General features: G+C 70.8%; 41 protein-coding genes (1 of these 41 running past the window's edge). 27 read left to right on the top strand and 14 right to left on the bottom strand.

The genetic code is table 11. The annotated features are described in order from the left end of the window. The first annotated feature begins 92 nt into the window (after nucleotides 1–92). Both ACYU96_RS08430 and ACYU96_RS08425 read left to right on the top strand, forming a co-directional pair. Nucleotides 93–608: a hypothetical protein gene (locus ACYU96_RS08430; protein ID WP_460751557.1), complete on the top strand. Its 516-nt coding sequence runs from the start codon at nucleotides 93–95 to the stop codon at nucleotides 606–608. Beyond that, nucleotides 608–2,053, top strand: a complete 1,446-nt coding sequence (locus ACYU96_RS08425; protein WP_460751554.1) for an ATP-binding protein — start codon at nucleotides 608–610, stop codon at nucleotides 2,051–2,053. Before ACYU96_RS08430 ends, ACYU96_RS08425 begins: the two co-directional genes overlap by 1 nt. Before the next feature lie 41 nt (nucleotides 2,054–2,094). On the opposite strand, the gene ACYU96_RS08420 is transcribed toward ACYU96_RS08425, so the two are convergent. Beyond that, nucleotides 2,095–2,601 carry a hypothetical protein gene (locus tag ACYU96_RS08420; RefSeq protein ID WP_460751551.1) on the bottom strand — a complete coding sequence of 169 codons (507 nt, stop codon included), beginning with the start codon at nucleotides 2,599–2,601 and terminating at the stop codon, nucleotides 2,095–2,097. A 235-nt stretch (nucleotides 2,602–2,836) separates the two neighbouring features. On the opposite strand from ACYU96_RS08420, the gene ACYU96_RS08415 reads away from it, so the two are divergent. The 13 genes from ACYU96_RS08415 to ACYU96_RS08355 all read left to right on the top strand — a co-directional run bounded on the left by ACYU96_RS08415 (nucleotide 2,837) and on the right by ACYU96_RS08355 (nucleotide 17,376). Beyond that, the gene (locus ACYU96_RS08415) at nucleotides 2,837–3,613 is read left to right on the top strand and encodes a hypothetical protein (RefSeq protein ID WP_460751548.1); all 777 of its coding nucleotides are present in this window, start codon (nucleotides 2,837–2,839) and stop codon (nucleotides 3,611–3,613) included. Then, a complete protein-coding gene (locus tag ACYU96_RS08410) occupies nucleotides 3,594–3,821 on the top strand; it encodes a hypothetical protein (RefSeq protein WP_460751546.1) in 228 nt (75 codons plus the stop codon). Before ACYU96_RS08415 ends, ACYU96_RS08410 begins: the two co-directional genes overlap by 20 nt. A gap of 18 nt (nucleotides 3,822–3,839) precedes the next feature. Continuing rightward, nucleotides 3,840–4,874, top strand: a complete 1,035-nt coding sequence (gene dprA, locus ACYU96_RS08405) for a DNA-processing protein DprA (RefSeq protein ID WP_460751543.1) — start codon at nucleotides 3,840–3,842, stop codon at nucleotides 4,872–4,874. Between the two features lie 508 nt (nucleotides 4,875–5,382). After that, complete coding sequence (locus tag ACYU96_RS08400) at nucleotides 5,383–5,700, top strand: hypothetical protein (protein ID WP_460751540.1); 318 nt, start codon at nucleotides 5,383–5,385, stop codon at nucleotides 5,698–5,700. Nucleotides 5,701–5,703: 3 nt separating this feature from the next. Beyond that, entirely contained in the window at nucleotides 5,704–7,140 is a 1,437-nt protein-coding gene (locus tag ACYU96_RS08395; RefSeq protein WP_460751537.1) for a hypothetical protein, read from the top strand. A gap of 553 nt (nucleotides 7,141–7,693) precedes the next feature. Continuing rightward, nucleotides 7,694–8,410, top strand: a complete 717-nt coding sequence (locus tag ACYU96_RS08390) for an ArdC family protein (protein ID WP_460751534.1) — start codon at nucleotides 7,694–7,696, stop codon at nucleotides 8,408–8,410. A gap of 118 nt (nucleotides 8,411–8,528) precedes the next feature. Continuing rightward, on the top strand, nucleotides 8,529–9,698 hold the full coding sequence (locus tag ACYU96_RS08385) for a tyrosine-type recombinase/integrase (RefSeq protein WP_460751531.1): 1,170 nt from the start codon (nucleotides 8,529–8,531) through the stop codon (nucleotides 9,696–9,698). Then, nucleotides 9,695–12,178, top strand: a complete 2,484-nt coding sequence (locus ACYU96_RS08380) for a tyrosine-type recombinase/integrase (protein WP_460751529.1) — start codon at nucleotides 9,695–9,697, stop codon at nucleotides 12,176–12,178. Before ACYU96_RS08385 ends, ACYU96_RS08380 begins: the two co-directional genes overlap by 4 nt. Nucleotides 12,179–12,300: 122 nt before the next feature. Beyond that, on the top strand, nucleotides 12,301–13,134 hold the full coding sequence (locus ACYU96_RS08375) for a hypothetical protein (RefSeq protein ID WP_460751526.1): 834 nt from the start codon (nucleotides 12,301–12,303) through the stop codon (nucleotides 13,132–13,134). Between the two features lie 137 nt (nucleotides 13,135–13,271). Continuing rightward, nucleotides 13,272–14,378: an ArdC-like ssDNA-binding domain-containing protein gene (locus ACYU96_RS08370; RefSeq protein WP_460751524.1), complete on the top strand. Its 1,107-nt coding sequence runs from the start codon at nucleotides 13,272–13,274 to the stop codon at nucleotides 14,376–14,378. Further along, entirely contained in the window at nucleotides 14,375–14,866 is a 492-nt protein-coding gene (locus ACYU96_RS08365; protein ID WP_460751522.1) for a hypothetical protein, read from the top strand. The genes ACYU96_RS08370 and ACYU96_RS08365 overlap by 4 nt, the downstream gene beginning before the upstream one ends. Further along, nucleotides 14,863–15,543 carry a hypothetical protein gene (locus ACYU96_RS08360; RefSeq protein WP_460751520.1) on the top strand — a complete coding sequence of 227 codons (681 nt, stop codon included), beginning with the start codon at nucleotides 14,863–14,865 and terminating at the stop codon, nucleotides 15,541–15,543. The genes ACYU96_RS08365 and ACYU96_RS08360 overlap by 4 nt, the downstream gene beginning before the upstream one ends. A 6-nt stretch (nucleotides 15,544–15,549) precedes the next feature. Beyond that, nucleotides 15,550–17,376: a type IV secretory system conjugative DNA transfer family protein gene (locus tag ACYU96_RS08355; RefSeq protein ID WP_460751517.1), complete on the top strand. Its 1,827-nt coding sequence runs from the start codon at nucleotides 15,550–15,552 to the stop codon at nucleotides 17,374–17,376. A 138-nt stretch (nucleotides 17,377–17,514) separates the two neighbouring features. Here the strand turns inward: ACYU96_RS08355 and ACYU96_RS08350 are convergent, their stop codons facing one another. Then, nucleotides 17,515–18,459, bottom strand: a complete 945-nt coding sequence (locus tag ACYU96_RS08350) for a hypothetical protein (protein WP_460751514.1) — start codon at nucleotides 18,457–18,459, stop codon at nucleotides 17,515–17,517. 356 nt (nucleotides 18,460–18,815) lie between these two features. Here ACYU96_RS08350 and ACYU96_RS08345 point away from each other — a divergent pair, with 356 nt between their 5' ends. The 4 genes from ACYU96_RS08345 (at nucleotide 18,816) to ACYU96_RS08330 (ending at nucleotide 21,972) form a co-directional block, all read left to right on the top strand. Beyond that, nucleotides 18,816–19,202, top strand: a complete 387-nt coding sequence (locus ACYU96_RS08345; protein WP_460751511.1) for a hypothetical protein — start codon at nucleotides 18,816–18,818, stop codon at nucleotides 19,200–19,202. Next, the gene (locus ACYU96_RS08340; RefSeq protein WP_460751509.1) at nucleotides 19,199–20,008 is read left to right on the top strand and encodes a polysaccharide deacetylase family protein; all 810 of its coding nucleotides are present in this window, start codon (nucleotides 19,199–19,201) and stop codon (nucleotides 20,006–20,008) included. The genes ACYU96_RS08345 and ACYU96_RS08340 overlap by 4 nt, the downstream gene beginning before the upstream one ends. Next, the gene (locus tag ACYU96_RS08335) at nucleotides 20,008–21,132 is read left to right on the top strand and encodes a hypothetical protein (protein ID WP_460751506.1); all 1,125 of its coding nucleotides are present in this window, start codon (nucleotides 20,008–20,010) and stop codon (nucleotides 21,130–21,132) included. The genes ACYU96_RS08340 and ACYU96_RS08335 overlap by 1 nt, the downstream gene beginning before the upstream one ends. Before the next feature lie 198 nt (nucleotides 21,133–21,330). After that, on the top strand, nucleotides 21,331–21,972 hold the full coding sequence (locus ACYU96_RS08330) for a class I SAM-dependent methyltransferase (RefSeq protein ID WP_460751503.1): 642 nt from the start codon (nucleotides 21,331–21,333) through the stop codon (nucleotides 21,970–21,972). Nucleotides 21,973–22,064: 92 nt separating this feature from the next. Here the strand turns inward: ACYU96_RS08330 and ACYU96_RS08325 are convergent, their stop codons facing one another. From ACYU96_RS08325 to ACYU96_RS08305, 5 genes are all read right to left on the bottom strand, one after another. Beyond that, nucleotides 22,065–23,399 (bottom strand): tyrosine-type recombinase/integrase, encoded by a 1,335-nt coding sequence (locus ACYU96_RS08325; RefSeq protein ID WP_460751501.1) that lies wholly within the window; start codon nucleotides 23,397–23,399, stop codon nucleotides 22,065–22,067. A gap of 3 nt (nucleotides 23,400–23,402) precedes the next feature. After that, complete coding sequence (locus ACYU96_RS08320; RefSeq protein ID WP_460751498.1) at nucleotides 23,403–23,663, bottom strand: helix-turn-helix domain-containing protein; 261 nt, start codon at nucleotides 23,661–23,663, stop codon at nucleotides 23,403–23,405. A gap of 192 nt (nucleotides 23,664–23,855) precedes the next feature. Then, entirely contained in the window at nucleotides 23,856–24,044 is a 189-nt protein-coding gene (locus ACYU96_RS08315) for a DUF5302 domain-containing protein (protein ID WP_460751496.1), read from the bottom strand. A gap of 173 nt (nucleotides 24,045–24,217) precedes the next feature. Next, nucleotides 24,218–24,727 (bottom strand): transcriptional regulator NrdR, encoded by a 510-nt coding sequence (gene nrdR / locus ACYU96_RS08310; RefSeq protein ID WP_460751493.1) that lies wholly within the window; start codon nucleotides 24,725–24,727, stop codon nucleotides 24,218–24,220. Nucleotides 24,728–24,871: 144 nt separating this feature from the next. Beyond that, on the bottom strand, nucleotides 24,872–25,387 hold the full coding sequence (locus ACYU96_RS08305; protein ID WP_460751490.1) for a LysM peptidoglycan-binding domain-containing protein: 516 nt from the start codon (nucleotides 25,385–25,387) through the stop codon (nucleotides 24,872–24,874). A 178-nt stretch (nucleotides 25,388–25,565) separates the two neighbouring features. Between ACYU96_RS08305 and lexA the strand changes: the two genes are divergently transcribed. Then, entirely contained in the window at nucleotides 25,566–26,330 is a 765-nt protein-coding gene (gene lexA, locus ACYU96_RS08300) for a transcriptional repressor LexA (protein WP_460751488.1), read from the top strand. A 59-nt stretch (nucleotides 26,331–26,389) separates the two neighbouring features. Here the strand turns inward: lexA and ACYU96_RS08295 are convergent, their stop codons facing one another. The 3 genes from ACYU96_RS08295 to hflX form a co-directional block, all read right to left on the bottom strand. After that, nucleotides 26,390–27,379 carry an L-lactate dehydrogenase gene (locus ACYU96_RS08295; RefSeq protein ID WP_460751486.1) on the bottom strand — a complete coding sequence of 330 codons (990 nt, stop codon included), beginning with the start codon at nucleotides 27,377–27,379 and terminating at the stop codon, nucleotides 26,390–26,392. Nucleotides 27,380–27,445: 66 nt separating this feature from the next. After that, nucleotides 27,446–29,599: an ATP-dependent DNA helicase gene (locus ACYU96_RS08290; protein WP_460751483.1), complete on the bottom strand. Its 2,154-nt coding sequence runs from the start codon at nucleotides 29,597–29,599 to the stop codon at nucleotides 27,446–27,448. Between the two features lie 22 nt (nucleotides 29,600–29,621). Then, the gene (gene hflX, locus ACYU96_RS08285; protein ID WP_460751480.1) at nucleotides 29,622–31,154 is read right to left on the bottom strand and encodes a GTPase HflX; all 1,533 of its coding nucleotides are present in this window, start codon (nucleotides 31,152–31,154) and stop codon (nucleotides 29,622–29,624) included. A 92-nt stretch (nucleotides 31,155–31,246) separates the two neighbouring features. Between hflX and ACYU96_RS08280 the strand changes: the two genes are divergently transcribed. Continuing rightward, nucleotides 31,247–31,870, top strand: a complete 624-nt coding sequence (locus ACYU96_RS08280; RefSeq protein ID WP_460751478.1) for a class I SAM-dependent methyltransferase — start codon at nucleotides 31,247–31,249, stop codon at nucleotides 31,868–31,870. 57 nt (nucleotides 31,871–31,927) lie between these two features. Here the strand turns inward: ACYU96_RS08280 and dapF are convergent, their stop codons facing one another. From dapF to ACYU96_RS08265, 3 genes are read right to left on the bottom strand one after another with little or no spacing between them, the layout of a single operon-like run. Further along, complete coding sequence (gene dapF, locus ACYU96_RS08275; RefSeq protein ID WP_460751475.1) at nucleotides 31,928–32,842, bottom strand: diaminopimelate epimerase; 915 nt, start codon at nucleotides 32,840–32,842, stop codon at nucleotides 31,928–31,930. Beyond that, nucleotides 32,839–33,852, bottom strand: coding sequence for a tRNA (adenosine(37)-N6)-dimethylallyltransferase MiaA (miaA, locus tag ACYU96_RS08270; RefSeq protein ID WP_460751472.1), 1,014 nt, complete (start codon nucleotides 33,850–33,852; stop codon nucleotides 32,839–32,841). The genes dapF and miaA overlap by 4 nt, the downstream gene beginning before the upstream one ends. 10 nt (nucleotides 33,853–33,862) lie before the next feature. Next, complete coding sequence (locus ACYU96_RS08265; RefSeq protein WP_460751470.1) at nucleotides 33,863–34,543, bottom strand: hypothetical protein; 681 nt, start codon at nucleotides 34,541–34,543, stop codon at nucleotides 33,863–33,865. Between the two features lie 97 nt (nucleotides 34,544–34,640). Here ACYU96_RS08265 and ACYU96_RS08260 point away from each other — a divergent pair, with 97 nt between their 5' ends. Together ACYU96_RS08260 and ACYU96_RS08255 are read left to right on the top strand one after the other, a co-directional pair. After that, nucleotides 34,641–35,240 (top strand): type III secretion system chaperone family protein, encoded by a 600-nt coding sequence (locus ACYU96_RS08260; protein ID WP_460751467.1) that lies wholly within the window; start codon nucleotides 34,641–34,643, stop codon nucleotides 35,238–35,240. Then, on the top strand, nucleotides 35,237–35,803 hold the full coding sequence (locus ACYU96_RS08255) for a type III secretion system chaperone family protein (RefSeq protein WP_460751464.1): 567 nt from the start codon (nucleotides 35,237–35,239) through the stop codon (nucleotides 35,801–35,803). Before ACYU96_RS08260 ends, ACYU96_RS08255 begins: the two co-directional genes overlap by 4 nt. A 28-nt stretch (nucleotides 35,804–35,831) precedes the next feature. Here ACYU96_RS08255 and miaB read toward each other — a convergent pair whose 3' ends face one another. Next, nucleotides 35,832–37,559, bottom strand: a complete 1,728-nt coding sequence (gene miaB, locus ACYU96_RS08250) for a tRNA (N6-isopentenyl adenosine(37)-C2)-methylthiotransferase MiaB (protein WP_460751461.1) — start codon at nucleotides 37,557–37,559, stop codon at nucleotides 35,832–35,834. A gap of 196 nt (nucleotides 37,560–37,755) precedes the next feature. Between miaB and ACYU96_RS08245 the strand changes: the two genes are divergently transcribed. From ACYU96_RS08245 to ACYU96_RS08230, 4 genes are all read left to right on the top strand, one after another. Further along, on the top strand, nucleotides 37,756–38,541 hold the full coding sequence (locus ACYU96_RS08245; protein ID WP_460751458.1) for an amino acid ABC transporter ATP-binding protein: 786 nt from the start codon (nucleotides 37,756–37,758) through the stop codon (nucleotides 38,539–38,541). Between the two features lie 85 nt (nucleotides 38,542–38,626). After that, a complete protein-coding gene (locus ACYU96_RS08240) occupies nucleotides 38,627–39,469 on the top strand; it encodes a glutamate ABC transporter substrate-binding protein (RefSeq protein WP_460751456.1) in 843 nt (280 codons plus the stop codon). A 101-nt stretch (nucleotides 39,470–39,570) separates the two neighbouring features. Next, nucleotides 39,571–40,263 (top strand): amino acid ABC transporter permease, encoded by a 693-nt coding sequence (locus ACYU96_RS08235; RefSeq protein ID WP_460751453.1) that lies wholly within the window; start codon nucleotides 39,571–39,573, stop codon nucleotides 40,261–40,263. Continuing rightward, a protein-coding gene (locus ACYU96_RS08230) for an amino acid ABC transporter permease (RefSeq protein ID WP_460751450.1) crosses the window boundary here: on the top strand, nucleotides 40,260–41,078 show its 5' portion. It continues 117 nt past the right edge of the window; the window shows 819 of its 936 coding nt (coding positions 1–819); its start codon is at nucleotides 40,260–40,262; its stop codon lies beyond the right edge, outside the window. Before ACYU96_RS08235 ends, ACYU96_RS08230 begins: the two co-directional genes overlap by 4 nt.

Genomic DNA, 41,078 nt, shown 5'->3' with positions numbered 1-41,078 from the left:
CCGTCAGCGAACCGGCGACCTCACGCCCCCGGACTGTGACCGTCAGCGCACACCTACACGCCGAACAACCTCACGACGAAGGAGGCGACGGCATGACCATCGACAGCGACCATCGCAGGGCGGCAGACGACGCTTACCAGGCCGCTCGCAGGCTGACCCACACCACGATCCGGTTCGACCATGCCGAAGATCCCGACGACGGAATCCGACAGCGCCCGGAGTACCCGCAGGAGACCTACCAGGTCCTCGGAAACGTGCTTGCCGTGCTTCGGTGCCTGCACCAGGTCGTCCAGCAGGTCGAGGCCTGCCAGCACCGCAGCGTCGCCCGAGCCACGGACATCGATCACGACCCTGCCACTGGCCGAGAGCTGACGGCCGCCGCACACGGCCACCTGCGCGACGCGATCTTCGCGATCGACCGCGCGCACGCCCAGCTCGACCTCGCACGCGGCGCCACCTCGGCGATCGTCTGGCAGCCGTCCACTCCGACCACACCCGCACGGCAGGAGGGCGCCCGACTCGGGCCTGACACGATCAGCGACGACTCCCCGGCCCGTGCCACCAGTACCCGTGCCAGGTTCGTCGGCACCGACAGGCCGAGCCCGTGATGGACAAGGAACGGATACACATCGCCGCGCTGATCACTCCGGCCCACGAGTCCCCCAGCACACGCCGCAACCGCCGCCGAGACCTCAAAGCCCTCCGATCCCAGGCCGCCGCCCAGACGCCGGCGAAGACCGCACCGGAGCGACCTCACGTCCTGCCACGTCAAGGCGAGCCGGGACCTGCCGCCCTACGCTCACCGATCGGACTGCGGGTGCCCAAGCACCAGGACACGTCAGCCACCTGGGCGGCTGCCTACCCCTTCCTCGCCGGCGCAGGCATCGGAACCAGCGGCGTGTTCGTCGGACAGGACACCGGCTCCGGGGCGTCGTTCACGTTCGACCCGTGGGTGCTCTACCAGCAAGGTCGCATCACCGCGCCGAACGTCGTCGTCGCCGGCATCGTCGGGGCCGGGAAGTCCGCCCTCGCCAAATCCCTGTATCTGCGCAGCCTCGCCTTCGGACGCCGCGTCTACGTCCCCTGCGACCCCAAAGGCGAACACACCGCCATCGCCGAAGCCGTCGGCGGCCACGCGATCCAGCTCGGCCCAGGACTGCCAGCCCGGCTCAACCCCCTCGATCCCGGCCCGCGACCCTCACCGCTGTCCGACGGCGAGTGGTCGGTACAGGTCCGAGCCCGGCGACGCGGCCTGCTCGGCGCGCTCGCCGAGACAACACTCGGACGAACACTGTCACCGGTGGAGCACACCACGATCGACGTCGCTCTCGCAGCGGCCGTGCACTCGTCCGATGGCGTGCCAGTCCTCCCCGCGGTCGTCGACCGACTCCTGGCGCCGGCCCGCACCGAAGACCCGGACGGGCGGCTGGCCGAGGACGGCCGCCCCGTCGCGCACGCACTGCGACGCCTGGTCGCCGGAGATCTGGCAGGCATGTTCGACGGCCCGTCGACCGTCGAGTTCGACCCGCGCCTGCCCATGATGTCCCTGGACCTCTCGCGCGTCTCGGAGAACACCACCGCCATGAGCATCCTGATGACCTGCGCCTCGGCATGGATGGAGTCAGCCCTGGCCGACCCCGGCAGCGGGCAGCGCTGGGTCGTGTACGACGAGGCATGGCGGCTGATGGCCCACCCGGCACTACTGCGCCGAATGGACGCGCACTGGCGCCTGGCCCGCCACTACGGCATCGCCAACCTGCTCGTCTTCCACAAACTCACCGACCTCGACAACATCGGCGACGCCGGCTCCGCCACCCGAGCACTGGCAACCTCCCTGCTCGCCAACGCCGAGACCAGAATCATCTACCGGCAGGAGACCGACCAGCTCGGCCCCACCGCCACCGCACTCGGACTCACCACAGCAGAGACCGCCCGGCTGCCGTACCTCGGCCTCGGACAAGGGCTGTGGAAGATCCGCAACGACGCCGCGATCGTGCAACACCAGCTCCACGACGTAGAGGCGGAACTGTTCGAGAACGGGCGGATGGGCTGACAACGGCTCTGGCCGACGGGCTGTGATGCGCAGGCTGTGGTCTACGCGGAATCGCCCTGGGCCTTCGAACTGTTCTCCGCCAGTGTTTCCCGGGCTTCAGCGGTGGCTGCCGCCGTGAAGGGCTCCGCCTTCGCCGTCAGCGCGTCGGCGAGTCCGCGGGCCGCAAGGTACCCGATCAATGCGATGCCCGTGAGCAGCAGCCCGACCGCGCCGGTCCGTAGCGCACCGGCAGGTGGGAACGCGAGTGCCATGACAGCTATGACCTCGCACAGGAGCCCGAACCAGATCACGCCTTGCATCCATATGCGCGTCAGATGGCCCCAACGCCCCCAGTTCCGGGCGAGCATCTTCATGGCCGCTACCGGCCTCCGGGGCGCCTCATCCCGGTGAGCATCCAACCAGTCCACAACGAGAGCGGCGGTCTCCGGGGCAGCTCGCGCCTCGCCCACAGCGCGAGAAGCAGTCTTGGTCTCCAGAGCGACGACGATGAGCAGCGCAGGAATGATCTGCGCGCAGGTGCCGTAGAAGCCGGAAAGGTCGGGACTCACCTGCGCAAACGTAGCCGCAGAACAGGCAACTTGCAGCGTCTGTGCCATATCAGCGCCACGGTCGGCGCTCCGTCGGTTGACCCACTGCTGTGGTCGGCCCGGCAGGACGGCCAACACGCTGAACCGGGCATGACCAACCTCGCAGCCCAGGAGCCCTCGGCAACGCCTGGAATCGCCCGCACACCTTCTTCCCGACCCCGTACTGAGGCGGAGGCACCCGAGGAAGGAGCCGGTCATGCCCACCGAGGACGAACTCGACCAGGCCGACGTCGAAGCGATGGAGCGTCACGATCGGTACGCCGCCTATGCGGGGAACACGCTCGTGGCGGAGAAGCTGTGGGGCGCCCTGCGCGGACTGGGGGTGGTCCGGGGCCGGATGCTCGTCATCGGTGACCATGCCGCCGTCCATGCCGGCATCCTCACGACGAGCACATCGACGTCCAGTTACGAGGAGTGGGTCGCCGCGGTCCCTCCCGCCGATCGCAAGGGGAGGTACCCGTGGCCGCACGACATGATCCAGCGTCGTGAGTTCACCGACACCGCCCCGCGCCAGCACGACGTCGCTATCGCCAACCTCCCGTTCAGCGACCTGCACCTGCGCTCCGAGCGGGTCAGGGCGCAGCTGCTGAGGATCCAGCACCGGGACGTCGCACGGCTGATCGCACACACGTTTCCGGGTGGGGTCATCGCTGTCATCGCCTCACGCCATGTGCTCGACAACCCCGATCCGGTGCGTCGAGAAGCGTTCCTGGAAGAGGCGGACTTCCTCGGAGCGGTCCGGCTGCCGGCTACCGCGTTCCGTCCAGACCTGGACGTTCACCATGCGGAGGCGTCCGACCTGCTGCTCTGGCGGCGGCGCCTGCCGGGCGAGGCGCTCCGCTCTCCGGAGATCCTCGGCCGGACACCGGTACCGGTGCCGGGCGGGGTGGAGTACGTCAACGACGTATTTCGGGTTCGACTACCCCGAGCACGTGGCCGGGACCGTCGGTGTGGTGGCCGACGCCGAGGGTGAGGGCACTCGGTACCTGGTCCGGTGCGACGACGAGCCGTTCGACGTCGTGCTGCGCGTGGTCCTGTCACGGATCGTGTCCCAGGCCCACACGTTCGGGCTCACCGCCGTGTCGGCGTCCTGGCAGCCACCCGGCACCCGCCTCGCTCCGGAGGCGGACTGGCCGCGCCGGACGCTGCCCTCGTCGGACACCTCGTCACCCGGCCTGTGAACGGAAGGAGGCGTGACCATGGACGCGAACGCACTGACCGAGATCGTCGCCGACGAGCGCACGGCGAGAGTGCTGCTGGCGCTGACCGCCGAACCCGCACACGAGACTACGGGGCGGCTGATCGCCGACCTCGGACCGACCGAGACGGCCCGGATCGTGCTGACGGGGAACGTGCCGGCGGGGGTGGACACGGATGTCGTGCATGCGTGGCGGCATGCAGTCGGCGAGGGCATGACGATGCCGCGTCTGGTGCACGCGGCCGAACAAACACGGCCGGCCGGCATGGAGGTCCTGATCCCGGGCGATCCTGGCTGGCCCACCGGGCTGGACGATCTGGGGCACCGTGCGCCACCCGCGCTGTGGGTCAAGGGCGACGTCCTGGCGCTGGATGGCCCGCTCACGGATCGGATCGCGATCGTGGGCTCCCGGGCGGCCACCGAGTACGGCGAGAAGGTCGGCCGGGAGCTGGCGAACGATCTTGCCCTGCGCGGTAGACGGATCGTGTCGGGAGGTGCCTACGGCATCGACGCGGCAGCCCACCGCGGAGCCCTGGCGGCAGATCGGGTCACGATCGCTGTGCTGCCCGGCGGGCTCGACCACCCGTACCCGACCGGCCACCATCATGTGTTCGCCGCCATCATCCGCAACGGCGGTGCACTGGTCAGTGAGCGCCCGCCCGGCACGCGCGTTGGGCGCGCTACGTTCCTGGCCCGCAACCGCCTGATCGTCGCGCTGACCGGCGCGACGGTGGTGGTCGAGACCGCGTATCGGAGCGGGGCCATGCATGCTGCTTCCCAGGCTCTTGCCCTCGGGCGCCCGCTGGGCGCAGTGCCGGGCCCGATCACCAGCGTCTCCAGCGGCGGCGTGCACGAGCTCTTGAAGAAAGGTCGTACCGGCGTGATCACTGGTGCCTTCGACGTCGTCCACCTCCTCGAACCGCACTCCGTAATCTCTGCTGCGCCGGAGCCCGCGCGCAGCATCGAGGCCACGCACGCCCCTGTGGCCGGGACTCACCACGAACCTTCCAAGGGGCCGGAGGGGCCGTCGCTGTAGTCGGCAGGACGACGATCGTGAACGGCGCCAACCGGTATGGGCCGACAGCTGCCTTCAGCCTGTCCGGGTCCTGGGACGGCATGCTCAGGAGCGTCCCCTGGCTTGGCGGGCACAGCTTCAGCACCGTGATCCACGCGACCCAGGAATTCGAGGACGGTCTCCGCACCAGGCAGATCGTGGCGCGTGGTAATCCGTCGGCGAGCGTGAACCGGCGCCGTCGAAGCCGGCTTGGTCGACCACCGACAGCGCGTCACCTGAACACGGCGACGGCAGGGCCGCACCTTGTGTTCAGGACCTGGCACGTGCGTCGTCATCGGACATCAGGCCCGAGGAATACCCGGAGCGGCGATCGGCACAACCGCCGTCGTCGGACAGGACGCCGACCGCAGCATGTGCACGACGTGCCCTTTCCACAGGGGCCGGCCGACGTCCCACACCGGGGCCTCGGCTGAGCGGGGAATCTCGATCTGATCAACAGCCGACACAGAAAGCGCAGAAGGAGTACGACATGGAAGCGCGGGAGATGAACGCTTGGGCTCAGGCCCGTGCCTGGGTCGGTGCCCTGTGCGAGGGCGCGCCGGACCTGGTCGCGCGGCTGGCCTACATGGACGTCGAGCTGGACGTTGACGCCCTGCTCGACCCGATGGACCTCCCGCCGGCCGCCGACATCCAGGACACCGACCGGCGAGCCACGTATCGCTGTGCGTACGACGCGCTCACCACCCTGGCAGCGCACGGCGTGGACCAGATGACGATCGGCCTGGTGGTCGACTCGCTCGAGCGCGCCTGGGAAACCGAGCAGGCTTCCCAGGGCGGGGCGGGCTGAGCGATGACCTACGGCTCGGTCACCCACGAACTGCGCGAGAGGCTCGGGCGGCTGCTGTACTACCGATCCGCCCGCTCCTGGTTCGGCGCCGCGCACCCGACGCGCAACGACCAGACACCGGCCAAGACACCCGAGCAGCAGGCAGAGCTCAGCCACCTGGTGCAGAAGTACCGGTACGAAGTCCTGGCGCATCTCGAACACACCGCCCGTCTGCTCGTGGACCCCACCGGGGACGGCCGTTCCCGGATGCCGTCCGAGCTCCGCCAGCTGTCGGCGCGTCTGACCAGGACCGTGGAGACCACACCCGGCGAGCGGCCCACCGCTGAAGAGCTGGGCACGGCGTCCGACCTGCCGCTGGTGGAGGCTTGGCGGGGGGCGGCCGTGGCGGTCGTGGTCGAGCGCGAGTTCGTCGATCCGGCCGCCACGTTCGAAGACCTGTCCCAGTCCGAGCGCGTCACGGCGTTCAAGGACACCGCGGACCTGACTCGCGCCCTGGTCATCCTGGACGACCGGTACGACCTCGTGCCCGAGTGGCGCCACCTGGGTGACTACCATCAGCGCCGCGCGAACCCGCCCGAACGCTCCACCTACAACACCGGTCTGAACAACGCCGCCGGGCGCGCCTCACGGTTCCTCGCCTCGCAGTGGCAGAGCTTCGCCGTCGACAACCGTGGTCACAGCACCCGCCGCTACCACGGCCCGGCGACCTACACGCCCACCGTGGCCGGAGCCCTGCGCGCGCTGCACGACTCGCTCCTCAAGCTCGACAAGTTCCCCCACGCCCAGGCCCTGCGCACGCTGCTACGCGTCCAGTACGAGATCTCCGCCCACGGCGCCGCGCTGCGAGCTACCCTCACCCGCCGCCGCGGCGCACCGGACTACTTCACCGAGCGGGCCGCGGTCTACTGGCGGCTGACACGAGCCACGAAGAACATCAGCGGCAAGCTCGGAAGATCCGCCGGCGAAGCACTGCAGACCTCGCGCAAGGCAGCAGAGATCCTCAAGGACGTCGACGACGTCAGCCGCGACGAACTCCGCGAGATCCAGCGTGTCCTGACCGGCATCGACCGGCAGATCGCCCGCATCATCCACACCGGCGCGCACACCGCCGCCTACGTCGCATGCCAGCGCAAGGTGATCGACGCCACCGCCCGCGCCGGTGTCCGCAAGGCGCGCCCCGTCTGGGAACGGATCGACGTCACCACGCCCCCGGGACTGCTGGACGCTACCGCCGTCCTGGACGACCTCGCCCAGCGGTCCACGCCCAGACCCACACCACCCAGGATGGGGAACCGGCCAGCGTTCACCGCACTCGTGCAGGAAGAATCCCTACCCCGCCTCAAGCGCGTGCACACCACGTCACGGGAGAACCCGGGCATCCCCCCAGCACCGCGACTGCAGTCCTCTCCCGGGCACCAGCCACTGATCGATGGCCCCTAGCACCACGCGAGCACCCCGCGGGGAGTCACCGAGTCTGTCCGATAACACCGTGTGTACTCCTCCGCACACGGCTCGGCCTGATCCTCGAACCAGGCACGCGGCATGTTGCGGATGGCATGAGGGCCGCCGCATGGACGATGTCACCGAGACGACCCCGGGCGCACCTTCCTTGACATGAAGGCTGAACGCCAACCTGATCGCAACACTCCTGGGACCGGTGGGACCGCACCACCTCACCCATCCAAGGACGCCACGCACCGCCGGATCACGCTCTCGCTGCCAGCGGTCCCCTCCTGGCTCGGCGCCGCCGTCGCCAACACGCGACTCCTGGAAATGGCCTTGATCGTCTGGATCACGATGTGCCTCGCAGAAGTTGGCGTGATGCTTCTGCTCCTCCAGTTCGCCGCATTCGACGGCGCCGTCAGGCAAGACCTCGTCCACCTCGTACACGGTGAGACAACGGTTGGACCTGCCCCGCTCGATGGCGAACGCGAGGAGCCGTAGGCCATGACGGCAGCAGCACACCTGTCTCCCAGAACCCTGGGAGGCCGGTATGCGCAAGGACACCCGCAGCCCTGAGCAGAAGGTCGCGGACCGCCAAGCAAAGCTCGATGCGCTGCACGAGAGGCTGACCGACGCTGTGCAGTCGCTGGTCAGCGGGCAGGACTGGCAGCGGGCGATGGCGTTCGCCGCGAAGTTCCGCAGGTACAGCTTCGGCAACTGCATGCTGCTCTACACCCAGAGTCTGGCCGCGTACGAGGCCGGCCTGCTGCCGCAGCCGTTCCCGCGCTACGTGGCCGGATACCGGGCGTGGCAGTCACTGGGCCGCCAAGTTCGTGCCGGCTCACGAGGGTTCCAGATCCTCGCACCGACCACCGAGCGCGTGGCCGTGGCCGACGACGGCACCTCCCGCCGCCTCGACAAGGGTGAGATGCCCGCCCCCGGGGAGACGGTGACGACACGGATGGTGGGTGTGCGTCCGACGACGGTCTTCCCGGCCGAGTTCACCGACGGTGACGCCCCGATCCCCGACACACCCGCACCGCGGTTCCTGCAGGGCGAGGCACCGCCCGGGCTGTGGGAGGGGCTTGCGACCCTGGTCCAGGCGAAGGGCTTCACGCTCGACGACGTCGCGACCGCCGCCGAGATCGGCGGGGCGAACGGGGTCACGATGTGGGGCCCGGACAAGATCTTCGTCCGCGCCGACATGGAGCCCTTGGCACGGGTGAAGACGCTGAGCCACGACCTGTTGACCGCACCAAGCGGGTAGTGGACCTGGGGTTTCGTTGTCTCGATGCTGAGACGCCACGCCGATGGGTCCCGCGTTGCTCGTGTCGCGGTGGTTCTGTGCTGGGGTCTGCTCCACGACGACGTGGAGGAGGAGGCTGATGGGCGAGAGGTCTGGGTTCACGGTGCGGGACGTGGCCTCGCTGGAGGTCGTAGCGGTCGGGCGGGTGGTGCTCCCCGACGGCGACCCGTCGTGCACGGAGCTGCTCGACGGTGCCGGCGAGCCCGTGCGGGAGGTGGGGCAGTTCCTCGCCTCGATGCTGGCGTCGGGCGCGAGCCCGGGGTCACTGCGTTCGTACGCGATGGACCTGTTGCGCTGGTGGCGGTTCTTGGCCGCGGTGCAGGTGCCCTGGCGGCGCGCGGGGCGGGTCGAGGCGCGTGACTTCGTGCTGTGGATGCGTCTGGTCGGCCCGTCGGGCCGGGCGGGCGGCTATGCTCCGGCGACGATCAACCACGCGCTTGCGGCGGTCAAGGCGTTCTACGAAGACCGGGAGCGGGCTGGGGACGGCCCGCTGGTGAACCCGGTCCCATCCGCCGGGCACCGGCAGGGCCGGCCGGTCGAGGCTCATCACAATCCGATGGAGCCGTTCCGCGGGGGCCGGCGGGCGCCGTTGCGGCAGAAGCAGCCGCGGCTGGTGCCGAGGTACTTGTCGGACGAGCGGTTCGACGCGTTGTTCGCGGCGATGGTCTGTGACCGGGACCGGGCGCTGCTGGCGTTCTACGTGTCGACCGGTGCGCGGGCCTCGGAGCTGCTCAGGGCGACGGTGGACATGGTTGATCCGGGTTCCCAGCGCATCGCGGTGCGCCGCAAGGGTTCGGGCAGGGTGCAGTGGTTGCCGGCCTCGCCGGACGCGTTCGTGTGGTTGCGGCTCTATGACCAGCAGGCGCGGCGTCCGGCGGGTGAGACGGCGTTGTGGCTGACTCGCCGGGCGCCGGTGCGGCCGCTGACCTATCCCGCGGCGCGGCGGATGCTGCAGCGCGCGAACGACGCGCTGGGGACGAGGTGGGCGTTGCACGATCTGCGGCACACCGCGGCCCAGCGGATGGTCGACGACCCGGGGCTGTCACTCTCGGACGTGCAGTGGGTTCTGGGGCACGAGAACCTGACCACGACCCAGCAGTACCTGCGCCCGCGAGAGGAAGAGGTCGTCGGGCGCGTGCTGGCCCATCACCGCGGGCTCGTCGAGCGGCCAGCACCAGCGCCGATGCCGGTCGACGGGGCGGGCTATTCGCCCGAGGTGCTGGACCTGCTGCTGGGAGGGGCGTCGTGACCGGCAGGGTGGACCCGGTCGCCCACCAGCGGGCTGCCCTGCCGTCGAAGAAGGTCCCGACCGGGTACGGCGCGATCCGCCCTAAGGCGCCCACCCCGACCGTGCCGACCCCGGCGATCGCCCGCCCCACGGTGTGGCCTGCCTCGCAGATGAGCTACGAGGAAGTCATCGCCGCGGTGGAGGACCTCGAGCGCGGCCAGACCCCGAGCTCGGGTGAGTACCGGCGGCGGATCAGCGGCGTGGAACAGCTCCTGAACTGGCTGCTGACGTTCCCCGGCGAGTCGTGGCAGCAGCGGTGGCACGCGTCGGGCGTCGACAACGCCGGCAAGGCGTGGACCGACCTGGTCGCCGCGGGCGGGAACCAGTCCACCCGGCGCGCGACAGTCACCGGGGCGGCCGGGCGCCTGATCCTGCTGGACGTGATCCGCCCCGACTGGTCGTGGCTGTATGCGGCCGTCGCCGCCAAGGCCGTATTCGACCGGTACCGGCAGTTGCACGACCCTGAGGGGTTCGCGCTGATGGACCGTCTGTGCCGCCAGAACGACCGGCTGCAGTCGACCGACGCCGCGTTCGCGATCCGGCAGCTGACCCGGATGGTGATGCACAACGGCGGTCGGCTGGCCGATATCACGATGGCGGACTGCATCGAGGGGTACCGCGCCCAGGGAGTCAACAGCGCGACGCGGCAGCACTCGCACTGGTACACCCTGCTGATCGAAGCGGGCATCCTGCCCGCGGACAGCCCCGTCACGATTGTGATCGCCTCCCGCCGGGGGCAGTTCACCATCGAGGAGATGGTCGACCGCTACGACGTGAAGTGCACCCCGGTGCGCGACCTGCTGGTCGACTACCTGCACGAACGGTCCGCTGGGATGGACTACAACTCGATGCGGTACCTGGCCAGCAAACTGGTGCTACTTTTCTGGTGCGACCTGGAGATCCACGAGCCGGGCATCAACTCCCTGCACCTGAGCGACGACGTCGCGCGCCGGTGGAAGGCACGAGTGCACGGCGAGGTTCGCTACGGAGCCAACCGGATCGGCAAGAAGCGCGAAGACCCGTACACGATCCTGATGGCGGTACGCGCGTTCTACGCGGACCTGTCGCACTGGGCGCTGGAAGACCCTGCACGCTGGGCCAGATGGGCGACGCCATCACCGATCGACTCCCGGGACCTGGCCGGGATGAACAAGGTCCTCAAGCAGACCCGGTCCCGCATGCACCAACGCATCCGCGAGCTCGCACCACTGCTGCCGCGCCTCGTGAACGCCGCCGCGAGGCGCAAGACGGTCGCGGCGGACCTCCTGGCCGCAGCCCGCGAAGTCGGCCCGGGCCAGGAGTTCACCGTCGCGGGGCAGACGCTTCGACGAGCCGTCCAGGTGACCGACCCCGAACAGGGCGGGACAGGGCGACAGGGCGTGGTCCGCGCAGCGGCTGCCGACGCGCCCGAGGCAGCTTCGTCTGGTGAAGTGCTGCGGAACCTGACCTTGGAGGCCGACCGGGCGTTCTGGACGTGGGCGCTGATCGAGGTCTTCCGGCACACCGGCGCCCGGATCGAGGAGGTCCTGGAGATCACCCACCGCTCGTTCGTGTCCTACCGGCTGCCAGCGACCGGGGAGGTGATCCCGATGCTGCAGATCACCCCGTCCAAGACCGACAAGGAGCGCCTGATCGTGATCAGCCCCGCGTTGGCCGCCGTGTTCGCCGAGACCATCTCCCGGGTCAGAGGCAGCGCCGAGCACATCCCCTTGGTCAGCCGGTACGACTCGGCCGAGCGGGTCCATTCACCCAGGCTGCCGTTCCTGTTCCAACGACGCTGGGGACTGCGCGACCATGAGATGACCAAGTCCTACGTCACCGGGCTGCTCGACGAGCTCGTCCTGGCGGAGAAAATCGACAACGTCGATGGCACCCCGGCACGGTTCAGCCCGCACGACTTCCGGCGCATCTTCGCCACCGAGGCCGTCGCCTCGGGTCTGCCGGTCCACATCACCGCCAAGATCCTGGGGCACGAGTCCATCGCCACGACCCAGACCTACATCGCGGTCTACGACCAGGACGTGATCGACCACCACCGCGCGTTCATCGCCCGGCGCCGCGCGCTACGACCCGCCGAGGAGTACCGCGAACCGACCGACTCCGAGTGGGACGAGTTCCTCGGCCACTTCGCCCAGCGCAAGCTCGAGCTCGGCACCTGCGGGCGCGCCTACGGGACCGGATGCCAGCACGAGCACGCCTGCATCCGCTGCCCGATGTTGCGCCCCGACCCCGCCCAGCACCAGCGCCTCGAGACAATCATCGAGAGTCTGGACGAACGCATCGCCGAGGCCGTCGAACGCGGCTGGCACGGCGAGGTCGACGGGCTACGCACCAGCCGCGCGGCAGCCGAGCAGAAGCTCGTCCAGATGCAGCGCACCGCGACCAACCTCGGGATGCCGATCGTCCGCGGCGCTTCGCGGTCCACGACCGGTTCCTCATAGACACCGGCGACGCTGGTGCCCTCGTTGGCAGAAGGAAGCCTGGCCTGGTGGATCGCGGGACAACGGCAGCCACTCGCCCTAGCATTTCCACTGCCAGGTCAATCGGGACGGAGAGGACAGTCGTGGCGAACATGCCTGTGGTCGAGACGAGTGAGCCCGGTAGGTCGTGCCTTCTGTGCGGGTCGATCGACGACCCCACCGATGAGCACATCGTGCCGCAGACCCTGTGGAACGAGTGGGGCCTCGACCCCAACAGCGCCGGCCTCGCCCGCTACCGGTGCACGCTGTGCCGGAAGCACAACGGCGCTCTGTCCGCGCTGCACAGCAGGCCGGAGATGAAGGATCTGATCGTCCACGGCGGCCCTGTCAACAAGCGGACGCTGCGCCAGTTCGCGGACTGGGCCGTCTGGGTGACGATGGAACTCGGCCTCGCCCGGGGCACCGGAGTCCTTGACGAGGCCATGGCCCGGAAGCTTCTGCTCGACCACGCGGACGGCGGTGTCGGAGGGCCACCCGCAGGGATGCGTGTCTACGCAGCGCTCGTTGACGAGCAGCCGGCCACCGCGGTTGCGGTACCGAAGTTCGAGATCGCTGTGAAAGGCGACGACCGGATCTCGTACGACGAGTCCGGTGAGCCGAGCGGCTTCTCCGTTCGCGAGGGACGCATCAAAGTGGCTGAGTCCATCGTCGTCGGCCACCTCGCCGTGATCGTCCTCGGCCGGACGCTCGGTTCTGGCCCGGATCATCGCCGGCGCCTGGACGCGGCCGCCGCCGTAGCTGGCCTGGCCCCCGTACACCCGCTGCCCAACGGCAAGGCGACTCTGAGCGTACTGAAGGTACCCATGAGCGCACTGAACGACGTGTTCGTACCGCCTGGACTCGGATCCGACACGTCGCTCTTGCCCAAACAGATCCGGGCGGTCATGGAACTGTTCGACCTGTCAGCGGCGCCCTGACCTGCTACACCTCGCTGAACACGAGGGCTGCCCATGATGCTCACCGCACGGGGCAGCCCTTGGCCGGTATACAGACCGGCCGCCGGACACGGCGTAACTGACGTACCTACCTCCCACAGGACCTGTGGGAGGGCCAGATGCGCAGGAACAGCCGCACGCTCGAAGAGAAGACAGCCGACCGTAACGCCAAGCTTGACGCCCTGCACGACAAGCTGACCGCCGCGGTCGAGCAGCTCGTCACCGGTGATGACTGGCGGCGCGCCCTGAGGTTCGCCGCGCGGTTCCGCTCCCGGTCGTTCAACAACACCCTGCTGATCTGGGTCCAGCACACCACCGCGCACGACCAAGGCATCGTGGCCGCTCCAGCGCCGACCTACGTCGCCGGGTTCCAGCAGTGGCGCGCGCTGGGGCGCCACGTCATGAAAGGCCAGCCCGGCTACCAGATCCTGGCCCCGGTCACCGCCCGCATGGCCGGCCGCGACGACGACCCCGCCTCCTGGCACCGCCTGGCCAAAGGGCAGAAACCCGAACCCGGCGAAGTCGTCAGGACCCGGATGATCGGGGTCCGACCCGCCTACGTCTGGGACATCTGTCAGACCGACGGCGCCCCGATCCCCGAACCACCACCCGTCCAGCTTCCCGCAGGGCAGGCGCCACCCGGCCTCTGGGACGGTCTGGCCGCCCAGGTCGACGCGCTCGGCTACCACCTGCGCATGGTCCCCGACACGGCCGCGCTCGACGGCGCCGACGGCCGCACGACCTACGCCACACGCCTTGTCGAGATCAGCTCCGACCTCGGACCCGGCGCCCAAGCCGCCGTCCTGGCCCATGAGCTCGCCCACGCCATGCTCCACGCACCCGGCCACGACACCGCCCCCGAGGACGGCACCACCCCCGCACCCGGTACCGAAGGCCGATCCCCGCACCGCGGAATCCGAGAGGTCGAAGCCGACTCCGTCGCCTACATGGTCGCCGCCGCCCACGGCCTCGACCTGACTGGCTCGACCGTGCCCTACGTCTCCGGATGGGCCGCCACCGTTCCCAGCAACGACCCGATCCAGACCATCCAGAACACCGCGGCGCGCGTCCGGACCACCGCCCTGACGATCCTCGACCGCCTCGATACCCACCAGATCCCTGACGGCGCACCACCAGCCCCGGCACCACGTCCTCCCTCCGCCGCGAGCCCTTCGACCGAACCGACCATCAGCCCAGCCCAACCGGCCGAAGGAATCTCGCTATGACAACGACGACCTCGCTCCGCTGGTGCAGAAAAGAGGCCGGCCACCTGTACGGGCACGCACCAGGCGACCCTGATGTACCCGCCCACAACGGGATCGCAGAGATCGAGGCCGAGTCCGTCGCGGCGTTCATCCTGGCGGCTCACGGTGTCGACTCCTCGGACTACACCGTCCCGTACGTGGCGACGTGGGCCTCGCGCGTGAAAGATGGCGACCCGGTCACCGTCGTTCAGCGGACCGCCGCGCGGGTGCGGACGATCGCGTTGCAGATCCTGGAAGGCCTGGACACGCAGCAGGTGTCCGACGGCGACCCGCCTGGTCTGGACCGCTCCACGGGACGCGAGCCCCCGCGCCGCTCTGAAGGCCGCAGCGCGCCATCCCCGTCGCCGGCCGCGTCGTCACGGGCGCCGGCGACTGGTGAGGAACTGACGCGTCGAAGGCTGCCCCCGGCACAGGATTCCCCTTCCCGCATCGAAGGGATCGGTCGATGAGCGCGGCTACCGAGGTGGTGATGAATGTCGACGACGACGGCCACGTCACCGTGATGGTCGACGAGAACCCGTGGATCCCGCCGGCACCAGGCGATGTCCTCCCAGAAGCGCAGATGGGCCGCTCGGATGTGCCGTGGATCCTGGACCGGCTCCTGGCCGAGCACGGCGGGCCCTTGCACGTCGTGCTGCACGACGGTGACCAGGTCTTCTCCGACACGGTCACCCGTGACCGACTCGCCTACCTGGGTCCTCGGCCGACGGACCACCAGAAGCCAGCGGCCAGGCCAACGGCCACGCCCGCCGACGTACCGGCACGCCCGCCCGAAAGCCTGGTGCGCCCATCAGCAGGTTGGTTCGAGGCCGGCGGCTACACCCCCGGCGAGCAGGTCGCCGTCGCAGTGATCGTCACCCGGCTGAGCGCCGACGAGCACGGAGGCATCGGGTTCACGCTGCCCGCGGCGCTGCGGGCGATGGTGGGAGACGTCGTCGCGATCGGCGAGGACTCCCGGGAGATCTACATCGACCAAGCCGACCGCCAACCGGTGACCCTGCGCGCGATCCGCGACGCCCTCAACAGCCCCACTCCCTCCAGCCCGACGTCGCGTCCGCAGGCGGGGCTGGACGACCTGAACCAGGGCTTCCGCCGACCGACCGGTGGCCCGGACCCGTCGAGGTGACCCGCAATGACGACGAACACCACCCGCGCCGGCGGGGACGACCTGACCAACCTCGCCTTCATGGGCCTGGCCGCCCTGCTGACGCTGTCGGCCGTGCTACGCGTGGCGGCGAACGCGGCCGCGTTCCTCACCGGCCGCCCTCTGCCCGACGGCGGTCCAGCCACTGGACTGAAGGTCCTGACCGACCCTGCCCACCCCGGCACGGTACTCGGCGACACCGGCCTGAACGCCTTCGTGTACTGGATCACCGTCGTCGTCCTGCTGTCCGCGGGCGGGACCACGGTGTGGTTCGTGTGGCGGATGGTGGGCCGGTTGCGGACACCGTCGGCCCGCCGAGACGTTCGGGCCGGGCTGGCCTCCACGTCGGACTTCGCGCGCACCGGGTCCCGCCGCGCGCTGGTGAAGCGCTCGACGACGCTGCGCCCGTCGCTGGACCAGGCGGCCCCGGCCGACGTCGGCTACCTGCTGGGCCACGCACGCGGACGAGAGCTGTGGGCATCGGTCGAGGACTCGATGCTCATCCTCGGCCCACCGCGGTCGGGCAAAGGCCTGCACCTGGTCATCAACATGATCCTCGACGCCCCCGGCGCCGTCGTGACGACCTCGACCCGACCCGACACCCTGGCCGTCACGATCGCGGCACGCCAGCAGCAGGCAGGGCCGGTGGCGGTGTTCGACCCGCAAGGACTTGCAGGCGACGTCGGGGCCGGGCTGCGCTGGTCACCGATCCGCGGCTGCGAGACACCGCGGCGCGCCATGGTCCGCGCCGCAGGTCTGGCCAAGGAGACCGGGCTGGGCGGCAAGGGCGTGGAGAACGGCGGCTTCTGGGAGAACACGACCCGAGGCGCACTGCAGGCCATGCTCCACGCCGCAGCCCTTGCCGGGCGCACGCCCAAGGACCTGTACCTGTGGTCGCTCTCGCCGGCCGCTGCGCAGGACGCCGTCTCCATCCTGCGCGCACACCCCGCCGCGGCACACGGGTGGGGCGACGGGCTGGACGGCATGATCAATGGCGACCCGCGCACCCGCGACAGCCTCTGGATGGGCGTCGGACAGGCCCTGTCCTGCCTCGCAGACCCCGCCGTCCTCGACGCCGTCAGCCCCGACCCGGAAGAAGTATTCGACCCCGAGCAGTTCCTGCGCCGCCGCGGCACGCTGTACCTGCTCGCCACCGGATCCGGGGCGTCCGCCTCCAGCGCCCTGGTCGCCGCCCTCATCGAGGACATCACCGAAACCGCCCGGCGTCTTGCCGCCCGATCCCCGGGACAGCGACTGGACCCGCCGCTGCTGCTCGCGTTGGACGAGATCGGGAACATCACCCCGCTGCCCTCCCTGCGCTTCCTGATGGCCGACGGCGGCGGCACCGGCATCACCACCGTCCCCGTCTTCCAGTCACTCGCCCAGGCACGCGACCAGTGGGGAGCAGAATCCGCAGCAGCGATCTGGGACTCGTCCATCGCCAAGGTCGTCCTCGGCGGCACCTCCTCGGCGTCGGACCTGCGGGACCTGTCCGCGCTGCTGGGCGAGAAGGACGAGACCACCGACTCGCTCACCATCGGTCACGACGGATCCCGCTCGGTCCAGCGGTCGCTTCGCCGGGTGCCGGTGTTGCCGCCTGAGGCGATCCGCACCCTCCCGTTCGGCACCGGACTCATCCTGCTGCGCTCAGCACCGCCGATCATGGCCCGCCTACGGCCGTGGACCAAGCGTGCGGACTCGGCCCAGCTTTCCGCCGGGCGGACTACGTTCGAGACCCAGCCCCATTCGCATGCCGACGACGTCGACACAACCGTGCCCTTCGGACACGATCAACCCGAGGACGGTAGCCAGTGATGAGGTGCGCCGAGGGACACAGCAGGTGGTCGTGGATGTCTGCTCCCACGGGTCCGGGATAGCCGCCATCGATCTCCGGCTCGTCTCTTCCGGTCGGTGACCGATATGCGCTGCGGGCAATTGCTAGAGCACTGCCGGTTACTCGTTGGGGCACTGCTCCGGGCCGAAGCCCATCTCGATGAGTGTCTGCGCCGGCAGCCCATTGGAGGTCTGCGCGGCGCACGGGCCAGTAAGCGGGTTGGCAATTTCCCACTCGGCGAACTTCCCGGCGGCCTCCAGGTCGTGGTTGAGGGCCGACTGTTCCTCGGGCGCGAACGTCAGATAATCCTCCACGGTCAGGTCCCCGACGCCGGACTCCTCCTCGGCGAGAGCTTCCAGTTCGGCTCGCGAGAAGCAGACGTCGTCCACGTAGACGCATGGGGTGCCGTCGAGCGCAACTTCTTCGTCAGTGTCACGCTCGGCGGCTGTGGAGGCGACGTAAACCTGACTGGAAGTGGATTCCCAGTCGCTCTCGGCGATCCGCCAGTACCCGCCCTCAGCGTCTCCTGCGTTCACCTCCAGGTAGATGCTGCCTTCACCGGTGGCGTTGGTGTACAGGTCTCCGACCGCCTCAAGGGTGTCCATGTCAGACCCCGTGTACGTGTTCCCGTCGGCAGAGACGTAGTCGAACGTGATCGCGTAGGCAGGGTCCTCGCTGGTGTTGCCCGTGTACGTGGCCGTGATCGGGACGGCGATGTAGACGTTGCCCTCCTCGGGCGAGACAGCCAACGGACTGAGATCGCAATCGCACTCCTCGACCTCGGCATCCACCACGGCCTGGGTGGCATCGGGGTCGGTCTCGCCGAAGGTGAGCTTCCAGTCGCCGAACTCGAAGGCTTCGCCGGGCACGAACGGATCAGAGCGGAACGTGCCCTTCACTGGCTTCGGCGTCTCGGACAACCCCGGCTCAGCAGAAGGTTCAGTCTCCTGAGCGAAGCCGGTGGACTGGCTCGACTCGGGCTCGGGGTCATCAGCGGTACATGCCGACAGACCGGCAGCCAGGGCTGCCGCGGTCAGCGCTGCAGCGAGCGTCTTGGTACCCATGACGTCCCTATAGGGGTTTGTGCTGGCGACGTAGCGGCAGCCAGCCCGACTGTTCATCGCGAGGCCACGCACCACAGGTTCCGAGTGCGGCACTGGTCTCCAGGAACTGCTCATGGTCTGCGGCTGACGCGGAACTGAAGACATCCTCCAGAAGGCAGTTGGGGTACGGCACGCAGGTGTCCCCTTGACGGTACGTGGGGGCCGAGCCGCATGCATGTCGAGCTCTCGTCGCCACTCCCTACCGGGAGTGAACTCCCCTCGGCAGTGCCGTAGCGCCGATCGCCCGGCGCTGGGGTCACACCTGAGATGCAGGAGCGCCGACCGAAGACCGGTGCGTGATCGTCAGGAGTATCTCCATGCCCCTCATCCCCACGTCCACGAGCCTGGCTGGACACCCGGCCGGCAACCCGCGGCTGCAGAAGTCCGCCGACAGGTCCCGGGAGAATAAACCCCCGGTCGCAGTCGACCTGGTCGGGGTCGACGACCTCACCGAGGTGATGCATCACTGCTTCCGGTTCGGTGACTGGTCTCCGGCCTCCGGGCGCCTCCAGACGAGGTGGGACGGTTCCTGGTCGTTCACCGTGCGCCGGATCGGGCACGACGCCGTCCACGTGGACCACACCGCCCGCCGTACTCGCACGAAAGCCGCTTACCGCCGATCCGAAGGCGACGTGCTCGGCAACGGGCTGATCGTCGCTGGGCGCATCCTGCCCGACGACGCCCACAACGGCGCGACGGCGTGAACGGGACCATCATGGACGAGAACCTGAACCCGAACCATGAGCCCGATCCCGAGGCTTCGCACGCGGCCGTCTCGGATGCCGAGAGTCTCTTGGACGCCTACCTGGCGAACGCCTTCGCACTGCCCGCCGATGTGGCAGCCCTGCACGACGACGGCGAGGGCGACGAGGAGTTCGACGAAGACGACCTCGTGGATGTCTCCGTCAGCCCACTCGCCGACGGTCGCGCACGTGAAGAACGCGCTGGAGCGTCCTCGGCCTCCGGGCCGTTCGACGCGGGCGTACCGCTGCAGCCGATGAACCTGCGTGCCCTGACCTCCACCGAGGCGGAGATCTACTGGCCGGTGCTGGACGACTGGGTTATTTGGCTGCGTCGCGAGTACGGTCTCGCTATCACGCACGTCCCGCCGCTGTGGCACCGACACGCCGAGCTGCGGTGGGAGCTGTCCGCCCTGCACAGCGCGTGGCTCGCCTCCTACCACCCCGACGCGTCCGCCCTGGCACCGGCGGCCTGGCACCGCGAGCTGGCCGAGTCTCTGCGTCGCCTGCACGACTGGGTCGCCCAGTCCGGCACCACCCTGACCCAGGACCGCCCGACCAGCGTGACACTCTGGCCAGGCGAGCCCGGTTTCGGTGCCGCCGAGACCTGGCAGAACACCGCCCGGCCCGCGCCCATCACCGACCGAGCCGCGGACTTCGATGCCTGGCTCGCTGACGACCTCGCAGCCCGCCGCACCGTGGAAGCCCGGGTGCGCGCGTCGCTTCCCACCCTGAGCGGGCAACCCCTGTCCAGCAGGGAGCGGTCGTGATGTTCGACGACGACCTCGAACGCGCCCTGGACCGGGCCTACGGCCACGACGAGCACGCCAAAGCGGCCATGCGGGCGGACGTGGTCGCGATGCATGACCACGACACCATGGACGCCACACTCGCCCACGAGCTGATCGCCCGCAACACGTGGGCCGCGCTCCGCACCCTGGGGATCTCAGGCGGACGCATGTTGGTGCTGGGACAGGACGCCGAGCTGTTCGCCGGCCTACCGGCCACCGAACGCCGCCTGCACCCCGGTGACCGTGCCGGGTTCACCGCACGCATCCCAACCACCACCCCGCCACGGGCGGGTACAGCACCCCACCCGAACCTGCACCTGCACGCCTGGCAGCACGACCAGAGCAAGGACCAGCACGACGTCGTGATCGCCGTGCCCGGATACGCCGACGTCGCCCTGCGCCGCACCAAGGCCCTGACCGACCGACGCGCCGAGCAGATCCTCGGACTCATCGACTGTCTGGCGAACACCGAACCGGGCGGTTACACGGCCGGCCTGGTCTCCCACGACGTGCTCGACGACGCGGACGTCGAAAGTCGCCGCCTTCTGACCGAGCTCGGTGAGCTCGTCGGCGCGCTGCGCCTGCCCTCAGGCGCACTGCGCGACCATCCGGGCAACGACGCCGTCGTGGACCTGATCATCCTGCGCCGCCACGACGGCACACCCGTCCAGCCACACCAGTTCCTGCCCGCACCGGTGCGAGTCCTGCACGGAGAGCAGGTCCGCGTGAACCAGTACTTCCTCGACCATCCCCAGCACATCCTGGGCCGGCTCGACACACGCACCAGCCCGTGGGGACCGCCCGAGCCTGTCGTGCACCCCAAGGGCCCTGGCATGGACCAGGAGCTGACCGCCGGGCTCGCCACGATCACCTCCTACGCACACCGCGCCGGTCTCACCGCCGCAACCGAGCAGTGCCTCGACCTGGACACGCCCATCGACTACACGCTCGTCCACGAGCACGACCTCGACGCCGTCCGACGACGGATCCAGACGCTGCGCACCTCCAGGAATCGTCCGGCGACCGAACGCCCGCCAGCCCGGCCTGGAGGCTCGGACCTGAGCGGCCCTCGCCGCGACGACGGTACCGGTCCTCACCTGTGAGGTCGTGACCGCGTGGTGCGGCCACGCACGAAACTCTGCAGCGACGTCAACACGGAGGTGGCGGCATGGGCGCCAAACCGCGGCCCACCACGCTCGGGACCGCTCTCGGACTTACCCGCACCCAAGACGTCGGCCAGGCAGATCGTCCCGGAAGTTCTGCCGACAACCACAGGATCGCGGTGGGTAAGGTGCTCGTCGATGTCTGACGACTGGTTGTCCGAGACCCGCACCTCCTACGACACCGACGCGTCCGGCTACGCCGCGAAGGTGGTGGGTCTGCTGGACGGCAACCCGTACCTGCGCGCGAGCCTGGCGTTGTTCGCCGACCTGGTGCGCGAGGCAGGAGGCGGGCCGGTCGCTGACGTCGGGTGCGGTCCGGGGCATGTCACCCGACGTCTGAACGACCTCGGGGCGGACGCGTTCGGCATCGACCTGTCGCCGGAGATGATCGCCATCGCGCGGCGGGACCACCCCGATCTGCGGTTCGAGGTCGGCACGATGACCGGCCTCGACCTCCCCGATCACTCGGTCGCCGGCGTCCTGGCGTTCTGGTCGGTCATCCACATCCCCGATCACGCCGTACCCGGGGTCTTCACACAGTTCCAGCGCATCCTGCGCCCAGGAGGCCCACTCCTGGTCGGGTTCCACGTCGGTGACCGGACCCGCCACAGGACCGAGGGATACACAGGCCGCCAGATCAGCGTCGACAGTCATCATCGCCGGCCCGCCCAGGTCGCCCGGTGGCTGCGAGGGGCCGGGTTCACGATCGAGGCCGAGCTGCTCCTGCGGCCCGACAACGAGGTTCCTGGAGCGATCGTGATCGCACGACGTCACGCCTGACATGTCGTGGCAGTCAGTCAGGGGCAGGAATGGGCCGCCGACCCAGGCTGGGCGCCCGGACGACGGCCCTTTCCTTGTTCTGGTGCGGCAAGTCACGCTGCCCGCTCGTCCTTCTCAGCACGCCGATCGAGGCCGGACATGGAACGGAGACCTCCGGGCACGGGCTCTTGCTCCCGAGCCTCCTGCTCGCCGATCTCCACCATCGCCTGCAACACCGCCGACACATCCGGCGCCTCACTGAGCCGCTCGATGTAGTGCCGCCCAGTCACACCGGTGTCGATCTTGTGTCCGAGCAGCGCCGCTGCCTCGAACGGTCCGCGCTCGCGCGCGACGTATGTCGCGACGGTCGACCGCAGCAGGTGCGGGTACACCTCGCCGGTCATTTCGGCTGCCGCGAGCGCCGCGCGTAGTTGTCGGCGACAGTTGGTCGGTGCCTGGCACTTGAGGACGGTGCCGTCGTCCCGGTAGCGGCGTGACGGGAAGACCGGCATCTCCGCCGTGGCGGTCGCCGGCCGGATCGTTCGGAGGGATTCGACGGCGAACGGTGGGATCACGATCACTCGTTCCCCGGCTTCGGTCTTCGGGATCTCCTGGCGGACGCAGCCTTTCCCCTTGATGGCGACCATCGTGGCGTCGATGGTGATCGTTGGCGCGCCGTCGGCGGGATCCAGGTCCGCCTCGCCCCACCGCAGTGCGAGTGCTTCGCCGATTCGTACGCCGGTGCCGAGCAAGACGTCGATCAGGACCGCCAGGTGCTTGCTGGGGTCAGGGCCCGGGCGGTCTTTCCCTGCCTTGACCCAGTCGCGCACGGCTTGACGAAGACGGTAGACGTCCGTGACGGTCATGGCCTTGGGCACGGGCTTCTTGAGCGCCGGGGCGACCGTTCTGCGCATGGGGTTGTCGCGGATCGCGTCGTGAATAACTGCGCGGTCAAGAACCATGTTGAGGACACTTCGAAGTCGGACGGCCGTGTTCGTCATGTCGTTCTCATCCGAGGTGCCGCCGGCGACGATCGAGTCGATGAAGCGCTGGCACACGGCGGGTGTCAACTCGTTGAGCCGTTTCTTCCCCAGCAGCGGGACTGCGTACCTGCCGAGGTGCTGCTCGTACTTGTCGATCGTCTGCGGCTTCATCGGCGGTCGGGGCCACGTCGAGCGCACTCGCATCTCGGTGACCCACTGCCGGCAGGCTAGTCCGACCTTTGAGTCCGGCTTGAGTTCGTCCGAGCCGCGTGCGGCGTTGAGGATCTCAGCGACAGCCGCCTGAACCCTGAGCCGCGCCTTGTCCTCCTGGGAGGCATTGCGTGAGACCGGGACGATGTCCCCGGTCATGAGCTTCAGCCTTGTCCGTGCTCGCCATGTCTTGGGGCCGGTCTGCTTGATGGAGATCTCGCCGTGCTCACCAGGCTTGAGTTCGGTCCTGCCCATGGCTCACCACCCCGATCCGGCGGCGCCCTGCTCCGGCGCCGTCTCACCGTCGCGAGGCTCGGGGTCCGCGGCGCACGATTCCAGCCACTCCCGCACATCCGCCTCCGCGAACAACAGGTGCCGGCCGATCTTGTAGGCACGAGGGCCCTGCCCGTGCTTGCGCCAGGTGTAGACCGTTGCGGGCGTCGTACGCAGGACAGTGCACAGCTCGTCGAGCGTCCACATCGGGGTGCGGTCGAGCGGCTTCTCATGCGCGGCGTTCATGTATCTGAGGTGCGCCAGGGGTGCTGCCGACTTCGTGTATCGGCAGGCATTGACGGGCGCTGGCGGGCGCTCCAACCGTGTCATGAACCGTGTCATCTTGGGGCCACCTATCTTTCCATCAGGTGCCCCACGAGAGCGACAAAGGCCGCCGACCAGGTCAGATACCCGGTCGGCGGCCTCGGTCGACCAGCCTCAGCCGCTCTTGCGGCGAAACATCTTCTGCACGGGGCCCGTGGTCTCCGAGCCGTGCACCGCTCCGGTGTTCCGCTCCGACTCCGCCGTGCGGTGGCTCGCGTTGTTCTTGCGCTCCAGCGCCTCGCGGAACTTGGCCTTCGCGTCCTCGCTCGGTGCCGTGCTGCGGTCGTCGTTCTCGGACGTCACACCGACCACCTCCTCGTCGTCTCAGGATCCCTGGCCGGGTCCGTTCGACCAGAGTCGCCCAGACAGCCACGGGGCGCCAGTGCTTTTCCACCCACGGCACGCGAACTGCACGGTTCGAACCGGCGATGCACGCACGACGGCGGCCCCTCCCGGCCCACCGGCACCGGGCCGGCTCACGCCGGGTCGACGCTCAGCGCGGCGCCGTCGCCGGCCGCCCCGGGATCACCCTCGCGGGCCTCGGCGTCCTTGCGCAGGCCCGTGATCGCCGCCTCGAAGTCCTCCAGGGACGAGAAGTCCTGGTAGACGCTCGCGAACCGGAGGTAGGCGACCACGTCGAGCTCGCGCAGCGGCCCCAGGATCGCCTTGCCGATCTCGTTCGCCTCGATCTCCGCGCTGCCCGTGCTGCGCAGCGCCTCCTCGACGCGCTGCGCCAGGAGCGCGAGGTCGTCGTCACTCACCGGGCGCGGCTGGCAGGCCTTGCGCACACCGGTGGCGATCTTGTCCCGGACGAACGGCTCCGTCGCACCGGACCGTTTGACCACCGTCAGGCTCGCGGTCTCGATGGTGGTGAAGCGCTTGTGGCACGCCGGGCACTCCCGCCGACGGCGGATCGAGGACCCGTCGTCCGACGTCCGCGAGTCCACCACGCGCGAGTCGCTGTTTCGACAGAACGGGCAGTGCATGCGGTCTCCTGCGGGCTCGGTCAGTGGCCGGTTCTCCCGGCCGAGACTTGACCGTATGCGGGCAAACCACACCCATGCAACACGACCCCAGCAATAACGAGTCCGCCCTCGGCCGACTTCGTCGCCGACTTCACCCGGCGGGAGTCACCCTGCCGGGACGTAGAGGGTCTGCCCCACCGTCAGGCCACCACCCGCCAGGCGGTTCAGGTCCTGCAGCTCGCGCACGACGTCACGCACGTCCTGGCCGGGCTCCGCGACGGACACGGCCAGCCCCCAGAGCGTCTCCCCGGGCTCGACGGCGTGCGCCCGCACCTCGGTGGGCGGCTCGGGCGAGCTGGCGACCGCCGTCGCGCTCCACACCACCGGGGTCGCCAGGACCAGTGCCGCGACGGCCACGGCAATCCGGCCCCGGACGGTCAGCCGCAGCCCTTCGAGGTCGAGGCGGGCTGCGAGCGTGCGGCCCGTGCCGTCCGGGACGCCTCCCGGGGCCGCGTGGTCCGCGCCGGCCTCCCGCGCGGCACTCTCGCCCGCGGCCGCCGGGCGGGCGCCACCCGCCGCGTCGAGGGGTGGCACCACTCGCAGATGACGCCTGCCGTACCGCGCCCGCGGCACCGACGACCTCCTGAGCCCGCGGACCTCCGTCGTGGTGGTCGTGCTCATGACCGCCTCCCGAGATAGTCTGTCGAACACTCGCCTGTCGCACACCTGTACGACGAACACCCGTACCATTGTGTAGCACGCAACACCCGTCGTGTCGAGACACGCTCGAACATCCGTTTGAGATTCCCCCTGATCCGATCTAGAGTTGGCAGCATCAATCGATGAGGAGGGCCACAGCATGACGGGACGCGAGAGGACGCCGGGCATGATGCCGGGAAGCCTGGGCAGTGTCGGCACCATCGCCCGGGGCGACGAACCGATCGACCTCGGCGACGCCGCCGAGCGCCTGACCCCCCGCCAGCGGAAGGTGCTGACGTGCATCCGTGAGTCCTTCACGGCTCGCGGCTACCCGCCGTCGATGCGTGAGATCGGTGATGCGGTCGGCCTGGCGAGCCCGTCGAGCGTGAAGCACCAGCTCCAGGTCCTCGAGCGGAAGGGCTTCCTGCGCAGGGACCCGAACCGCCCGCGAGCGATGGAGCTCGTCGACCCGGCGTCGGGCGCCCGCCAGAATCCGCCGCAGGGCGAGGTGCACTGGGGCTCGTCGACCGAGGAGTCCGGGGCCACGCCCGCGACGTCGTACGTACCGCTGGTCGGCCGGATCGCCGCTGGTGGCCCGATCCTGGCCGAGCAGGCCGTCGAGGACATCTTCGCGCTCCCGCGCCAGGTGGTCGGCGACGGCGAGCTCTTCCTGCTCAAGGTCGCGGGCGACTCGATGGTCGATGCCGCGATCTGCGACGGGGACTGGGTGGTCGTCCGCCGGCAGAACGTCGCGGAGCAGGGCGAGATCGTCGCGGCCATGATCGACGGTGAGGCCACGGTCAAGACGTTCAAGCAGACCGGCGGCCACGTCTGGCTGATGCCGCAGAACGCGGCCTACGAACCCATCCCGGGCGACGAGGCGCGGATCCTCGGGCGCATCGTCGCGGTGCTGCGCAGCCTGTGACGTGGTGCCGGGTCAGACGCGCCGCCGTGTCGGCGCGGGCGTGCTGACCCGGCAGCGCCTCACAGCCCGAAGCCGCGCTGGATCGCGCGCACCTTCTCGGCCGACGCGCGCAGGTCGCGCAGCTCGTCGTCGGACAGCGGCACCTCGATGGTCTCGGTGGCACCGCGCCGGTCCACGAGGGCGGGCACCGAGAGGCACACGTCGCTGATCCCGTAGTAGTCGTCCAGGAGCGAGGACACCGGCAGCACCCGGCGCTCGTCCTGGAGCACGGCCTCGATGATCCTCGTCGCGGCGAGCCCGATCGCGTAGTTCGTGGCGCCCTTGCCCTCGATGATCCGGTAGGCCGACTGCACGACCTCCGTCGCGATGCCCGCCCGGGCCGCCTCGTCCAGCGCGGAGCGCCCGCCGAGTCCCGGCCACTCCAGGAGCGGCACGCCGGCGATCGACGCCGAGCTCCACAGCACGATCTCCGAGTCGCCGTGCTCCCCGGCGATGTACGCGTGCACGTTGCCGACCGCCACGCCGGCCTCCCGGGCGATCGCCGCGCGCAGCCGCGACGTGTCCAGCACGGTCCCGCTTCCGAAGACCCGCTCGCGTGGCAGCCCGGAGAACTTCTGCGCCGCGTACGTCACGACGTCGACCGGGTTGGTGATCATCATGAGGATCGCGTCGGGCGCCACGTCGACGATGCCGGGCAGGATCTTCCGCGTGAGCCCCACGGTCGACTCGGCCAGGTCGAGGCGCGTCTGGCCGGGCTTCTGCTTGGCCCCCGCCGTCACGACGACGACGTCGGCCCCCTCGCACACCGCCACGTCGTCGGACCCGACGACCTCCGCCTGCGGCACGAACATCTGGCCGTGCCGGAGGTCGAGGACCTCGGCGTCGACCTTCGCCCGGTTCACGTCCAGGAGCGCGACGGTGCGCGCGGTGCCCCGGGCGAGCGCCGCGTAGGCGAGCGTCGCCCCGACGGCCCCGGCACCCACGACCGCCAGCTTCGTGGTCCTGGCGGCGGGCTGGTGCGCGGCGGTGACGCCGTCGGCTGCGGTCACGGTTCCTCCCGGGGATCTCGGTGCGTGGGGTCGCCGGCCGGCACAGGCCTGCCACCGGCAGGACTGCTAGGTATCGAGCCTGGCCAGCGCGCCGCGGACCAGTGCCGAGTCGGTCGTCGGCCAGAAAGGCGGCATCGAGCGCACCAGGAACGACGCGTAGCGCGCGGTCGCCAGGCGCGGGTCCAGGACGGCGACCACCCCGCGGTCCCCCGTGCTGCGGATCAGGCGGCCCGCGCCCTGTGCGAGCAGCAGCGCGGCGTGCGCCGCCGACACCGCCATGAACCCGTTCCCGCCGGCCTGCTCGATCGCCCGGGCGCGCGCGGCCTTCACCGGGTCGTCCGGCCGCGGGAAGGGGATCCGGTCGATGAGGACCAGCTGGCACGACGGGCCGGGCACGTCCACCCCCTGCCACAGGGACAGGGTGCCGAACAGGCATGCCGCCGGGTCCTTCGTGAACTCCCGCACCAGGGTCGGTAGCTGGTCGTCGCCCTGCGCCAGGACCGGCAGGTCGAGACGCTCGCGCATCGCCTCGGCCGCCGCCGTCGCCGCACGGCGGGACGAGAACAGCCCGAGCGTGCGGCCGCCGGCCGCGGTGACGAGCTCGGCGATCTCGTCGAGCTGGGCGTCGGTGGTCGGCTCGCGGCCGGGCGCGGGCAGGTGGCGGGCGATGTAGCAGATCCCCTGCTTCCCGTAGTCGAACGGGCTGCCTACGTCGATCCCCTGCCAGGCGGCGTGCTCGCCGTCGGCGGCGCCGTCACCGGCCGCCGCGGCGCTCTGCCGGTCCAGCCCGAACGTCCTCGCGATGGGGTCGAACGTCCCCCCGAGAGCGAGCGTCGCCGACGTGAGCACCCCGGTCGCCGTGCCCAGCAGGTGCGTCCGGATCAGCCCGTCGACCTGCAGCGGAGCGGCGTGCAGCCGGGAGACCGACTCGCTGAACCCTCCCCACCCGGAGTCCGGGCGGGTCAGCCACAGCACGTCCGCGGTCGTGTCCTCGGCGGCCATCCGCTCGGCCACCTCGAAGAGCTGGAGCACGGCGCCCTGCGCGAGCTTCAGCCCGGGGTCGCCGTCCTTCCCCGCCGCGCCGCCGGAGCCCTTCTCCTGCTTCTCCGGCCTGAGGTCGCTGAGCACGCCGCGCGCCGCGTCGCGCACCGCCGCGACGGCGTCGCGCAGCTCGCCCTCGAGGCCCTGCGGGAACCTGTTGCCCTGCGCGGTGACCAGCAGCGTGCCGAGGGCGGTGCCGGCGTCCTCCAGGCCGGTGGTGCCGGCGCCCGCGTGCCGCCGCGCGAGACGCGCCGCATGCTCCACGGACGCCGCCGAGAGCTCCACCGTGGCCGACGCCGTGACCCGGTCCACCAGCTCGTGCGCCTCGTCCACGATCACCACGTCGTGCTCCGGCAGGACGTTCGAGTTCCCGGCCGCCGCGATACCGAGCATCGCGTGGTTCGTCACCACGACGTCGGACTCGCGGGCCGACGCGCGGGCCTGGTCCGGGAAGCACTCGGCGAGCATCGGGCACTTGCTGCCGAGGCACTCCAGCGCCGTCACCGACACCTGGCGCCACGCCTTGTCCGGCACGCCCGGGACCAGGTCGTCCCGGTCGCCGGTGTCCGTCTCCCCCGCCCAGGCGTGCAGGCGGCGGACCTGGTCGGCGAGCGACGCCGGATCGTCCCGCCCGCGGCCGCCACGGCCCGCGGCGCCCGGTCCGCCGCGCCGGCCCGGGGGCTCCGGGGCCGCGTGGTCCTCCGCGCCGGGCAGGTCGAACAGCGCCGGCTCGTCACCGGGATAGCCACCCGACACCTTGTGCTTGCACAGGTAGTTGTGCCAGCCCTTGAGCAGCGCGACGCGCGGCGCCCGCGCCAGCCTCGGAGCCACGGCCTCCGCGACGAGCGGCAGGTCGCGGCTGATCACCTGGCGCTGCAGGGCCAGGGTCGCCGTGGACACCACGACGCGCTCCCCCGACGCCACCGCGTGCCGCACCGCCGGCACCAGGTACCCGAGCGACTTCCCCGTGCCGGTCCCGGCCTGCACGAGCAGGTGCTCGCCGGACTCGATCGCCTCCGTCACCGCGCGGGCCATGTGGTGCTGGCCCTCGCGCCGCCCGCCGCCGAGCGCACCGACGGCGAGATCGAGAAGATCGTCGATCTCGGGGACGTCGGTACTGGTAGCGGGTGCGTCAGCGGGGAGGGTCACGGCATCGATCGTACGGGCCGCCACTGACATCGACGAGAGGGCGGGCGCCCCGTCAGGACGCCGCGACCGCCGCTCGCCGCAGCTCGTCGGCCAGCTGCTCGTCCACGCGCCCGCGCACCAGCGTGCCCGCGGCCACGTGCTCGGTGTGGTCGATGTCGCCGTGCTCGTGCACGCGGTGCACGAGGTCCCCGCGCGAGTACGGCACGACGACGTCGACGGGGACTCCCGGGCGGGGCAGGTCGGCCGCGATCCGCGCCCGCAGCTCGGCGATCCCCTCGCCGGAGTGCGCGCTGACCACGGCCGTGTGCCGCTCGCGCCGCTGGATCCGCCCCACCACCTCGGGGTCCGCGACGTCGGCCTTGTTCAGCACCACGATCTCGTGCACGTCGCCGATCCCGGGGATCTCCGACAGCACCTCGCGCACCGCGGCGATCTGCCCCTCCGGGTCCGGGTGGGAGGCGTCCACGACGTGCAGCAGCAGGCCGGCGTCGCCCACCTCCTCCAGCGTGGAACGGAACGCCTCGACGAGCTGGTGCGGCAGGTGCCGCACGAAGCCCACCGTGTCGGCCAGCGTGTACACGCGGCCGTCCTCGGTCCGCGAGCGCCGCACCGTCGGGTCGAGGGTGGCGAAGAGCGCGTTCTCGACGAGCACCCCGGTGCCGGTGAGCGCGTTGAGCAGGGACGACTTGCCGGCGTTGGTGTAGCCGGCGATGGCGACGGCGGGGATGGCGTGGCGCTTGCGGTTGAGCCGCTTGGTCTCGCGGGCGGGCTTCATGGCGGCGATCTCGCGCCGCAGCTTGGCCATGCGGTCGCGGATGCGGCGGCGGTCCAGCTCGATCTTGGTCTCACCGGGCCCGCGGGAGCCCATGCCGGCCCCGGCTCCGCCCACCTGGCCACCGGCCTGCCGGGACATCGAGTCGCCCCAGCCGCGCAGGCGCGGCAGGAGGTACTCGAGCTGGGCGAGCTCGACCTGCGCCTTGCCCTCCTTGGACTTGGCGTGCTGGGCGAAGATGTCGAGGATGAGCGCGGTGCGGTCGACGACCTTGACCTTGATGACGTCCTCCAGCGCGCGGCGCTGGGAGGGCGCGAGCTCGCCGTCGACGACGACGGTGTCGGCGCCCACGCCGAGGACGAGGTCGGCCAGCTCGGCCGCCTTGCCGGATCCGAGGTAGGTGCCGGGATCCGGGTTCTGGCGGCGTTGCAGCAGACCGTCGAGCACCTCGGAGCCCGCGGTCTCGGCGAGCGCGGCGAGCTCGCGCAGCGAGACCTCCGCCTCGCGTGCGGCGGCCTCGCCGCCGGAGAACAGGCCGACCAGTACCACCTTCTCGAGGCGGATCTGCCGGTACTCGACCTCGGTGACGTCGTCGAGCTCCGTGGACAGGCCCGCGACGCGGCGCAGCGCGCTGCGTTCCTCCAGCTCGAGCTGGTCGCCGTCGTGGGCGGTGTGGACGGTCTCACCCTCGGAGCGCGCGGTCCCCGCCCGAGCGAGCACCCGCGCCACGACGTCGTTCGCGATCGCCTGGGCGCCTCGCTGGTCGTCCGGCTCGGCGGCCGGGGCGTCGGGTTCGGTCGGGACGTGGGTCATGTATCGCCTTTCGCGTGGGTGACGTCTGGTACAACAAGGGTCCCACGGGTTCTCGTCCCGGTTCCATGGAAATCCGGACCTAGGATCGTGCCGTGCCCCAGGACGACGTCGGACCGAACGACCACTACTTCAGCGCGCGGCCGGCGTCGGACGCGGACCTGCGCACGGTCCGGGTCCCGATCGCAGGGCGGGACGTGGAGCTCGACGTCGCGGCCGGGGTGTTCTCCCCCGGCGGCGTCGACAAGGGGACCCGCATCCTGCTGGACACGGTCCCCGCCCCTCCGGACGGCGACCTGCTGGACCTCGGCTGCGGCTGGGGGCCGCTCGCCCTGACGATGGCGACCCTGCGCCCGGACGCCCGCGTCTGGGCCGTCGACGTCAACGAGCGTGCCCTGGGTCTGGTGCGGCGGAACGCCGGGCGCCTCGGCCTGGGCAACGTCCGCGCGGTCACGCCGGACGAGGTGCCGGAGGGCGTCCGGTTCGCCGCCGTGTGGTCCAACCCGCCGATCCGGGTCGGCAAGGTGGTACTGCACGAGATGCTCGGACGGTGGCTGCCGCGTCTGGTCCCGGACGCGGCGGGCTGGCTGGTGGTCCAGAAGAACCTCGGCGCCGACTCCCTGGCCCGGTGGATCGAGGACGAGCTGGGCCTCCCGACCACCCGCGAGGAGACCTCGAAGGGCTTTCGCGTCCTGCGCGTCTCGCCGCCACGGGGCTGACGCCCGCCGGCCGAGGCGGTACGCCGGGCCTGCCGGGACCGCCTCGGCGGGGGCGGGTCAGGTGTCGAAGGTGCCGGAGAAGACGAGCTCGGCGGGGCCCGCCAGCTCGACGTGGCCGCCCGGCAGCGCGCGGACGCGCACCTCGCCGCCCGGGATCTCGACGAACCAGGTGTCCGGCGCGGTGTCGCCCTGCCAGGCGCGCACCGCGAGCGCCGCGGCGCAGGCGCCCGTCCCGCAGGACTGCGTCTCCCCCACGCCGCGCTCGTGCACGCGCATGCGGATACGGGCCGCGGGCTCCCCGCTCGGCGCGGTCTCGTCGCCGAGGGGTACGACCAGCTCGACGTTCGTGCCGGCCGGCGGGGTGGGCGCGACCTCGGGGGCGACCGTCAGGTCGAGCTCCTCCAGCTCGTCGGCGCCGGCCAGCGCGACGACGGTGTGCGGGTTGCCGACGTCCACGGACAGTCCGGGGCGGGGGGTGTCCCAGCCGCGCACCACGACCCCGGCGTCGTACCCGGCGTCGCGGGCCGCGTCCCCGCCGGGCAGCAGCCAGGGGCCCATGTCCACGGCGTACCAGCCGCTCGCCTCCTTGCGGACCCGCATCACGCCCGCGCGGGTGCCGAGCGCGAGCACGGGCGCGCCGTCCGCGAACGACGTGTAGCCGAGCCGCTCGGCGAACGCAGCGAAGACGCGGACGCCGTTGCCGCACATCTCGGAGACGGAGCCGTCGGCGTTGCGGTAGTCCATGAACCAGATGGCCGACGGGTCCTCGGCGAGGATCGTGTCCCCGATCTCCTCCCCGGCGGCGATCGCGGCGGTGGAGGTGAGCCGGATGACGCCGTCCGCCCCGATCCCGCCGCGCCGGTCGGTGATGCGTCGCACCTGCTCGGGGTCCAGACGAAGCTCGTCCTTCGGGTCGGCCACGAGGACGAAGTCGTTGTGCGTGCCGTGTCCCTTGGTGAACGCGATCTTCATGTGCCCAGACTACGGCGAACCGGGCCTCGTCCGGGACGGGGCAGGACGCCGTCGTCGGCGGCCGCGACGACGGCGAGCGCGTCGTCGAGCAGCGTGGGCGAGCCGGCGTCCAGCCACTGCACGCGGGGGTCCCGGCCGAACCAGCCCATCTGCTTGCGGGCGAGCCTGCGGGTGTTCGCCGCGATCGCGGCGCGCGCGTCGTCCTCGCCGGTCTCGCCGCGGAACCAGGCCAGGATCTCGGCGTACCCGACGGCGCGTGCCGCCGTCGTCCCGAGGCCCGGGCCGGTGCCGCCCTGCTCGGGCGCGGCGAGCCGCCGTACCTCGTCGGCCAGGCCCCCCGCCCACATCCGCGCGACCCGTGCCTCGACCCGCTCGTCCAGCCCGGCGCGGTCGCAGTCGAGGCCGATCTGCACCGCCGGGCGCACGTACTCCTGGCGCGGCAGGTTCGCGGTGTACGGCGCGCCGGTGAGCTCGATGACCTCCAGCGCGCGCACGATCCGGCGGGTGTTGGCCGGGCCGATCGACCCGGCCGCGGCGGGGTCCCGCCGCGCCAGCTCGGCGTGCAGGGCGCGCCTGCCCTCGCGCTCGGCGCGTTCCTCGAGGCGGGCCCGGACCGCGGGGTCGGTGCCGGGGAAGTTCATCTCGTCGAGCAGAGCCCGCACGTACAGGCCGCTCCCGCCGACGACGACGGCCCGGGCGCCGCGTGCACCGATCGCGTCGAGGTCCGCCCGGGCGGCGCTCTGGTAGCGCGCCACGGACGAGTCCTCGTGCGGATCGAGCACGTCGAGCTGGTGGTGCGCGACACCGCGCCGCTCGCCGGCGGGGACCTTCGCCGTGCCGATGTCCATCCCCCGGTAGAGCTGGTAGGCGTCGGCGTTGACGATCTCGGCGGGCGCCCGGCCGCGCTCGGCCCCGGCGCGCCCCGGCCCGGGGCCGAGCACCTCGGCGAGGTCCAGCCCGAGGTCGGACTTCCCGGTGGCGGTGGGCCCCACGACGGCGACGACGATCACGTGGGCCAGCCTAGGAGGTCGCGTGCGATCCTTCGGCCGCGGCGAGCGTCGTCAGCCGGTACTCGGCCGGGAGATGGTCGTGGGAGCGGGCGAAGGTGCGGGTCGTGGTCGTCCAGGCGTCCGCGCCGACGGCGGCGAGGAGCGCCGCGACCCCCGGGGCGGGCGCGGCAGGGTCCGCCGGGGCGACGGCGGCCGGTCCGGGCTCCGCACCCGCGGCGACGACGAGGGTCCCGCCGGTGTCGAGATGCCGGGCGAGGAGGTCCGTGCCTGCCGCGTGCCGGGCGGGCACCTCCAGGACGGGCACCTCGGCCGCCCGGTCGCCGAGCGCGAGCCCGAGGCAGAACAGCGCGACGGACGCCGCGGTGCCGGCCGGGGATGGCTCGGCGCGCGCCGTGCGTCCGGTCTCGTCGTGCCGGGCGCCGGCGGATGCCGCAGGAACCGCCCAGGGCTCCAGCACGCCGTCGGGCAGCATGTGATCCGCGACACCCGCCGCAGCGAGGGACGGACGCAACGGCTCCGGTCCGCGGGCCCCGGAAGAGCCGTGCGCGAGCACCATGGGCGGCCCGTCCTGGGCGAGGCCGGCGAGCGCCGCACCCACGGCGAGCCGCACGTCGGCGAGCGGATCCGAGGCACCCGAGGCACCCGGCACGAGCAGGACGGTCGCGGGCAGGATCACGGCACGGAGCAGCACCAGGTCACCGTAGTGGACCGTGCACGGCAGACCATCCCATGAGACAGGTTTCACGAATTCCTGGGTGTTGCCCGCCCGTCGCGGGTACTGTGGTTCGGTGAGGTTCTTCGGACCACGCCGTCACGAGGCGGCGGATGAAGGCGATCGTGCCGGACACCGTACGCCCCGCCCCGGGCCACCGGAGCTCTCCGACGACGAGCTGCGGTCCCAGGTCGAAGGCGTCCTGCTACGCGAGCTGACCGGCGAGTTCGACGACCCGGCAAAGGTCCCGACGCCGCTGAGCCGGGAGCGGGTCACGGAGTGGTTGTCCGAGAGCGGGTTCAGCTATTTCACCGACTCCGAGGGCGACATCGGGGGCATGTGGCACGGCTGGCTGTTCCACTTCCTGGTCGTCGGCGAGGGCTCCGAGGTGCTCCAGGTGCGAGGGCAGTGGCACCGCGACCTGACGATCGAGCGTCTCGAGGAGGTCCTCGACGTCTGCAACGACTGGAACGCCGAGTGGATCTGGCCCAAGGCCTACGTCTGCGTCCGCGACAACGGGGCCGTGCTGGTCTACGCGGAGGTCACGGTCGACCTGGAGCACGGCGTGTCGGACGACCAGCTCGACCAGCTGCTGCAGTGCGGGCTGACCACGGGCTCCATGTTCTTCGAGCACCTGGACGACACGTACCCGGACCCGTTGAGGTCGGCCCCGTGAGGCCCGACAACGATCGGGTGAGCTCCCGGCGCGCGGCGCCCGCCTGGCTCACGCGACTGTTCAACCCGCGCACGCTCGACGGCGCGCCGGCCGACGTGCCCGCCGTCGCCGAGGACAACGTCGACGTCGAGCTGCCCCGCCCGATGACGACCCAGCGGATCGCCGACGACCTCGCCCGGCGCGGCTACAAGTTCCGCATCGACAACGACGGCGACGTGACCGGCACCTGGGACGGCAACCGGTTCTGGTTCCTGCTGCTCGGCGAGCACGACGAGATCCTGCAGATCCGCGGACGATGGGCCGGGAACCTGGCGACGTCGTCGCGCCTCAGCGTGCTGCAGGCCACGAACGACTGGAACCGCGAGCGGATCTGGCCGAAGGTCTACGCCCGCTCGGAGGCGTACGGACTGACGCTGTACTCCGAGGTGTCGGTCGACTTCGAGCACGGCGCCACGGACGACCAGCTCGCGCAGACCGTGTCGTGCGGGCTCGTCACCGCCGCCCAGTTCTTCGCCTCGGTCGCGGCCCTCACCCCGCCGGAGATCAGCGACGACGCACGCTGAGCGGTGGGCGCGCGGAGGCCGGAGGCCCTCACGCGCCCGGCGCTCGGCGGGGGCCGACGGTCGGCATGCCGAGCGTGACCGGGCCGTCCGGCGCGGGCGCGCCGTGGCCGTGGTCGTCCCCGCCGCCGAGGCGCGCCTTCTCGCGGGCCGCCCAGGCGTCGCCCGAGCGGGTGCGGCGCACCGTGAGACCGGTGCTCCCGGCGTCGGCACCGCCCCCGCCGTCCACCGCCGAGTCGGCGATGAGGTGGTGGGGCGCCGCGTGCGTCACGGTCACCGTCACCATGTCGCCGGGCCGCGGGAGGTCCGGGGCGAGGTCCGCGACGTCGGCCAGCCGCGGGTCGTCGAGGCCGGCCGGCTCGGACGGGAGGCCGGAGGGGCCCGCAGCGCCGCGCGGGCCGCCGTCGGCCGCCGTGGCACCCGGCAGCGCGAAGTGCACGAGTCGGTTGTCCGGCGCGCGGCCGCTGAGGCGGTGCCGCGCGCCGTCCTTCCTGCCGGCGCCCTCGGAGACCAGCACCTCCAGCGTGCGGCCGACCTGCGTCCGGGACTCCTCGCCCGAGATCCGCTCCTGCAGGGCGAGCAGCCGCTCGAAGCGCTCCTGGACGACCTCCTTCGGGAGCTGGCCCTCCATCGTCGCGGCGGGCGTGCCGGGCCGCGGCGAGTACTGGAACATGAACGCCGAGCTGAACCGTGAGGCCTCGACCACGCGCAGCGTCTCGGCGAAGTCCTCCTCGGTCTCGCCCGGGAAACCGACGATGATGTCGGTGGTGATCGAGGCGTCCGGCAGGGCCGCGCGCACCCGGTCCAGGATCCCGAGGAACTTCGCCGAGCGGTAGGACCGGCGCATCGCCCGCAACACCCGGTCCGACCCGGACTGGAGCGGCATGTGCAGCTGCGGCATGACGTTCGGCGTGGCGGCCATGGCCTCGATGACGTCGTCGGTGAACGCGGCGGGGTGCGGGGACGTGAAGCGCACGCGCTCCAGGCCCTCGACCCTCCCGCAGGCGCGCAGCAGCTTCGCGAACGCCCCGCGGTCACCGAACTCCACGCCGTACGAGTTCACGTTCTGCCCGAGCAGCGTGACCTCGACGGCGCCCGCCGCGACCAGCGCCTCGACCTCTGCGAGGATCTCGCCCGGCCGGCGGTCGCGCTCCTTGCCGCGCAGGTGCGGCACGATGCAGAACGTGCACGTGTTGTTGCAGCCCACGGAGATCGACACCCAGCCGGCGTAGACGGACTCGCGGCGGGTCGGCAGCGTGGAGGGGAAGACCTGCAGCGACTCCGCGATCTCCACCTCGGCCTCCTCGTTGTGCCGGGCGCGCTCCAGGAGCACGGGCAGGGCGTCGAGGTTGTGCGTGCCGAAGACGACGTCGACCCACGGCGCCTTCTCCACGATCGTGCCGCGGTCCTTCTGCGCGAGACACCCGCCCACGGCGATCTGCATCCCCGGGCGCCGCGACTTGATGCTCGCGAGCTGGCCGAGGTTGCCGTACAGGCGTGTGGCCGCGTTCTCCCGCACCGCGCAGGTGTTGATCACCACGACGTCGGCGCGGCTCGCCGCCTCGTCCTCGTGGGAGGCGCGCCTGTAGCCCGCCTGCTCGAGCATGCCGGCCATGTGCTCGGAGTCGTGCACGTTCATCTGGCAGCCGAGGGTGCGCACCAGGTAGGTGCGGGGCTCGGGGACGACGCCGTCCTCGGTGGCGGCGGTCCGGACGGTGGCCGCGGCGTCGGGCGGGGTGGGGAGCGTGGGCGTTGACATCGCGCCAATTCTACGATTCCCCGGCGACGTGTGCGGCCCCCCGGGCCGACGCCGGCCGACGCGGCGCGCGCCTTCGCCGTCGGGCCCGCAGCTCGCGACCGATCTCCCCCCGAATCGGACATCTGTTACCGAACTGTTGTGTCGTCGTGACTCCGACGTCCCCGCGACGAAACACACGATCGATTAGGTTCAAGGGATGGACACCGCGACCCCCGACGACGCACCGGTGGCACGCCGCGAGCCCGGCGCGCCGCTCGTCGAGCTCAGCACCGTGAACAAGCACTTCGGCGAGCTCCACGTGCTGCAGAACATCGAGCTCACCGTCCACCACGGCGAGGTCGTCGTCGTCATCGGGCCCTCCGGCTCCGGCAAGTCGACGCTGTGCCGCGCCATCAACCGGCTGGAGACCATCGACGACGGCGAGATCACCGTCGACGGCACGCCGCTGCCCGAGGAGGGCAAGGCGCTGGCGCACCTGCGCGCCGACGTCGGCATGGTGTTCCAGTCCTTCAACCTGTTCGCGCACAAGACGGTGCTCGACAACGTCACCCTCGGCCCGCGCAAGGTCCGAGGGCTCTCCAAGTCCGCGGCCGAGGACAGGGCGATGAAGCTGCTCCAGCGGGTCGGCGTGGACTCGCAGGCGCACAAGCTGCCCGCGCAGCTCTCGGGCGGCCAGCAGCAGCGCGTCGCGATCGCCCGCGCGCTCGCCATGGAGCCGAAGGTCATGCTGTTCGACGAGCCGACGTCGGCCCTCGACCCCGAGATGGTCAACGAGGTGCTCGACGTCATGGTCGCGCTCGCCAAGGAGGGCATGACCATGATCGTGGTCACCCACGAGATGGGCTTCGCCCGCAAGGCGGCCGACCGCGTCGTCTTCATGGCGGACGGCCAGATCGTGGAGGAGGCGGAGCCCGACGAGTTCTTCACGAACCCGCAGAGCGAGCGCGCCCGGGACTTCCTGTCGAAGATCCTGACGCACTGACCCGGCCCGCGAGCCGGGGACCGCACCCCCACAGCAACCTCATCGACCGGAACAGATGAGAGTCCGCACCATCGAAAGGGAACCCATGCGCAAGCACACGACCGCGGCGGCACTCGCCGCCGTGTCCGCTCTCACCCTGGCCGCCTGCTCCAGCGCGGAGCCCGGCGACACCGGTGACGACGGCGACGGCGGCGGCGAGTCCATCACCGTCGGCATCAAGTACGACCAGCCGGGCCTCGGCCTCCAGAAGGGCAGCGACTACGTCGGCTTCGACGTCGACGTCGCGAAGTATGTCGCCGACAAGCTCGGCTACGGCGAGGACCAGATCGAGTGGAAGGAAGCCGTCTCCGCGAACCGCGAGACGATGCTGCAGAACGGCGACGTCGACATGATCTTCGCGACGTACTCGATCACGGACGAGCGCAAGGAGGTCGTCGACTTCGCGGGCCCGTACTTCGTGGCCGGCCAGGACCTCCTCGTCGCCGCGGACGACGACTCGATCACCGGTCCGGAGGACCTCGAGGGCAAGAACCTCTGCTCGGTCACGGGGTCGACGTCCGCCGAGAACATCAAGACGGACTACGCCGAGGGCGTCGAGCTGGTGGAGCGCCCGGGCTACTCGGAGTGCATGTCGGCTCTCGAGTCGGGCGCCGTCGACGCCGTGACCACCGACGACATCATCCTTGCCGGCCTCGCGGCCGCGCAGTCGGACCCGAGCATGTTCAAGGTCGTCGGGAACCCGTTCTCCGAGGAGAACTACGGCATCGGCCTGCCCAAGGACAGCGACCAGTGCGAGGACATCAACGCCGCGGTCACCGAGATGGTCGACGACGGTACCTGGGACGAGCTCGTCGCCACCCACACCGACGGCACGGGCTACCAGGCCGACGAGGCGCTGAACCCGCCGGAGCCGGACGCCTGCGCCTGATCTGCACGGAGCTCTCGGTTCTTCCGACGACGGTCCGGGTGGCCCTGACGGGCACCCGGACCGTCGTCGGAAGGACCATCATCACGACCGAAAGGTGAGGAGTGGGCGACTATCTGTCCGGCCTCTGGGCGGTGTTCGAGCAGTACAACATCCTTGCCGCGTTCTGGGTCAACATCCAGCTGACCTTCTGGGCGGGGCTGCTCGCGCTCGGGCTCGGCACACTGCTGGCACTCATGCGGATCTCCCCGATCGCGAGCCTGCGCTTCGTCGGGACGGCCTACGTGAACGTCCTGCGGAACACGCCGCTGACGATTATCATGACGTTCATGGTGCTGGCGCTGGCGTTCCAGCTCAAGGTCAACCTGGCGCCGGGCGACTTCGACGGGAACTTCTTCCGGCTCGCGGTCGTGGGTCTGGCCGTCTATCACGCGGCGTTCGTCTGCGAGGCGATCCGGTCCGGCGTCAACACGGTCCCGCTCGGGCAGGCAGAGGCCGCACGCGCGATCGGGCTGCCGTTCCTGGACTCCGCGCGGCTGGTCATCCTGCCCCAGGCGTTCCGGGGGGCGATCGCGCCGCTGGGCAGCACCCTCATCGCCCTCATGAAGAACTCGACGGTGGCGGCGGCGGCCAGCGTGTCCACCGAGACCGCGTCCACGATGAAGGTCGCCATCGAGTTCAGCCCGAACTACCTGATGGAGATCTTCGGCGTGTTCGCTATCGGCTGGGTCATCCTCATCATCCCCATCGGGGTGCTGACCACCTGGCTCTCCGAACGACTGGCGGTGAAGCGATGAGCGCCTCCGTCCTCTTCGACGCGCCGGGGCCGCGGACCCGGGCGCTGACCCTGCTGTTCAACATCCTCGGGGCGCTCGTGCTCCTCGTGCTGGCCGGCTGGGTCCTCTACCTCCTGTACCTCGAGGGGCAGCTCGACGGGCGCCTCTGGGGGCCGATCTTCAGCAGCGAGTTCTGGGCCTTCTACGTCTGGCCCGGCCTGCAGAACACGCTGCGCGCGGCCGCGTTCGCGACCGTCGGCGCCGTGTTGTTCGGCGTGCTGTTCGGCATGGGCCGGCTGGCGCACAACCGGGCGGTCCGGTGGTTCTCGGGTGCCGTGGTGGAGTTCTTCCGCGCGGTGCCCGTGCTGCTGCTCATGATCTTCCTGTGGCTGTACTTCTCCCGCGCCATGCCGTGGATCGACGACCGGCCCTTCACGGCCGTCGTGGTGGCGCTGATCCTGTACAACGGCGCGGTGATCGCCGAGCTGGTCCGCTCCGGCGTGCGGAACCTGCCCAGCGGCCAGGGCGAGGCGGGCCTCGCGGTCGGCATGACGCCGGGGCAGACGCTGCGGTCGGTCCAGCTGCCGCAGGCACTGGTCGCGATGCTGCCCGCGCTGCTCTCGCAGCTCGTCGTGGTGCTGAAGGACTCCGCCCTGGGGCAGATCATCGGCTACGCCGAGCTGCTCCGGTCCGCGCAGATCTTCGCGTCCGCGAACAACAACGCGCTGCAGTCGCTCGTCGTGGCCGCGTTGCTGTTCATCGTCATCAACTGGCTGCTCACGGTGTTCGCGAACCGGATGTCGCGACGGCTGTCGAGCCGGACCTCGGGGCGGGTC

This window comes from Myceligenerans cantabricum (assembly GCF_054777735.1).
Note: the sequence above shows the minus strand (reverse complement) of the source record. Positions and strands in the feature narration are given on the sequence as shown.

What these genes read in the sequence shown, in the direction of transcription:
- ACYU96_RS08430 (WP_460751557.1), top strand. Translation starts at nt 93, where the DNA reads ATGACCATCGACAGCGACCATCGCAGGGCGGCAGACGACGCTTACCAG.
- ACYU96_RS08425 (WP_460751554.1), top strand. Translation starts at nt 608, where the DNA reads ATGGACAAGGAACGGATACACATCGCCGCGCTGATCACTCCGGCCCAC.
- ACYU96_RS08415 (WP_460751548.1), top strand. Translation starts at nt 2,837, where the DNA reads ATGCCCACCGAGGACGAACTCGACCAGGCCGACGTCGAAGCGATGGAG.
- dprA (WP_460751543.1), top strand. Translation starts at nt 3,840, where the DNA reads ATGGACGCGAACGCACTGACCGAGATCGTCGCCGACGAGCGCACGGCG.
- ACYU96_RS08400 (WP_460751540.1), top strand. Translation starts at nt 5,383, where the DNA reads ATGGAAGCGCGGGAGATGAACGCTTGGGCTCAGGCCCGTGCCTGGGTC.
- ACYU96_RS08395 (WP_460751537.1), top strand. Translation starts at nt 5,704, where the DNA reads ATGACCTACGGCTCGGTCACCCACGAACTGCGCGAGAGGCTCGGGCGG.
- ACYU96_RS08390 (WP_460751534.1), top strand. Translation starts at nt 7,694, where the DNA reads ATGCGCAAGGACACCCGCAGCCCTGAGCAGAAGGTCGCGGACCGCCAA.
- ACYU96_RS08385 (WP_460751531.1), top strand. Translation starts at nt 8,529, where the DNA reads ATGGGCGAGAGGTCTGGGTTCACGGTGCGGGACGTGGCCTCGCTGGAG.
- ACYU96_RS08370 (WP_460751524.1), top strand. Translation starts at nt 13,272, where the DNA reads ATGCGCAGGAACAGCCGCACGCTCGAAGAGAAGACAGCCGACCGTAAC.
- ACYU96_RS08365 (WP_460751522.1), top strand. Translation starts at nt 14,375, where the DNA reads ATGACAACGACGACCTCGCTCCGCTGGTGCAGAAAAGAGGCCGGCCAC.
- ACYU96_RS08360 (WP_460751520.1), top strand. Translation starts at nt 14,863, where the DNA reads ATGAGCGCGGCTACCGAGGTGGTGATGAATGTCGACGACGACGGCCAC.
- ACYU96_RS08355 (WP_460751517.1), top strand. Translation starts at nt 15,550, where the DNA reads ATGACGACGAACACCACCCGCGCCGGCGGGGACGACCTGACCAACCTC.
- ACYU96_RS08350 (WP_460751514.1), bottom strand. Translation starts at nt 18,459, where the DNA reads ATGGGTACCAAGACGCTCGCTGCAGCGCTGACCGCGGCAGCCCTGGCT.
- ACYU96_RS08345 (WP_460751511.1), top strand. Translation starts at nt 18,816, where the DNA reads ATGCCCCTCATCCCCACGTCCACGAGCCTGGCTGGACACCCGGCCGGC.
- ACYU96_RS08335 (WP_460751506.1), top strand. Translation starts at nt 20,008, where the DNA reads ATGTTCGACGACGACCTCGAACGCGCCCTGGACCGGGCCTACGGCCAC.
- ACYU96_RS08330 (WP_460751503.1), top strand. Translation starts at nt 21,331, where the DNA reads ATGTCTGACGACTGGTTGTCCGAGACCCGCACCTCCTACGACACCGAC.
- ACYU96_RS08325 (WP_460751501.1), bottom strand. Translation starts at nt 23,399, where the DNA reads ATGGGCAGGACCGAACTCAAGCCTGGTGAGCACGGCGAGATCTCCATC.
- ACYU96_RS08320 (WP_460751498.1), bottom strand. Translation starts at nt 23,663, where the DNA reads ATGAACGCCGCGCATGAGAAGCCGCTCGACCGCACCCCGATGTGGACG.
- nrdR (WP_460751493.1), bottom strand. Translation starts at nt 24,727, where the DNA reads ATGCACTGCCCGTTCTGTCGAAACAGCGACTCGCGCGTGGTGGACTCG.
- ACYU96_RS08305 (WP_460751490.1), bottom strand. Translation starts at nt 25,387, where the DNA reads ATGAGCACGACCACCACGACGGAGGTCCGCGGGCTCAGGAGGTCGTCG.
- lexA (WP_460751488.1), top strand. Translation starts at nt 25,566, where the DNA reads ATGACGGGACGCGAGAGGACGCCGGGCATGATGCCGGGAAGCCTGGGC.
- ACYU96_RS08290 (WP_460751483.1), bottom strand. Translation starts at nt 29,599, where the DNA reads ATGTCAGTGGCGGCCCGTACGATCGATGCCGTGACCCTCCCCGCTGAC.
- hflX (WP_460751480.1), bottom strand. Translation starts at nt 31,154, where the DNA reads ATGACCCACGTCCCGACCGAACCCGACGCCCCGGCCGCCGAGCCGGAC.
- dapF (WP_460751475.1), bottom strand. Translation starts at nt 32,842, where the DNA reads ATGAAGATCGCGTTCACCAAGGGACACGGCACGCACAACGACTTCGTC.
- miaB (WP_460751461.1), bottom strand. Translation starts at nt 37,559, where the DNA reads ATGTCAACGCCCACGCTCCCCACCCCGCCCGACGCCGCGGCCACCGTC.
- ACYU96_RS08245 (WP_460751458.1), top strand. Translation starts at nt 37,756, where the DNA reads ATGGACACCGCGACCCCCGACGACGCACCGGTGGCACGCCGCGAGCCC.
- ACYU96_RS08240 (WP_460751456.1), top strand. Translation starts at nt 38,627, where the DNA reads ATGCGCAAGCACACGACCGCGGCGGCACTCGCCGCCGTGTCCGCTCTC.